Genomic DNA, 57,671 nt, shown 5'->3' with positions numbered 1-57,671 from the left:
GCCCATCACTTGGCACAACGTGTAAATGACCGTGAAATTAAGAATTATGCTCAATTGCACTTTTTCTTAAAAGACGGAGAGCTTTTGCAATCTGAACTTAATAATGACGGTGATAATTTTTATTACCGAATGTGGAATATGGCTGATGCCAATCATTTTTAATTTATATTAACTTGATAATTTGAGCATCATAGTTAAGTGTGATGCTCTTTTCTATTTTAAACTTATATGTGATTTCTACTTAAATTAGTTTCTTATTTTAGTTTGTATTTAATGTATTTTTCACCTACTATTAAAGTATAAATAATATACATGCTTTAATTTTATTAAATAAATATCCTCAAATTGTTATAACAAGAAGGTGTATTCTCATGTTAAAGAAAACATTCATTTCATCTTTTGTCGCATTGGCTGTAGGGTTAAGTAGCTATGCAGTTGCTTGTACACGTGCAGTTTATTTAGGCAATAATCAACATGTTATTACTGCCCGCTCGATGGACTGGAAAGTTGATACGGGTACGAATTTATGGATTTTGCCAAGTGGTGTTGCCCGCGATGGAAGTGCAGGATCTAAATCAATAAAATGGACTTCTAAGTATGGCAGCGTTATTGCAACCGGTTACGAAGTCTCTACGACTGATGGAATGAATGAGGCTGGTTTAGTTGCAAATGTCTTATGGCTAGTTGAATCTCAATATCCTGACGTAAAAAAATCAAATAAACCACTGTTAAGTATTGCCGCTTGGGCACAATATGTTCTTGATAATTTCGCAACCGTAGATGAGGCTGTGAAAGCGCTTGAGAAAGAACCTTATACAATTGTGACTGATAGTGTTCCAGGTGAAACGAGATTAACGACACTACATTTATCTATTTCAGATAAAACGGGTGATAGCGCAATTATTGAATACATTGGTGGCAAGCAAGTTATTCACCACAGCCGAAGTTATCAAATCATGACTAACTCACCTACTTTTGATAAACAATTGGCATTGGCAGAATATTGGAAACAAATTGGTGGTACCGTTATGCTTCCTGGTACAAACCGAGCTTCTGACCGTTTTGCTCGCGCTTCATTCTATATCAATGCAATTCCTAAAAATGATGATATGAAACAAGCACAGGCTTCTGTATTTAGCGTGATTCGTAATGCATCGGTTCCATACGGTTTAAACACACAAGAAGAGCCTAATATTTCATCGACTCGCTGGAGAACTGTTGCAGACCATAAACAGATGCTTTATTTTTTTGAGTCAGCCTTATCACCAAATGTATTTTGGGTTGACTTAAAGAAAATAAATTTTAAAGACGGTAAAACGCGAAGACTTGATCTTGGACCTGAGCAGAGCCATATCTATGCAGGTGACGCGACATCTGAATTTAAAGTTACGAAACCATTTGCTTTTTTAAGTCCAAAAACTCTTTAATGAGGGGTAAAATTTATCATCTTTAAGATAAATAATATTAAACGTGCTTTCTTGGAATTACATTATGAAAAAAGCCCTATTTTTATTAGGTACTTGTTTACTTACAGCAGCTTGTAGCACAACCTCGTATAAGTCTAATACCACGACAGCAACATCTGAGCTAAAAACAGCTGGTCAGCTTAATTGCTTACCCACAGAACTTTGTCCAAGCTTACTGGTTAAATGGAATGAAAAACAGAAAAATCAAGTTCGTGTAGACGTTCATTTAAGTAGTAGTTACAACTTCTATGATATTAATTCGTTAGTATTTGATATTGATGGAAAGCAGTTTAGTTATAAACCAGCTCAAGCTACTGAGAAAACGAATGTTAGTCGACTTGTTCCTAAGCACTCGACGACATACTTTATTATTCCAAGTCAATTCTTACAAGAATTTAAAAATGCTCAAAACATTAATGTTCTAGTTAAAACTGACAAAGGTATTATTGAACGCAATATGTATTCTCCGCAGAAACAATCTTCGGTCTATAAAAACTTCGTTGAGCTTTATCAGAGTTTAAAATAATCATCTGATTTAATTAACTGATGCACTCAATCTATTGACTAGATTGAGTGCATTACTTTTTTAATAATAAAAATGCTTTGGCTTTGCATGTAAAAAGGCTGGAATCAAACCTGTTAAAGCTGCACGTATATCTGCACGCTCATTAATTAATTGATGAGACCCCTCTTCAAGCATTAATAAGGTTTGAAGCCTAAACTTACGGCGAATAAACTCAATGTTATAACGCCAATCTACTGTTTGATCTAATGCACCTTGCGCTAACCAGACAGGAATACGACAAGCAGGTCGTTCTTCCATTTCCTGCATCCATTTCGACATTGCCAAAATCCAGTCCATCCCCATCATGCGTGGCTGCAATGGGTCTTTTAAACGAATAAAACGTAAAAATTCAGGATTATGATTATTACGTCTAAAGTGTCTTGGTACTTGGCGTTTAATGCGGCGAATAATGCCAAGTCCCACTGGATTATGCCACCATGCTGTTTTAGCTGGGCGAATTAAAGGTGAAAGTAATAAAACTCTATCAACAATTGGATCTTGGCGTTTTTCTGCATACTCAAGCAAATGATGCATCCAAATTGCACCACCCGTACTTTGACCTATCCCGACCCAAGGCTTAGGTAACTGATCTGCGTGTTTAACATATCGATAAACAGCCATCAGAACTTGTTGGTAATGATCAAAATTTTGAATACTTGCTGGTGAACCATTACTTAAACCATGACCAGGTAAGTCATAGGTAATTACACTAAAACCCTGTTCAAGTATTTCACGAATAATTGGCTGATATATTCCACTATGTTCAAGATAACCATGTAATAAACAGACAGTTCCTTGTACTTTGTCTAATTTAGGCTTAAAAACTTGAACATGTAGACGAAATAAAGGCATTTGGACATACCCTTGCCAGTGATCACAGTCGAGTAAATGTAAACCGTATAATTTGCGATATGCTAAAAGTTCACGAGAAGGTTCTTCTAATGTATTTAAATTAAGAGGGCTTAAAACTTGCGGAGTGAGATCACGGTTAGGTACCGGTAAATCTAATTGTTTTAATACGGCAGGATTGAGAAATGGGATCTCAGACATTAAGGCACCTCTCGACAATCACTTGAACCAAATAGCATGTCACGAATTGTCGCAAGTAATTCATAATTTGCACGACGACTATGATCGTAGTTTTGTACACTCGGTTGCCAACGTGTAAGTGCTGTTGGCATTGGGGCAATAACAGGAATTGTTTCAATACCATTCAAAGCAAATAAGCGACGTGTACGCGGCATATGATATTCATCTGTGACTAACATTACCGTAGGAGCACCACCTTTCTTTTGAAGCAGTAACGAACTAAAACGAGTATTTTCACAAGTATTCATACTTTTTTGTTCTAATAACTTTGCATCGACCCCACGCTTTTTTAGCCATGCCTGCATATAAGGTGCCTCAACACCACTCAACACAATCGGGAGGTCATTTTGTTGCTCAACTTCTAACGTTTTTTCCAGTCTTAAACGTGTATAACTATTAACTACAATGTCTTTGCCATTTTTATCTAAAGTTAAACCACCACCTAACACCACAATTGCATAAGGTTCTGACAGTTTTTTTGGTTGAGGTTGAAGTGGATTTTTACTGACATCTTCAACTTTCTGCTCAGGCTCGCTTACCGCTTTTTGATGCTCGGGTACTACAGGTTTTCTTGCCAAAAACTCTGTGTATTGTTCTGTAAGTGCTTTATTTTCTGAGCTGTTAATAAAAAGTGCTTCATCAATAGGACCACTTGTTTCATCAGCTGCATCTATTTCTGAGTTTTTAGCAACTAAAGGAACACTTACAGCTGAAGTTTCTTGCTCTTCTTCCATTTCTTGTTCTTTTTCTTCTAAAAGAATAATTTGCTGCAAAGCTTTATAGTTTTCTTGTATGTAGCCCAAATCTGCTGCTTTTTTCTCACGTAAAGCATCTTCAGTCAACTTTAAATAAGCTTGACGAGCAATCCATAAATTTGAACCTGGCTCTAAGTTATCATGTTCACTTAAGGCAGCTTTTCTCTGGCTTTCCGCAGCCACTTCATTCACATCCACAGGCACAAAATAGTTAAGCCCAGCTACAATAAGTTTTGAATAAAATGGTGAATATAAAAAAACTACGAAACAGCCTAATAGTACAAATAGCACAGTGACTACTTGTACAAAACGTACCATTAAATGTACTTTTGGCATAAAACTATTCCGTATGATTTTCAATTAAACCTAAACTGTTATAAAGCACAGGTTCTGGTTCTAACATAACATGGAAATGCTGATCAACATCATGCTGTACAGCCTGATAAGTTTTCTTCACATCAGCAAGAGATGCATTGGCATAATTCACCAAAACCAATGCTTGTTTGTGAAACATACCCACCACACCCAACTGCTTACCTTTCCAACCTGCTTGATCAATTAACCAACCAGCTGCAATTTTAACGTTACCATTAGCTTGAGGATAATGTGGAATTGTTGAAAATTGTGTGATTAAACGTTCAAACTCATGCGCATTTACTATTGGGTTTTTAAAGAAACTTCCTACATTTGGATATTCTTTAGGATCAGGAAGTTTACTTTGTCGAATGTTAATAACCTGATTTTGTAAATTTTCAGCAGTTAGATTGTCTCCAACTGCCTGCTTTAAATCACCATAATTTAACTTTAAATGAGGCTGCTTAGGTAATTTAAAGGTGACATGCGTAATGATGTAGCGTGTCGGATCATCTTTAAAAATGCTATGTCTATAAGAAAAATGACAGTCTGCTGCTAAAATTGATTTGATCTCTTTAAATTGCCGGTCATAGACTTGCACTGACTCAATGAACTCACCAACTTCAACGCCATAAGCACCAATGTTCTGTACTGGTGAAGCACCAACTAATCCAGGAATAAGTGCTAAATTTTGCAATCCATACCAGTTCTGCTTAGTACTATATAAAACAAAATCGTGCCAAACCTGCCCTGCACCTACTTTAACTTGAACAAAATCCTGATTTTCAGATAAAACTTCTATACCTTGAATATCAAGATGTATAACTAGCGCATTAATTTGCTGCGGCAACAACATATTACTACCGCCAGACAAAACAAGTACGTTTAACTCATGCTGTTTAGCAAAATCCAAAGCAGCTTTAATATCTTCGATAGAGGTGATTTTAGTGTAATGGGATGCTGTCACATCTAAACTTAAAGTGTTGAATGGCTTAAGCTGTACTTGATTTTGAATTTGCATTGTATTGAAAAACCTATTCCTAAACATTCAACTGTTTTTTTAAGATATTAACCCACGCTAAAGTACTTGATTCACATTGGTCAAGTACACGCTCAAAGCCTTCCTGCCCACCATAATAAGGATCAGGTAAAGCTTGTTTTAGATATTGCGGATCATGCTCACTCATTAATGCAATTTTTGCTCGAATTTGATGACTACCAAATTGAAATATAGCGTTTTGTAGCAAATCATGAATATCTTCAAAATTTTGATGATCCATTGCCAAAATCAAATCAAAATCTAAAAAATCTCGAGTTGAAAGTTGTCTAGCACGTAAAGACGACAAATCATAGCCTCTTTTTTTAGCATGCATTTGGCTACGCTGATCAGGTGCTTTATTGGGATGATAATTACTCGTTCCAGCCGAATCGACGATTACATTGAGTTGATGCTTATCACAATAATGTCTGAAAACCACTTCAGCGGTGGGTGAGCGGCAAATATTTCCTAAACAGACACATAAAACCTTATATTGTGTTTCCATTAGAAATTAGTTCCAAACATTTGAATTACATAAAAATAAACAGATTGCTTGCAAAGTTACTGCAAAATTCCCACAAGCTACAAATCTGGTCAAGTCTTTCTTGACCCTAATGGCCTGTTGCATTTTGTCAAAACTCAGTTGGGTTGAAAAGGAAAATAATGTTTATCAATAGATTAAAAGTTGATAAATCAGGCGATAAAGTCGCTAAACTTTTATTTTGAATTTAATTAGAGATAGCAATCATATTTTGAATAAAATCATGTTCAATTATAAAAGCCCTACTCATAGGGCTTTAGATAAATCATTTTGCTGAAGTCATTAACTCGATCATTTCCTTCGTTGGTCTTAAGCTACCTAATTGCCACTGCTCAGGTGGATATTCATCAATCCGAATCCAGACATGTTCCCGAAAAGCAGGATTACCTTTACCTTCTATTTCTACAAATAAGTCTGTTATGCGTTTAAAAAGTTCGGCCTTACTGTCTTTATCGAGTAAACCTTCTATAGTTTGTATATTTATAAATGGCATAATGCTACCTGAATTAACTCTAGGTCTAAATTAAAGACTCATCCTAATTGGAGCCTCCTCTAATGTCAAATCAATTTATTCCAGAACATAAATTTCCCGTAGACGTCTGTGGGATATTCAAAATTACAGAAATATTGAATGACAAATGGACGATCTTATTATTAAGAGAAGCTTTCTATGGGGTAACGAAATTTAATGATTTTTTAGAAAATACAGGTATATCAAAGCAAGTTTTAACCGATCGTCTCAAACATCTTGTCCAATTAGAAATATTCGAGCTATCAATTTATAAAGAAGTTGGCGTACGAGAGCGTAAAGAATATTTACTCACTAAAAAAGGCAAAAGCCTAAATATCGTTCTACTCGCGATGCTTGAGTCAGGTGGTAATTTTATTGAAGAAGGTAAAGATGTAGTCAAAGTTTTTGATAAAAGTACCGATGAAGAACTGAAATTAAAACTTGTAGATTCATCTAATCAAGTTATAGATTTGAAGAATTTGGAACTTAAACTCATCCATACTAAAAAATAAATTTCTACATCTTAAGTTCAGCGATGCAAGTTCGGAAAGCTGTCATATTAAAAATAAAAAAAGCCTACTCTTTCAAGTAGGCTTCCCCTTATGACTTTTGCGCTGATCATTAAGGTTTATTGTTGTTTAAAGCAACCCCATGATCTTACAGAAATACTTAAAAATAAAAAAGACCTTTCGGGTTTACTAAATCATGCCCTTGTAAGACTATTCAACCACCTATCAGAGCACTTATCTTTACGATTTTATTTATAAATTAAAACTAAAAGATAAGCTCTTCTGTAGTGTTTACCTTAGCAAAAGCATTCCTAAAAATTTGGTTGTGATGATCAATTATATATTGGGCACTTAAATGTATTGAATCAAATGTAGTGTGTGCATCGGAGGCTACCATTACTTTATATCCAGCCTCTGAGGCAGCTCTAATAGTCGTGTCTATACAATATTCAGTTTTCATTCCAGTTACTATAATTTGTTCAATATCTAGTCTCTCTAACAGTTCTTTTAAGTCCGTATTCTTAAAGCTACTAGCATAAGTTTTCTCAATAACAAAATCTTTATCTGAATTAAAAGATAAGTCTGCTATTAGTTGAGTATTCGGACTATCTGGATCTAAGGGTGTATTTTTGTCGCCCACATGACGGACAAAAATAATGGGTCTGTTATTCAATCGGTGATGTTCTATCAGCTTAAGAATATTTGAAAGTATGAGTTGATGGTTACAAGGTTTCGACTCTGCATTGAATAGGCCATTTTGCATATCAATAACAAGTAAAGCTGATTTTGAGTTATGACTTTTATCCATAATCTTTCTCTGTAAAAAACCAATAATGTGCAGAGAAAAATAAACCCAGCCATTATTGACTGGGTTTGGTTATCTTATTAAGTCGCTCTAATAAAAAATCACACGCAGCCTTTTCTGAAGGTCGTGGTGGTGGTATTGATTTTTTTTAGTAAACAGTTCATGAATTAAACTTGCTCATCATTAAAGTGCAAAATAAACATAGCATAGTTTTTTCTCAAAAAACAAAGCTTATTTACTTAATTAAATGTAAGTACTCATAGGCTCCTTTTTCATTACTCTCCAGCTTAATAACTGCATCCGTTTCGTCATTTAGTGTCAAATTAAATATTGTCCCATTCTCATAAGAAATTTGATGGCCCATTCGAAACTCAGAATCAAGTGATTCAAAAATAATAAATTTTCCCTCGCTATTTGAAGCGATATAGTAAGTATTGTTCCGATGAACATATCTAATTGTATACATCAACATGAAAATCCCATCTCAAATCAATTATGCTTTTTCTTAAAAATAAAAAGACCCATTTTCACTTTTCATTAAAAAGTCTTAATGGAAAAGACGCTTAAACCTCAAATAAGAAACAGTTACTTGATCATATTTCCTACTTAATAACGTCTATACAACCTCAACGCGAATTAAGATAAATAATTATTTAATTCAAACTATTAAAAAATGAACTCCTCCCTTTTACTTTCTAAAATCAATTATTTGGCTTTTCCCAACTTATACTATTAAATTGATATTACAGAAATACTTAACAATAAAAAACCCCACCATTAGTCGATAGTTAGCAGGGTACATGGTAAAAAATTTGCTTTTAGCAGGTTATTTCAATTCAGAATTTTATATAATTTTTTAAAAAATTTATTTATTTTTAAATAACTTATCAGTCGTATTTCTATCAATTTTACTACGATGTCCATTTTCAAAATATCGATCGACATGACATAGTTTTGTTTTGGTATCACAGAACACACCATTTGAGAGTGTAAATGCTGAAGTATCAAAATCGCCTTGGGAGAAAGCCTTATTCGCCTTATAAGGACCTAAGTATTTAGTTGTAAGTTTTTTTGAGATACCTTTTTTGTCTGCGCATATGTATTTGTCACAAATTACACCCTTTTGAGGTGAAAATACACCAGAGTTGTTTTTTGCCATCGCTACTGAGCTAAACATGAAGCAACTACATCCAATGATACTAAGTAAAGTTTTAGAAATTTTCATTTTTAGAACCGAATAAAATTATTAATTGTTAAGGCATTATATAAATTAGAAGCTTGCCAGAAAATCTCTACCAGCCTATAAATAACAAAAAGCCCACCATTCAATGTCTTTTTAAATAACTTATGCATCATCTGCACATCCTTCTCGATCCCAACAGATAACAATAGTGTTGATGTCATCTAACACCCAACATAATTGCCCTAGAACTACTTTATTTTAAGGTGTCCTGTGCTAAGTTATTTAAAGATTGAATCTTATAGAACCATTCGACAATAATTTTCAAAAATAAGGAAATAACGTATATGAGCCATTTTCAGTTTCAAACCGTTCCAAATATCATTTCTGGCTTAGGTTCTATACAAGAATTACAAAATGTTTTGTCTTCAAAAGCTTACCGTAAGTTATTGCTAGTCACTGATGCTGGCATGATCAAAAATCAATTACATCTACCCATTCTTCAAATTTTAAATACGCTCAACATTGAATATGACATTTATGCAGATGTTCAGGCTGACCCACCAGAACAAGTGGTCTTAGATGCAGCTAACTATGCAAAGCAGCAAAATGTAGATGCCATTATTGGCTTTGGTGGTGGTAGTTCTTTAGATGTTGCAAAAGTAATCGCTTTACTCGCCCACCCCGACCAGACTCAAAGTTTGCAAGACATGTATGGCGTAAACCAAGTCACCACAGCTCGCCTTCCACTTATTTTAATTCCAACCACAGCTGGTACAGGTTCAGAAGTAACACCTATTTCAATTGTGACTACTGGCGAGACAACAAAAATGGGGATTGTCTCTCCAGTACTGTACGCCGACACTGCGATTCTTGATGCTACTTTTACTCAAAACCTTCCAGCGCATATTACTGCTGCAACAGGTATTGATGCGATGGTACATGCCATTGAGGCATATACCTCTAAGCACAAGAAGAATATATACACCGATATTTTAGCTAAGAATGCTTTGAAGCTACTAAACCATAACTTACCGAAAGTTCTTAAAGATGGTAATGATTTAGAAGCACGTCAAAACATGCTTTTTGGTTCAATGCTCGCGGGGCAAGCATTTGCAAACTCGCCCGTTGCTGCGGTACATGCTTTAGCTTATCCACTGGGTGGACATTTTCATTTATCGCATGGACATACCAATGCCTTAGTGCTGGTTGAAGTATTAAAATTTAATGCGCCGAATGCAAAAAAATACTATGCGGAACTTATGCAATGGTTAGACCCATATAGCAATGGCAGCACTGATGGCTTGTGTGATCTGTTCATTGACCATATGCAGAACCACTTAGACCGTAGTGGCTTGACCTTAAAACTTAGAGATTTGGGTATTGATGAGTCGAGTTTACCTCGACTTGCTCAAGATGCCATGTTGCAAACTCGCTTACTACAAAATAACCCACGAGACATGACAGAAGCCGCTGCTTTGGCAATTTATCAGGCGATTCATTAATGACTAAACCAGTTTTAAAAAACCGAGATCAATTTAAGTTCTTTTTAGACATTCAAACGCGTTGGGCAGATAACGACATCTATGGTCATGTGAATAATGTGACTTACTATAGTTACTTTGATACAGCAGCCAATGCTTTACTCATTCAAAAAACAGGTTTTGATATTCATGAAGCAAAATCAATTGGGTTAGTGGTTGATTCAGCTTGTAGCTTTTTACAAGAGTTATCATTTCCAGAAATTATTCAAGTAGGTGTTGCGATTGGTAAAATTGGTACGACTTCTCTACGTTATGAATTAGCGATCTTTAAACAAGGCCAAGATCAAGCCTCAGCTCAAGGACATTTTGTGCATGTGTTTGTAGATCGTGAAACGCGTAAGACTGTACCAATTTCCGAGACAGTTCGTGAAGTTTTAGAGAAATTTTTATTATAAAAAAATGAGGCAAAAAGAAAATGATCTGTTCTTTTTGCCCATCTAAACTTACATCATTGCAGGATCACTAAAAGAGTCTTCACCCGTTTCAACTCGGCCAGCAAAACGTCGATAATAATATGGATCACTTTGGCTCGTGATTTCAAAATCATACCAATGTCCCACGTCAGCCAAAGCCCAATGTTGCTTAACAACCTGTCCCACTTTTACGGTAAGTTGTAACGGCGCATCTTGTCGATATGCACACGGTTTTACCGTCAATATCGCATCCTTAGTACCATCATTCATAAGTTCGACATAAACATCACCATTGGCAATGTCATAGCACACTCGAATTTCAGGTTTAACGCCACTATCAACAATACGTTGAGTATCCCCTTTGAAATGACGATGATAGCCATTTGGACCGAGTACCCATAAATCATAACGACCTAAATTATCTTTTAAAGCGTCCCATACATCATCTAGAGTCTTATTCGGCTCGACAATATAACGCTTTGGAATACGGTCTAAATTGAGCTTGTCATAAACATGAAAAACCGCTGCTTGCGTACCCGTATTAGAGAAAATCAATTGCACTTTGCCATCAGTATTACAGCGTGCGCTGGTGTGTAGCTCGTAAGGTAACGCACGTGAAAGACGTATACCACTTTGCTGAATCGGTAACTTCGTATCCGTGGGTACAGGCACAGCTGGTAAAGCTTCTTGATTTTCTCTTAACTCATCTGCTTGCACACGTGTTTGTTTACCATTCAGCTGCGGTAAAACATCTGCATTTGGTGTTTTAAAGTTAAATGCACTGGTCAAATCACCACACACTGCACGGCGGTACGCACTAATATTCGGCTCTTTTACACCGAAACGTTTTTCTAAAAACATGAGCACAGACGTATGGTCAAACACTTGCGAGTTTACCCAACCACCACGGCTCCACGGAGAAATCACATATAAAGGAACACGCGGGCCCGGACCATAAACACGACCATCAGGTGTAGGCTGAGAATGGCTTCCTTCAGGCGCAGCGTGGTCAAAATATTCATCCTGCATATCGGCACTACTTAATGTCGATTTGCCAGCATACTGACCATTTGCAAGTCGTGATGGCGCAGATGGTGACGGTACATGGTCAAAGTAGCCATCATTTTCATCGAAGTTAATAAGCAGTGCTGTTTTACTCCAGACTTCTGGCACAGCAGTTAATGCATCAATAATTTCTTGAATAAACCAAGCCCCTTGAACTGGGCTTGAAGGGTCTGGATGTTCACAGTAAATTGATGGCGCATTAATCCAAGACACTTGAGGTAATTTACCCTCACGAATGTCTCGTTTAAAAGCGTCAAGGTACTCTTCAGGTTTATTACCCGGTAGCGTATTTGCAATGCCCTTATAAAGTGGATTTTTGGCATTATCGGTCGCAGCATCATAGGCTTTATAGGGTAGCTTTTGACCTGTATCGGCGTAGGGTTTGTTTGGTTCACCACCACTTGCAACTGGGTAGCCAGAAGCAATGTTTGCCTTTCTAAAGGAACGAAATGCACCAAGCATATTATCGCCCCATTCATCCGGCATATTTTGATAACAAATCCAACTTACCCCTGCTTCTTCTAATCTTTCGGCATAGGTCTTCCATGTGTAACCACGATCTGCCGTAGCGGGGTTACCATCAATCCAATCCCATTCATTGTTTACAAATGAACGCTTGGTCGGTGTTGCTCCATTGGTACCGGTTAAATGAAAAGATCGGTTTGCGTCGGTTCCAGTATGCATGGAACAATGGTAGGCATCACAAATCGTAAAGGCATTGGCAAGCGCAAACTGATATGGAATTTCTTTTTCTTTAAAGTAGCCCATGGATATATCAGTCTTATGAGTTGGCCAGTTCGCCATACGGCCGTTGTCCCATGCCAACTGACTATCGTTCCATGTATGCGGTGTGCCATCTGCACGCTGTGCATTATTGGCTGTACCGTCTAAATGAAAAGGCGTTAGAACTTGCCCATTACGTCTAAGCTGTTCCCAAACCTTACGACCATTTGGCAAAGGAATTGTAAAGCGGTCAGCAAAACCTCGAACGCCTTTTAACGTACCAAAGTAATGATCAAAAGATCGATTTTCCTGCATTAAAATAATAACGTGCTCAATATCTTGAATGGTACCCGTTTTATTATTTGCAGGAATTGCTAAAGCCTTTTGAATACTAGATGGAAAAGCTGCGAATGCCGCTGCACCAAAACCCATATTTAAAGAGTAATTTAAAAATTTACGACGTGTAATCATGATCAGGTTCTTTTTATTATTTAAGTTTAAGGAGCACAGCGCATTACAGGCTTTTTACCTGTCTCTGGTGTATTTGAATTATCATTTGATGAGTCGTTACAACCACTCAGCAGAATGGCGCCGATTAATAAAAAATAAGAATATTTAAAGGAAGGTGTTCCTGTGCATTGCCTTTTCATGACGATATATAGTCCATTTAAAATCTAAAATGGCTAACATAGAAAAGTACAATGACAGTGGCGTGACCTGAATATTTCAATCCAGTGAAAAATATGAAAATTCTATTATTTCCACATTTCTCACAAGGTCAAAATTTATGTAAATTTAAGGCTTTAATTGAATATTTTGGAGTTCGCCATCAAAAGTTTCTATGAGGCTTTTAATGACAGGTTGTTGCTGTAATAGCTCTGTCGCTCTATGGAAAGCTTTTTCTTTACGAATGCTTTGCATGACATAAGGTGTAGATGTATTAACTGCACCATACTCAACCGTAAATTGTGTATTTGGCCATTGTTGTTTTAAAGCATCAATGAGGCCTTGTTGTAATTGGGTCAACATATTTTCATATTCTTGAGGAATATGGAAAATCGTATTGCCTCCAATTTCTCCAGTCATTACACCATGTTGAGCAAGTTCTTGAACGGCTGGAGAAAGCTGGCTGTTTCTAAACCAGTATTCCCATTTTTCAAGTGTCCACTCACCTTCTAAGACTTGAGCAGAAAGCTTCAAAATATCCTGAGGCATCAACTGCCCGTTATCAGTTGCGCTAGATTCTTCTACAGCTGTAGCAGTTTCAACAACCACTTCGGGTTGCACCAATGGTTGCTGCTCAATAATAGGTTCAGAAACCAAGTCATGAGTTAAAGGCGCATCCTGACCAAGAGAAAATTCAGCAGCGCTAGATTCTTCAAATAAACCTTGTGGCTCAGCCGTAAAAGTTGGCTCAGGTTCAATTTGTTTGGCCTGAGTTTCAGCCTGAACTTGTACTGCCTTTTGTTCTGGCACGGGAATGAAATCTTCTTCCAGAACACTAATTGTTTCTTGAACAACTGCTGACTCAAGCCCAATTAGCTCATGATGATTTGGATCAAATACCATTAAATCCTGATTAGGTTCAGGTTCAACCATAACGGGTTGATTAATAACTTCAACCGACTGAACAGTACTTATAGGAGCAATCTCTTGAGCTGTTTGCTGAGCTTGCGAATTTAAATCTACTTCTGCTTGTCTATTTTGTTGAACAGGCTCTGAAACTAAAATTTCATTAGGTGCTAAAGGACGGAAAGCCAATAAGCGTAAAATACACATTTCAAAACCTTGCTCTTGCGTCACGGCAAGTTGCAAGTCTGAACGACCTTTACATGCGATTTGGTAATAAAGCTGTAAATCTTGAGCAGAAATTAGCTTAGACAATTGCATGATTTTGCGATTAATTTCATCGCTATATTTCAAACTCAAATCAGGTAGATATTGCAAAATTGCCAATTCATGCAATGTTGAAATGAGCTGATCAAGCACCAGTGAAACATCTAGCGCTTGATGTCTAAATTGTAATAAAAGCTGACTCACTTTTTCACGTTGGTTTTGATGAACCGCTAAAATCAAATCATAAATGATCGTACGGTCAATCAAGCCAAGCATTTCTTTAACATCTTGGTGATGTACAGAACCTTGACCATAAGCAATCGCTTGGTCCGTTAAAGATAATGCATCTCGCAGTGAACCTTGAGCAGATTCAGCAATTTGCCAAATTGCATCTTGATCAGCAGTAATTTGCTCTTTTTCAAGAATAGCACCAAGGTGCTTGGTAATTTCATCTACAGCTAAAGGTCGTAGAGTAAATTGCAGACACCGTGAAATAACCGTAATCGGTAGCTTTTGTGGGTCAGTCGTAGCAAACAGAAACTTAACGTGTTCTGGTGGTTCTTCTAGTGTTTTTAATAACGCATTAAAAGAATGCGTCGATAACATATGTACTTCGTCAATCAGGTAAACTTTAAAACGACCTTGCGTTGGCGCATAAGGAACGTTGTCTAAAAGTTCACGCGTATCTTCTACTTTTGTTCTTGAAGCAGCATCGATTTCGATCAAATCAATGAAACGGCCTTCATTTACCGCTTTACACGTTGCACAGACTTCACACGGCGTTGAAGTCACACCTGTTTCGCAGTTCAAACACTTGGCTAAAATACGTGCAATTGTAGTTTTACCTACACCACGCGTTCCTGTAAATAAATAAGCATGGTGCAGACGACCGCGTTCCAATGCACTACTTAATGCACGAGAAACATGGTTTTGTCCCACTAACTCATTGAAGTTACGTGGACGGTATTTTCTAGCAAGTACTTGATACATGTATGCTCCTTTTTACAGGCATAAGCATACTTTGTTTTTAAAAGAGTGTGAACGCATAAAGCTCATATCCGTACAGATAAACTGCGAACCACACTCTTTTTCAAAGCCAGAAGCGTTTATTTGTCTAAGGATGATCATGATGTAGCTGTTGATCAGTTACACCTTCATCCATGGTTTGGACCAGCCCTACACCATCCTTAATTTCAGCCGAATAATTTCCTTTCTCGGTAAAAATCTGCATGATCGTATAGTGATCTTTTTGACTTTGAGTAATAGTAAAGAAATTCTGATTTGAATCGCCCTGATCAAATTTTCCAATCCACCGAACAATATCTTGGTCAACAGGTTCGATCTCTACAATTTTACCCGTGCGATTAATGCCATATTCCAACATTTGGAACTTAACAGTGTCGCCCACTTTTTTAAGTTCAATCACATTTGGATCATATTTAATGATCATACCTTTAGCATTTTTAAGTAGTGGAAAATTAACATTAGAAGGAAGCTGATCTTTTTCTATTTCATTAAAAACAATTTGTTGCCTAGACAACTTTTCCTTTTCTGATGAACTCAAATTCAGCATATTTTGACGAGAAAATTCACTCTGACTATCTGCCACTTTTGTCCCAGACTCTTGCTGACTTTCTAAAGACGACGTTAAAGCAGAAGAGCTTTGCTGTGAAAAAGCAAACCAGATTAAAACTGCTAACGCCACACAAGCGATAGCAGTTCCTATTAACAATTTATTTTTCTTCATTATTTACAGCTAAAATAGAGATTAGTTATATAGAGAAATTTTCTGTGCGTTCAGGTTAATGACACTGACAGCATCAATCTTCCCTTCTTCACCTAAACGTACACCATATTTAGGGTTATACAGATACGGGCTAGAGTAAAAATTAATATTATTACCGCCCATTGCTGTACTTCCTAAGGGATGAGCAAAACCTGAGCCAATATTGGTTGAACCATTATGGTACAAGCCAAGGTTGTGCCCGACTTCATGGCGCATGGCCGCGAAAGAACAACCTGCAATATCATTTGCACCAATCATGTTATATGCAGAAGCATTAATCCAAGCCCAACCACAACCACCATCGCCTGGTTCATTACCTTGATAATAGACACCGTCTGCCAATACACGTTTACGCTCATTTTGTACCGTCGTGTCATCTCGTCCAGTCGAGATCGCTTCTTTTAAAGTGGCTGCAGGGATTTTATAAGTTAAATAGCCCACATCTCTTAAGTAAAAACGCGCATTTGAATTTTCAGCGGTTAAGTTTGTTAGATTTACGCCTTCAATCATTCTAAGTTTTGCAGCGCTCTCTCCTAAAATTGCATTTACTTCTGGACTAGAAACTAACAACATATCAATTGTATAACTATCTACTGTCCAGCCTTGAGCAGTGTAAATAAAACGGCGATTTTCACCATTTTTAATTGCAGTAGACAAGCCATTAGCAGCATTAATATAGGTGTTTGCCGATGCATTCGACACAATAACCACCTTATCCCCGACTTGAGCTTGAGCTGGTAGCTGCAAGGTCGGTTGCCAATTTGATGTAGACAGTTTCACCTTTAAAGTGGGCTGAGTCATATTCGGTAAAGTTACAGGGATTGTTGCCGTTGAATCAATCACCTTTGTTGGTGAAGAGATCAGCTGCCAATAGCCTTTATCACTTACATACATAAACTCATATTGATCGCCTGTTTTAAGCGTTAAAGTCGCTTGGCTATTAACATTGTTATTATTAATCTTTGCTGACCAAGTCGCTGTAGACTTGATAATAACTCTATCTCGATCACTTGCAGTGGTAGGCAAAGTGAAATTCGAGACCCAATTCCCATCTCCAAATGAAACTTCCGTTAGCGGGCTACTTACCGCGGCTAAAGATGTTCCGATTTGCTGAACATTTAGCTTCTGAGGTTTTATATACTCTGGAACCCATTTTCCTAAAGCAGAATAATATTTAAACCAATATTCAGAGCCATTTTTTAATGTAAAACTGCTCGGGAATAGTAAATTTGTTTTATCAATCTCTGAGCTTGCACTTGCTGTAGAAACAACTTGTACGGTTGTTCCGTCACGTACATCACTCGGTAATGCAATGGTTTGTGCCCATTTGTCATTTTGAATGAGTACTTTTTGCATTGATGCGGTTGTTAAAGGTACGACCTCATAGTTAGTACCATTGGTAGGACTAACCGTCGCTAGCTGAGCAATCCATTTATTTTGACTGCTATTAAAGATGAGTTGATAAACATCTCCACTATTTATCTTCAACACTTCTAACGGAATATTCGTATTAGAAGTATCTAAATAACTACTATAGGCAGCACTAGAACGAATTGTAATTTTGTCCGAATTATTAGCACTTGCTGGTAAAGAGAGATTTTTGACCCAATTCCCATTAGCTAAAGAAAATTCTAAATCTGAATAACCAGATGGTATTGATCCACTATTATTATTCTGATTTGGTGAAAGTACAGTTGCGGCATACACAAGTGAAGACGCAACAATTGCTCCAATAATAAGTGATGTTTTTAATTTAAAATTCACAGCGGCCTCTTTTATTTGTTTTTAGATTTTCGAATAGCAGGTTAACAAACCATTTTTTTACAGTCAATTTTCGATCAATCAATTTTTCATTAAATTTCAATTACATGAATATTGAATCATTTTGAAATAAAAACATGAAATTTATTAAAGAATGGGTTGTTTATGAGAGTTAAATAACTAAATTTATTATAAAGAAAATATTAAAAAAGACATTTGAGGGTAAAAAGAAAGATAAATCTCTCTTTTTACCCTTTATTTTAGTTTACTTTTTTAGGAAAGCTAAACCAGACAAATACAGTTAAAAGGAAGAAACAAATAGCTGAAATAGTGAGTACCCAACTATGCGCATAGCTAAAAGCTTGCTGAGCAACTGCAATTAATTGCCCTCCCAAAGGGCTTTCAAGGTTAGAAGCTAATTGCATGGTTTCACCAATCGAGATACTCGCTTTTTCAATTAAGTTCGATGGAAGCTCTGCTGGTAAAATAATTGAGCGGCTATAAAACCAAGACAACATTAACCCAAAAATAGCCACGCCTAAACCAGCTCCAAGTTCATAGGCCATACCTTCAATCGCACCTGCTGCACTTGCTTTTTGTGGTGGAACAGATGACATAATCGCAGCAGTTGAAGCCAGTAAGGCAATCTCAATACTAAAGCCTAAAAAGACCATACACGTCCACGCTAAAAAGTGACCGGTCGAAAAGTTAAGCTGGGCAAGCCCCCATAGACTAAATCCACTTATTAAAATACCAACAGTAGAAACAAGTCTAAGTCCCCATTTATTTAAACAGATTCCGGCTAATGGACCACCTAAACTAATCGCGATCATGAATGGAATAATAAACATGGCTGCCTGTAATGGAGAAAACCCATGCACAAACTGCAACTCTTGAGACAAGAGTAATTCAAAGCCAACCAAAGCAATCATGGAAACCACCGCCATCACAATGCTGGTAGAAATCACTGGATGTTTAAATAACTCCAGATCAATCATTGGCGTGGTCGTTCTTTTTTGGCTTCGAATGAAGTGAATTAAAGTACTAATACCCACCACAAACATCACAACCGTAAGCATCGAGAAGTTATACATCGCCGATTTGATTGAATAGATCAGGCTTAAAATTGCCACGACTAAAATTAAAGCTTGCCCTAAGTTAATTGGCTGATCAGTTTTCTCTTGTTGTTTTGGAATGATCATCGTGATCATGACTAGAACGACTAAAATAATCGGAATGTTAATGAGGAATACAGCTCCCCAATGGAAGTGTTCTAGTACAAAACCACCAACCAATGGACCAAAAGCTGCTCCGCCACCACCTACTGTAGACCAAAGACCGAGTGCAAAATTTCTCTGCTTTTCTTCGGTAAAAGCATTACGTATACCTGATAAAGTGGCAGGAATAAGCATCGCTGCTCCTAGACCTAAAACAGCACGGGAAGCAATTAAGGCGTAAGCTGTTGGAGAAAAAGCCGCAGCCAAGGAACCGACTCCAAAAATTGCAGTTCCAATAAATAATAATTTTTTAAAGCCAATACGATCACCAAGTGCACCCATCGGCAAAATCAAACCCGCCATAATCAGTGAATAAATATCAATGACCCATAAAAGCTGATTGGCAGTTAAATTCAATGCTGCACTTAAAGATGGTGTTGCAACATGCATCACCGTTGCATCAATCGTAACTGGTAAATATATAAGGACGATAATTGTCAGGATTAACCATTTTTTTTGCATAACGCTCTTCAATATCCAAAACTTGGACATGTGTTCAAATTATGATTATTATATACACAATTGGACACTTGTCCAACTTTTAGTTTTAATGTAATTTGTGCCGAATTCAGTCAGGTGAAAGAAACATGGCCTATCTTAATCGCGATCAACGCAGAGAAATGATTCTGCAAGCTGCCATGCAAGTTGCTTTGGCTGAAGGTTTTACAGCCATGACGGTACGCCGAATCGCAACAGAAGCACAAACATCAACTGGACAAGTTCACCACCACTTTTCGTCGGCATCTCATTTAAAAGCTGAAGCTTTTTTAAAGCTCATGGAACAACTTGATGAAATTGAGCAAACCTTAAAAACCACTAGCCAATTTCAAAGACTCTTCATTTTATTAGGTGCAGAAAATATCGACAGACTTCAGCCCTACTTACGATTATGGAATGAAGCAGAACTCTTAATTGAACAAGATGCAGAAATAAGAAAGGCGTATAACCTTGCCATGCAAAGTTGGCATGAATCTATTGTGGAAGCGATTGAATGTGGCAAGAAAGAAGGTGAATTTAAAAATACATCTAATTCAACAGACATAGCTTGGCGGCTCATTGCCTTTGTATGTGGATTAGAAGGTATTTATCAACTTGGTTTACAAGGTTTAGCTGAAGAAGACTTTAAGCGCCATACCGAAGCAATTATTCATCTAGAATTACTATAAATATAGAAGCTGGCATTAATTAGAATACCAGCTTTAAAACACTAAAATTAGAACCAACCTTTACGACCTTTTAAAATTTGGTCAGTGCAACGTAAGGCTTCTTGAGTCAGCCCCCACAAACGGTAATCACCCGTGATTGAACCAATTTGAAAGTTATGGGTATAAGCAAAGCTAAGATCACGCTCAGGGTCACACCATGCGCCTGAACCATTGTAACCAATATGTCCAAATCCATTTTTAGCGCGTTTACCCATCGTAATAATGCGGTGATATCCTAAGCGCCAATTCATCGGAATTGGCATGACACGATCACGTGCATAACTTTGAATGGTACTGAGTTCTTTAAATACTTCTGGGCGAATGAGTTGTTGTCCATTCCATTCGCCTTGATTTGCTAGCATCGCATAAATTTTAGCAAGACTATTTGCAGTAAATGTACCATTTGCTGCCGGAATAACTGCTTGTAATCCCTCATCACTAAAGAAACTAAAATTCTTCATTCCTTTTGGAATCATGGCATCTTGAAAGTCTTGTGGGTCCTGCCCAGTCCACGTAATCATTTTTTCAGAAAGAGAACTTTTGCGCGGCTGAGGTTTGTTAGTTTTTTCAGTTTGAGTAGGTGCTGGTTTTTCTGATTTTGGTTGAATAATTAACCGTGCTACTCGATCCAGTTCGCTTGCAGGTGTACCAAAATAAGCACCGTCTAACTGCAACGGTTCAACAAGATATTTTTGCATGAGCTGATCTAAAGATTGACCAGTTGCTTTTTCAAGCACGCCACCGACAAGCCAACCAAATGTTAAGGCTTGATATGCATTGCCCTGTCCTGCAAGGAATCTTGGCTTGGTGGCTGCCATCACATCTAACATATGTGACCAGTCCAGCATTTCCCTCGCACTTTCGATGATATTTCGAATATCAAACATACCACTTTGATGGCTCAGCACATGGCGTAAAGTCATTTGCTCTTTACCATTTTGAGCAAACTCAGGCCAATAAGTCGCAATCGGTTTATCATATTCTAAAAAACCTTCACTGACTAAAATATGCGCCAAGGTTGCAAGTACACCCTTACCTGTAGAGTAGCAAACTGCTAAAGTGTCAGGTTGCCAAGCTTCATTTTGTGATTTTAGACCGGTGTAGATATCTACAACTTTCTGGTCTCTAAAATAAACCGCTAATGCAGCACCACCTTGTCCTGTTCTAGCATCTTGAAGACGGCTAAATTGGTGGGCTAAATCAATAAAACGTTCATCTAAAATACCGTGATAGTTATGGGTATCGGCCAGTAAAATTTCTTTAATCACATGAAGTTCCTTGCATTTTTTGTTATTTTGCTCAAAAGCAACCCAAACCTCTGTTCAGGCTGCTGATATTTTTATAATGCTTTTACTGTTCCTGCAACATGCGGTTTTTTCGATTTTGCATTACGAATCAAAAAGTCAGTCTTTTTGTCTGTATTAGCAGTTAAAAACTCAACTTTTGATGGTAAGAACATTGGTAGCTTAAACCAGACATCTGCTTCATAAGCATTAGGTAACTCAAGATTCGCTAATGCTTTAGCCTTGCTCCACATACCATGCGCAATGGCCTGTTTAAAGCCAAATGCTTTTGCTGTAATGGCATGAATATGAATTAAGTTAAAATCACCAGACACTTTCGCATAACGGCGGCCTGTGTTTTCTAAAATATCCCACTCTGCCTTTGGAACATAAGCTGGCGCTTGTTCTTCTTTAGCTTTCTCACCTACTCTTTTCTCGACTTTTTGGCGAGATAAATAAGTCGTTAAACCTTCCATCACTACTTCATTGCCAACTTTTGCCGTAGTAATAAAGTCAAACTGAACACCTTTATCATGTGGTTTTAGTTCCCCAAATTTACATGACAGAGTGAGTTTTTCAGTTACACCAATTGGTCTGGTTTGTTTAATCTGGTTACGGATATGCACTAAACCTAAAATTGGAAATGGAAAGGCTTCTGCTGTCATCATGTGCATTTGCAAACTTTGAGAAAGCACAGCCAGATAAATTGCCGGTACAAAACCATTATTTTGGAAGCCACATACTTCGTTATAAGCTTTGAGATGGCTCTGATCAATTTCAAGACGGTCTACCACATATTCAACCTGTGGCAAGATTTTTGGCCCCTGAGGCTTTTTAAAAATTAAGCCTTGTACTACTTTTGGATAAGCCAATGCCGCTTTTGGTAGTTGGCTAAAATGACGAGTATTCATACCTAACCTTTTATAATTTATAGATTCTTGAATAAAAAAGGGATGCACAAGCACCCCTATTTTGCTAAAAGTGCTTAAGCGCCTAACAAGCTTTGACCACACACACGTACAATGTTACCGTTTACACCAGTAGACGCAGTTGATGCAAACCATGCAATTGTTTCTGCTACATCAACAGGTAAACCACCTTGTTGCATTGAATTCATACGGCGACCAGCTTCACGAATTGCAAATGGAATTGCCGCAGTCATTTGAGTCTCGATAAAGCCAGGTGCTACTGCGTTAATGGTAATACCATTTTTTAAGATAGGCGCAGTAAATTTCACTAGACCAATCACACCAGCTTTAGATGCAGCATAGTTGGTTTGACCAAGGTTACCAGCAATACCACTAATTGATGATACACAAACAATGCGGCCATTTGCATTTAGACCATCGTTTTCTAACAAGTAGTCATTTACACGTTCAGCAGCAGACAAGTTAATGTTAATGACCAAGTCCCAAAGCTCTGGCTTCATGTTTGCCAAAGTTTTGTCACGAGTAATACCTGCATTATGAACGATAATATCTAAACCGCCTTGTTTTGCCGCAGCAGTTTTAATTTTTTCGCCTGCATCGGCAGCAGTAATGTCAATTGCCAATGTAGAACCACCAATGTCAGCAGCTACACGGTCAAGGTCAGCTTGTTGTTGTGGTACATCTAAACAAATAACATGAGCGCCATCACGCGCCAACACATGTGCAATTGCTTCACCAATACCACGGCTTGCACCAGTTACCAATGCAGTTTTACCAGCAAGTGGTTTTGCCCAATCAACATCAACTACATCTGCTTTAGATACACGAATTACTTGACCAGACACATAAGCTGAACGTGGAGAAAGCAAGAAACGTAAAGTTGATTCAAGGTTTGCAGCAGCACCTTCGTCTACATAAACAACTTGTGCAGTAATACCCTTTTTAAACTCTTTACCTACAGATTTGATAAAACCTTCAAGTGCACGCTGAGCAATCGCCTGTTTTACAGTTTTTGCAGTTTCAGGCGTTGTACCAATCACAATTACACGACCAGAAGTTGCAACTTGACGTGCAATCGGATTAAAGAATTTATAAAGTTCGTTTAACTGTTCTGAGTTTTGAATACCAGACGCATCGAATACAACTGCTTTGAATTTTGATTCTTTGTCGCCTGCATTGAATGGGCGTAAATTTAAACCAACTTTTGCAGCTTCTTGCTGTAATGCAACATTATTGCCTACATAGCTGTCAGCATGAATATTGCTAAGTACTTGTGCAATCTCACCAGACAATACACTTGACGGCGCTGCGCCAACCAATACTGCACCATTCACTACTGGCTGAGCACTTTCAAAACGCTCTAATGCAACTGGCGATGGTAAACCCAAATTTTTAACAACGAATTTACCAATAGGAGATTGCGTAAATGCTTGGTATTGATCAGTCATGATTATTATCTCTCAAAGAAATGAATTTTCTACGACAGGCTTCATTATGTTATGAGATGGACAGAAACAATATGAAATCAGTCGTTCATTAGAGTTACTCCAAATCATACTTGAGTTCATCTCTGGATGTCTTGACCTGAATGCTATCTACAATGTCATTCTAGTCAATACAGGTCTATTTGAATTGTGTTAAGGTAGCTTACAAGAATATCGTTATTATGCTTGGAAAAGCCTTATGAGCAAAACAACTCAAGAAAATCCAGCAGTCGAGAATTCTGCTCAGGAAAAAGTGTCAAATACATCAAAGTCGGCTTCTAACACGGCTAAGCGTAACAGCACTACTCCTAAAGCAGCAACTAATACACAAAAAACGACACGTACTCGTTCAACGACTGCACCTGCACGTAGCCCTCGTAGTAAGAGCGCTGCTTCAGCAACCCCGTCTACATCTTCAAATGTAGCTGCAGCACCAAAAGCAACAAAAACCAAACCTTCTGTTCAACAGGATAAAACCATGAGTCAAAACACTGTTCGCCGCGTTGCAATTATTGGTGGCAACCGTATTCCATTTGCACGTTCAAATACTGCTTATTTCAAAGCGTCTAATTCTGACATGCTGACAGCAGCATTGAATGGTTTGGTTGAACGCTTTAATTTACAAGGTAAGCGTATTGGTGAAGTTGTTGCGGGCGCTGTTTTGAAACACAGCCGTGATTTCAACATGACTCGTGAAGTTGTACTGAGCACAGATCTTGCTCCTGAAACTCCTGCCTACGACATCCAAATTGCATGTGGTACAGGTTTACAAGCAGCTTTTGTAGTTGCCAACAAAATTGCACTTGGTCAAATCGACGTAGGTATTGCAGGTGGTGTAGATACAACTTCTGACGCGCCGATTGCTGTAGGTGATGGTTTACGTAAAGTTTTACTTGAGCTCAATGTTGCTAAGACTGGTAAAGACCGCCTTAAAGCTTTAACAAAAATTGATTTTAAAAAGCTTCTTGATGCACCAAGCAATGGCGAACCACGTACTGGCCTTTCAATGGGTGAGCACCAAGCAATTACTGCTTTAGAATGGGGTATCACTCGTGAAGCACAAGACGAGTTAGCTGCAAGCAGCCATCAAAAACTTGCTGCTGCTTATGAGCGTGGTTTCTTTGATGACTTAATGACTCCTTTCTTAGGTCTTAACCGTGACAACAACTTACGTGCAGACAGTACAGTTGAAAAACTTGCTAAGTTAAAACCAGTTTTCGGTAAAGGCGAAACTGCAACAATGACTGCAGGTAACTCAACTCCGTTAACTGACGGTGCTTCTGTTGTATTGCTTGCATCTGAAGAATGGGCAAAAGAAAACGGTCATGAAGTTTTAGCTTACCTTTCTTTCTCTGAAACAGCAGCTGTTGACTTCATTGGTAAGAACGGCCCTAAAGAAGGCTTATTGATGGCTCCTGCTTATGCAGTACCTCGTATGCTTAAGCGCGCTAACCTTAAACTTCAAGATTTCGATTTCTACGAAATCCATGAAGCATTTGCATCTCAAGTATTGTCGACATTAAAAGCTTGGGAAGATGAAAAATTCTGTAAAGAACGTCTTGGTTTAGATGCACCTTTAGGTTCAATTGACCGCTCTAAACTTAACGTAAATGGTTCATCTTTAGGTGCAGGTCACCCATTTGCTGCAACTGGTGGTCGTATCTTGGCTACTGCTGCGAAATTGATTAATCAAAAAGGTTCAGGTCGTGCATTAATCTCGATCTGTACAGCAGGTGGTGAAGGCGTTGTAGCAATCGTAGAGAAATAATTTTACGACTCACCTAAAAAAGCACCCTGATGGGTGCTTTTTTACTTTAACTAGTTAATTTTAATGAAGTGATGCAGCTTTAGCATTTGGGAAAAACTTATCTTCAATATGGTCATAGCACCACTGGAAAATAAATGTATAAACCAAAATACATAAGGTTAAGCCAATATCTAAAATAAATGCATCAATCACTGTCATCTGCATCATATATGCAATCATTGGAACAGTCGCAATCAGCAAACCACCCTCAAAACCAATTGCATGTAAAATCCGCACAGGGATCGTTCTTTCCCAATTATATTTATGCTCTACTTTTTCGAAATAGTGGTTAAAAATCATATTCCAGAAAACTGAAACCACTGCCATAAACACACCAAGTGTTCCGGTCACTTCCATCGGCATGTTAAAAATAAAACTTAATGCAATCGCAATGATGACCAATAAAATTCCTTCATAACTGATTGCATGAATGAGTCTTCTCTTGGAAATCAACATTTTTAAATACTCAATAATTACTTGGATAATGTGCATTTTATTTTTATAATTTTGATTAATCCAATCAGGTTCTTTCAGTTTTTTTGACAGATGAATATTAATCAAGAACAATTGCTCATGTTCCAAGCCGTTATGGAAACAGGTTCATTTTCAGCAGCAGCACGCAAACTTGGAAAAGTTCCTTCTGCTGTAAGCATGTCTATTGCTAATTTAGAAATCGATTTGAACCTGACATTATTTGAACGTAAAGGCCGTGAACCTACCCCAACAGCTGAAGCACGAGTGCTATATGAAAAAACGGCGCAACTATTAATTGAAATGAATCAATGGAAACAACACGCCCATGCATTAAGTACTGGTCTAGAACCAAACCTCACTATTGTTGTGGTATCTGAGCTGTTACATACCAATTGGACCGACTATGTTTGCCTATTAGAAAGCCGCTTCCCTGACCTACAAATTAATATTGTGTCTGCCCCTCAAGAGGATGCACTTCACATGTTACTAGATGGCTCTGCCCAACTGGCCCTTATGTTTGAACGTGAACATTTAGACAATAGAGAGCAGTTTGTAGAACTCAAACGTGAAGCTTTAATTCCTGTTATTTCAAAAACCCATCCGCTCGCAAGCCAAGAGCATGTTTCTTATGAGCAGATTTTGGGTACGAGACAAATTGTGGTGGCAAGTCGAGATGAGACGTTAAAACCCGAATTATTATTTTCAAAACACTACTGGCGTACAGACAACCACCACTCCGCATGCCTAATGATTTTACGTAATTTGGGTTGGGGGGTACTGCCACAAGAAATGTTTAAAGAAAACCCTGAGTTAAACAACAAGCTAAAAGCATTAGATGTATTTGATTTTACACCGCGTTTTGAATATTACGTCGACTTAGTTTGGAGCCGTGAAAATGAACTTGGTGCTGCTGCCAGGTTTTTGATTGACTATATTCGCGATAAGCGAATGCAGCAGATCCCTTAAAATAATTTCAATTTAGATGCACAACATAAACTTTTTTCTTTGAAACATAACAATTGATATATCGACAGTATGGATAGAGTTTGTGCTATAAAGAAAACATAAGATTTATTACTGAAGATGTTGAATATCAATGACTCATACAGCACTTGACCAATTAAAAACATTAACGACCGTTGTTGCCGATAGTAGTGACCTTGATGCAATTCGTAAATTTCGTCCCTTAGATGCTACAACGAATCCTTCATTAATTACGGCAGCGGCGGAACAACCAGAAAGTAAAGAGCTGATTGAAGATGCTTATTATCAAGCCAAAGAAGAAGGCTATAGCAACGATGAGTTAATCGAAAGAACGATTGATATTTTGACTGTAAAATTTGGCGTAGAAATTTTAAAACTCATTGAAGGCCGTGTTTCTACAGAAGTTGATGCTGCTCTTTCATACAACACTGAAGCCACCATTCAAAAAGCACATGAATTATGTGAACTTTACAAAGGTTATGGTATTGATCAGTCACGTATTCTGATTAAAATCGCATCGACTTGGGAAGGTATTCAAGCTGCTAAAGTACTTGAAGCTGAAGGGATTGCTTGTAACCTCACTCTCCTTTTCGGTTTACACCAAGCGCAAGCATGTGCAGATGCAAAAGTGACTTTAATCTCACCATTTGTCGGCCGTATCTTAGACTGGTACAAAAAGGCTGAAGGTGTAGACGCTTACCCAATCGAAAAAGACCCAGGCGTAGTTTCAGTTAAGAAAATCTACACTTACTACAAGCAGCAAAATATTCCAACTCAAGTGATGGGTGCGAGCTTCCGTAGTATTGATCAAGTGCTTGGACTTGCAGGATGTGACTTGCTAACGATCTCTCCTGGTCTACTTACCCAGCTTGAGCAAGATACACGTACAGTTGATGCAGCTCTTGATGCGACTAAATCAAAACAAGCAGAGGCTATTGTTAGACCTGCTCAAGATGAACAAAGCTTTAAAGACGAACTTAATCATGACTTAATGGCTTTCCAACTTTTACAAGGTGGTGTTGATGGTTTTATTAAAGCTCGTGACCAATTAAGTTTTTTATTACGTCAATCTTTTGGAATTGATGCGGAAATTAAACCTTAAAAAACTGCACTTTTCATACAAAATCACCGATTTTTGTTATCATGGCAAAAATCGGTTTTTTATTGGGTTTCTTGTGTTCGGCATAACAGATATAACAACATATATTATTGGTACATTCCTAATTGTGTTATTGCCAGGACCCAACTCTCTATATGTGATGTCAATTGCTTCACGTTACGGCATTAAAACAGGATATATGGGTGCACTTGGTATTTTTACTGGTGATCTTATTTTAATGCTCTGTACCGTACTGGGTGCTGCATCTTTATTAAAAGCATTTCCTTGGGTTTTTATTATTCTTAAGCTCGTCGGTGCACTTTATCTGTCCTATTTAGGGTTTAAGCTTTTACAAGGCAGTATTCAACGCTGGAAACTGCGTAATCAACCACAACCAGAAATGGCTGATTTACCTACTTTAGATAAAATTCACCCTTATAAAACCGCCTTAAGTATTAGTTTACTTAACCCGAAAGCGATTTTATTTTTCTTATCTTTCTTTGTTCAGTTTATTAATCCAGATTACGCTTATCCAGCTTTAAGTTTTTTAATTTTAGCGGTTATTTTACAAATTATTAGCTTTAGCTATTTAACAGCGCTTATTTTCTCTGGAATTAAGCTCTCGGCATTTTTTAAACAAAACCATAAAATTGCAGCAAGTAGTATTTTCTTGGTTGGAATTTTATTTTTTGGATTTGGTTTAAAGTTGGCAACTTCAACGATGTAATCTGCCTAGCCTATAAAGATGAACATACTGAACTTTTAAAATGCCAGCATGCCATCTGTTTTGACTTCATTGAGTACAAAGAATGTTCTAACCTGCCTTACTCCTGGTAAGGCAATAATTTTCTCACTATGAAATCGGTTAAAAGCAGCCAAATCTTTAACACGAATTTTTAGAAAATAATCGACTTCTCCAGCAACTAGATAACATTCTAAAACATTCTCCAAACCACCCGATGCCTGTTCAAACGCTTGAAAGCTATCGGGTGTTGAACGGTCTAGTACCACACCCACTAATACAATTGTTTCACGCTGTACTGTAGCTGGATTAATTCGCGCACGAACATCCAAGATTGCCCCTATTTTAAAAAGACGCTGGGTATGATTCCAACAAGATGAGGTGCTTATACCTACAAGTTTTGCCAGTTCGGCGTTACTTAAGCGTCCATTTTCTTGTAAACAACGCATAATTTTCAGATCAAGCGGTGTTAAATTTTCAGCTTGTTCATCCATAAGAATAATATCCAGTATTCATTAATTTTTATGAAATGAATAATAGCATTTATAGCTATTTAAAAAATATTATTTCATTTTTAAGATAAAAATAGAAAGCACCTTCTTAAAAAAAATTGTTAGATTTACCTAGCTGAAAATGTAGGCAGAAACATATTAATTTTTCAGGGATTTAGAACATTTAGCCATGCAAAAGATTCTTCAAGATTTTTCTATTCCAGCTGTATTCGCGGGTTTCATTACCTTTCTTATTGGTATTAGTGTTTCGGCTATTTTAGTGATTCAGGCCGCCCAAGCTTTAGGTGCTTCACCTGAACAAATTACCTCATGGTTTTGGGCTTTAGGTTTGGGTCTTGGTTTATCAGGACTTATTCTTTCTTGGAAATTCAAATACCCTGTAGCAACAGCTTGGTCTACTGCTGGTCTCGCCTTAATTATTGCAACTGGCGGTGGATATAGCATAAATGAAGCAATTGGTGCTTTTTTAGTTGTTGGTGTACTGACTGCAATTTTAGGTTTTTCAGGAATTTTTCAAAAAGCACTTTCATATATTCCTCAAAGCTTGACCAGTGCCATGCTTGCAGGGGTTTTACTCAAATTTGGTATTTCACTTTTCGCAAGTTTACAAAATGATTGGGCATTCGTTTTATCTTTGCTCGTCATTTATATCATTACAAAAAGATTATGGCCGCGTTATAGCATCGTGTTCACAGCACTTGCTGGTGTTGTGCTCTGTCCTGTGTTTTTAGACTTTCATATGCCTACACTTCACTGGTCTTTGGCTAGACCTGTTTGGATTAGTCCTGTCTTTAGCTGGTCGGCTCTTTTGGGCTTAGCGTTACCTCTTTTTGTGATTAGTATGGCTTCGCAGTATTTACCCGGTATTGCCATGATTAAGAGTTATGGCTATAAACCACATGTTAACCAACTCATTGGCTGGACCGGTTTAACCCAAGTTTTGCTTGCACCTTTTGGTTGTTATAGCGTCAATATTGCCGCGATTAGTGCGGCTGTATGCCTTGACGATCAGGTTCATCTTGACCCAAGCAAACGCTATATTGCTGGCATAAGCTCTGGTTTTTTCTATGCATTGATGGGACTATTTGCAGCAACACTGACAAGCTTGCTCATGTCTTTTCCTCATATTTTTATTGTAGCTTTAGCAGGTATTGCATTACTTGGTACCATTAGCCATAACATTGCACTTGCATTTGGCCCTGTTGAAGACCGTGAGGCCGCATTATTTACCTTTTTATGTAGTGCTTCGGGTATCCAATTTTTCGGTATAGGTTCGGCATTTTGGGGACTAATTGTCGGTATTATTGTATTTGTAGTTCTTAAGTTTAAGGCTAGAAAATAAGGTCTAAAATAAAAACTTTGCGCTTAACCATTTAGAGCATTTCATAAACAGTTAAGTGCAAAGTCTTATTAAATTAATTAATTGCGTTTTTATCCCAAAAAGCTTGCCGTATTTGTGGCATTGCATTTAAGTGGTTAATAATATGCTGTGCTTCTTCTGTCTCAATTGAAGTCGCAATAAGCGTCACCTCTATCTCAACTTCTTTCTCTCCAAAAGGTGTCACATCAATGTCTTTAGCAGGATAATTGTGATGCTTTAACGTTAGGTTTAACTCATCCATAACCACTTTACTCTGACTGCGGTCACATATGATGTAAATGACATGCAAGACTTCTGTGTCATCGTCTAATGGACGGCGGTCAATGATATGAACAATCGGTCTCAATAGCGTATTGGCAGATAAAATAAAAGCTGTTGCCAGTATAGCTTCAATAATTAAATCGGAACCTGCCGCCGCTCCAACCGCAGCAGAACACCACAAAGTCGCTGCGGTATTTAAGCCATGGATATTACCTTCTTGACGCATAATCACACCTGCGCCCAAGAAACCAATCCCTGAAACCACATAAGCAATGACCCGAACAGCGCCATCTGCTCCAGTAAGATTTGTTGCAACATCCACAAAAATTGCAGCGCCTACAGCGACGAGTACATTGGTTCGAAGACCAGCAGTCCGTTGCCTATATTGACGTTCAAATCCAATTAATGCTCCTAAAACAAAAGCAACTGAGAGACTAATTAAAGTATCAACAATATTGGATAAATCTGCATGTTGTAGAAATTGCAACTTCATCTTGCACCTATAGTTTTATTGCCAACCGTAACGGCGGATGTAGATTTTTTTTACCCATTGAGTAATACACATATAAGCAATCAAAATGAATGGCAAATATAAGAAATAACTTAATGGTAGAGCTTGTAGTTTTAAATAACTTGCTAAAGGCCCCATTGGTAAGAAAATACCAATACACATAATCACCACTGTCATGACTAACAATGGGGTTGCAGCACGACTCTGAATAAATGGAATCTTAGCCGTACGGATCATATGAACAATCAATGTTTGGGTGAGTAAACCTACAACGAACCAACCAGACTGGAATAAAGTCTGATGTTCGGGCGTATTTGCGGAAAACACAAACCACATCAAACAAAAAGTGATAATGTCAAAGATTGAGCTAATTGGTCCAAATACCACCATAAAACGACCAACTTCTTCAGGCTGCCAACGCTGTGGTTTTGCTATTAATTCTTCATCAACATTATCAAAAGGAATCACGATTTGTGATACATCATAAAGTAAGTTTTGAATGAGTAAATGAATAGGCAGCATTGGTAAAAATGGAATAAAAGCACTCGCAATTAATACCGAAAAAACGTTACCGAAATTTGAACTCGCCGTCATTTTGATGTATTTCAACATATTGGCAAAAGTTCGACGACCCTCAATTACACCCTTTTCAAGTACCATTAAGCTTTTTTCGAGCAAAATTAAATCTGCTGATTCTTTAGCAATGTCTACAGCAGTATCTACAGAAATACCAATATCGGCAGCACGTATTGCAGCAGCATCATTAATACCGTCTCCCAAGAAGCCAACCACATGACCATTTGCTTTTAACTGATCAACAATACGCTCTTTATGTACTGGACTAAGCTTCGCAAAAATATGGTATTGCTCCACTGCTCTTTTGAGCTGCTCATCAGTTAAGGTTTCAACTACACCACCTAACAGAACCTGATCATAGTTCAGACCAATTTCACGACATACTTTTTGAGTGACAAACTCATTATCACCAGTAAGTACTTTTACAGTTACACCATGAGCATGCAAACTTTGTACTGCTTCTCGAGCAGACTCTTTAGGTGGATCAAGGAATGCGACATAACCAATTAAAATGAGATCACTTTCATCAACAACTGAATAATTTTCCTGATTGTTATCAAACTCACGGTACGCTACAGCAACAACACGTAATCCATCACGGTTATAACGTTGAGTTAATGCTTCAATTGCCACTTCACGTTGTTTTGTTAAAGGTTCTACTTTGCCATTTACTTCAACATAACGGCAAACTTTTAACATTTCCTCAACCGCGCCTTTAGTAATCATACGCACTTTTTCTTGAGGCGTTTGTACCACGACTGACATACGGCGGCGATCAAAATCAAAAGGAACTTCATCTAACTTCTTATAACGTAACTTTTGCGTTTTGATCTGATCATCAACAGCTTCTAACACAGCCACATCAAGCAAATTTTTCAAACCAGTTTGATAGTAACTGTTTAAAAATGCCTGCATGAGTACGAAATCTGACTTTTCACCATTAACATCAATATGTTGAGATAAAAAGATTTTGTCTTGAGTGAGCGTTCCAGTTTTATCGGTACATAAAACATCCATCGCACCAAAGTTTTGGATTGCATCTAGACGTTTAACAATTACTTTCTTTTTAGATAAGAAAACTGCGCCCTTTGCTAAAGTTGAAGTGACAATCATCGGTAGCATTTCTGGAGTAAGACCAACAGCAACTGATAGTGCGAATAAAAATGCCTCAGTCCAATCACCTTTGGTAAAGCCATTAATGAACAGTACAACAGGTGCCATCACCAACATAAAGCGAATGAGTAACCAACTGACTTTGTTGACACCCATTTGAAATGCTGTGTTGCTTCGATCAGTAGCCGTAACTCGGTGAGCGAGTGCACCAAAATATGTTTGAATACCGGTACTTAAAACAACTGCTTGAGCCGAACCAGAAACAATATTGGTTCCCATAAATACAATATTATCTAGTTCTAAAGCACTCGTTTCTTCGGGATTTTTCTGTAAAGGAAATTTCTCGACAGGCATCGATTCACCAGTCATTGCAGCTTGAGAAACAAACAAATCTTTAGCATTTAAAATTCTGCAATCAGCAGGAATCATATCTCCCGCCGATAGTAAAATCACATCACCTGGCACCAAATATTGAATTGGCATTTCAAATTGATGGTTGGTTTGATTCTTAACATCAATACCATAGCGCTCATGCATAAGCGCTAAATCTTCTGCACTGACTTGATGACGAAGTACCGTAGCAGTATTGCTCACCATTGCCTTTAAAGCATCCGCAGCTTGATTTGATTTTGCTTCTTGCCAATAACGAAGTAACGTCGAGAGAATAACCATCACACTAATGATGGTTGAGCCAGTTAAATCATCGGTAAAAAAAGCAATTAGTGCCAAAAGGCTAAGCAAAATATTGAACGGATTGCGGTAGCAATACCAAAGATGTTGCCACCAAGTTAATGGTTTCTCATGAGTAATCTCATTAAGCCCCACTGCCATTTGCTGGGTATGTGCTTGCTCTTCTGTAAGCCCTGTGAAGTGAGTATCGAATTGTTTTAATAAGTCACCTGTTTGGGCTCTTGATGCATCGAGCAGACGCATAGATAAGTTTTTGCTAATTTCTTGAGCATAGCTCGATTGATGTAGCTCTTTAAAAGATCGATTACGACCAAAAAAACGCATCAAATGAAATCTTTGTAAAAATGCTGTGAAGAGTCGTTGCCAGAATTTCATCACGAAATCCTCCATTTTTTAGGCGTACAAAGCTCTCGACCTTATTGAGAAATAAAGTCTATAAAAATTTAAAATTTAGAAAGGAATAGGAGATCGTAGACTTACGATGAAGAAGAGAAAATTAGCCCAAAGCCAAACCAACGCTGACGAAAAGTCACAGGTTTGAACATAGCTCGGATACTTTGAATCGTATGAGACGAATTATTTACCAACATTGAAGTTTGGTAGGCATAGCTGTGTGTGGAAGCATATAAAAACATTGGCTTCTCCCCATTTCTAGCGAGAAACTAAACAGATAAGCGCTTGAAGTACTTGATTACAAATAAAGTAATTTGTATAGGTTTAATCTAATTTTTTACAAAGCTATCTCATTGCAAGATAGCCCTTCCTAAAGGTGATCTTGCTCAGTATTGGCTTTGGTTTAATTGATAATTAAACTCGAACCTCGAACAACTACCCATTTAGGATCTCCATTAAATAAACTCGCGGCAAGTATATGTTTTAGTCTCTAGCACACAAGTTTATTTTTGTAATTTTTTATTAACAAAATTTTTAATCAAACTCTATAGCTCTCTTACAACTACTGTTTTCGCCATCTTGTCATGCCATCCTTGTTTTTTCGGATCAAACGCCACCCAAAAAAGACCGATACAAAACACTAAAATGGATGGAATATATCCAATATAACGAATGATAGATTGCATCAAAGTTAACTTATTGCCTGTTTTTTCATCGAGAACCTTTAAACGCATTAAACGCTTTCCTGGGGTACCCGCAAGATAGATCCAACATAAAACGGTGTATAAAAACGGAAAAGCATAATTCACGATCAAATCAAAACCATAATTTTGAGGTTTACTGCTCAAACCAGTAGAAAATATCAAATCATAATCGCCATGATAAAAAATCCATGCTGCAGGTATAATTGCTAAAAACATGATAAGGCTATCTATAATCATTGCCCCAAATCTTAGCCAGAACCCTGCATATTCGTATTTATAACTCATGCATACACCTCACTTTTCTTATGTTTTTACTTTACACCAAACACATAACTTCATTTTAGTTTCATCGTAAAGGAAACGTTTTTATTTTTAAATACTTGAAGTAATTTTTTAAGTTTATTAAGAATTGTCCTAAATTTTTTCGAGACCCTACACTCATCACATTAAAATAAAATAGATCATTTTTAAGTATTTTATAAATACAAAACTCTAAATAAAGTAGCTTAATTATTTTCATTCGATTAGGCATATATAACAGCTAACTATTTCCAATAGAAAAACATCGATTTTACGTTCTTTTTTAAATAATAAAGCAGTACAAAAAAGCCCTAAACTAATCATAATTTAAAGAGGCTTAAAGTTAATATGCTATTAAATTTTTCAGAATGTTAAATACCACCAAAAAACATGATAAAGATCATATTTCTTATTTAACTTCAAAATAATGCTTTTCAGTAACGAGTTTTATTTTTAGATTTTTATATAATCGATCTTTGGCATTCTCGAGCGAAGGGACTACTTTTTCTGCAAATTTATCATCAGCCATAAGCCTTGCATAAGTTTTGTAGCCGATTACTAATTTTTCTGGCTCTTTACCTGTTTGTTTAAATTCTTCAATAAGCTTACTTACTTTCTTTGCTGTTAAATCTGCCATATGATCACTCCCCCTCAATATACTATTTGGTTATACGAGTTCAGTGTGACAAAAATATGAAAAAGTAAATTATTGTAAAGTTCATCTAAAAAATAAGTTTTCAGTTTAATTTTTACTATCTTAATAGTTATGTTTAAAAACCTTATAAAACAATGAAATAATTAAACTTAATTTAATTTGATTGCGACTTAATTGAATTGATTTGTACCTTTAAACAAATGTGTTACTCTTAAAGTAAGAAAAGCTTCATACATATAACAACTTGTAAATAAGAGGAATAACATTATGAATTATCAACATATTATTGTACCTGTAGATGGTTCAGAGATTTCTTTGGCAGCAGCACGTCAAGCTGCCCATATTGCTAAGGCTTTTGGTAGTAAACTTACAGCAATTAGTCTTGTTGCAGTAGACCCATTTAGCGGTGTCGATTTTTATTACATCTCCCCTGTTGTAAAAGATTACTTTGTTGAAGCTCGTGCAAATGCTGAAAAAACACTGGCTAAAGTAAAAGCTTTATGTGCTGAAGAAGGTGTTGATATTGATACAGAAATTATTCAGGGTGAAATTTCATCTGACGGTATTTTAAAAGCTGTAGAAGACTTAAAATCAGACTTAATTGTTATTGGTTCACATGGCCGTAAAGGTTTCCAAAAACTTATTTTAGGTAGTTTTGCGCAAGATGTTCTTAACAGCACCAAAATTCAAGTTTTGGTCGTAAAAGAATAATTTCTTGATGTGAAGGGAAAGCCTAATCTATATCTATGGATTGGGCTTTTCCTTTTTAAACTGCATAAATTTTACACAGACTAAAAATCATTATAGAATACCAACCTCGTTTCCTATTCTTTGTGAGTCACGCCAATGAAGTAAGTCCTTTTTCTCATCAATTTTCCTTTTTTTGATGTGCAAAATAGACTATTTCTTAGTGGCTTAACGTCTTTATTTAAAGTTTAACTTTCCTATTTTGTACATCCTGTATTTATGAGGTTTTAATGACTCAGCAGGCATGTGTAATATCACAACTCACTCTAGAATTTCCTTCGAAAGTGATGTTTAAACAATTGAATTTCTCACTAGAGTATCGCCAAGTATCCGCTTTAATTGGTCGTAATGGTCAAGGTAAATCCTTACTTATGCAATTGTTGCAAGAAATTTGTCCAACTGAGGAAATGCACATCAGTGGTCAAATTACTTGGCAAACGAAGCATGCATATTTATCTCAATTAATTCGTCTTTCTTCATCCACCATTGCAGAAGCTTTAGAGATCGATCATCTCTATAAAGCTTTGCAAAGAGTAGAACAAGGCGAAGCTGAATATGATGATTATGATTTATTAGAGGGCAAATGGGATCTTCCTTCAGTTTGGGAGACATTATTGCGATCGGCACAACTCCCAACCGATTTAAAGTTTCCAGTTCATCAATTAAGTGAAGGACAAAAAACCAAGTTAGCGTTAGCAGCATTATTTTTAAAAACCGACCACTATCTATTGCTTGATGAACCAAGTAACCATCTCGATCAAGATGCTAGACAATGGTTGATTGCTCACCTAAAAAATCATCCGGCAGGTGCTCTTATTATTAGCCACGATCTGACTTTACTCAATGAAGTAGACCATATTTACTATTTAAATGAACATGGTTTACATCACACTACTGGAAACTATGATTATTTTTATGAGCAATATCAAGATCAAATTGAGTCTTTAGAGCAATCGGTGCATCAACATCAACGTGAAGTTAAACACATGAAGCAGAAGCAACATGATGTCTTAATGAAAGCACAAAAACGTGAACGTGCTGGTAATAAACTTCGTGATTCAAATTCACAAGCCAAAATTTTACTCGACTTTAAAAAAGAACAGGCTGGGCAAAGCTTAGGAGCAATACATTCTCAACATCAGCGTCAAATTGATCAAAGCCAGCAAGACTTAAAGAATAAGAAAGTACTTCTGGAAACCGTTAAGCCTCAGCAGTTTGTCTTCCCTTCTTTGCAAAAAAGGTCAGGAGAAATTCTCAGGGTTCATAATCTAAAACTCAACTATGGCACACAACAGCCAATTAATTTTGCACTCAAAGCTTCTCAAAAACTTCACTTAGTTGGTCGCAATGGTATTGGTAAATCAACTTTGTTGAAACAGATTGTTCAAAGTAGTTTATTGCCTACCGACGAAATTAGCCTATTTGTAAATTGTTTTTATCTTGATCAGAACTTTAGCTTTTTGTTAGATCATCTATCAGCAGTTGAAAACCTAAGGAATATTAATTCGAATATTTCCGAATTGGAGTGGAGAAATTTACTAGGTCAACTCAGGCTCCGTGGTGATAAAGGTACCCATCCTTTAACTCAACTGAGCGGCGGCGAAAAACTAAAAGTAGCTTTATTAGGTTTGAGTCATGCAGAGACTATGCCTGAACTTTTATTGCTCGATGAACCAGAAAATCATTTAGACATCGAATCAAGAGAACTTTTCGCAAAAGCAATTTCAAGCTATGAAGGTGCTGTATTACTTGTTTCTCATGATTCAAATTTTGTTGATAAATGCGGAATTGTAGAAAAACTTTATTTAAGCTGATTCTATTTTTAATCTATACATAGGCTCGATAGTTTAGAGCTTATGTATAGATTATCTCTGTCATTTTATATTTTTATTATCTAATATTTGCAAATCTAAATTAAAGGACACTGTTCTATTTTTACGTGCACTATTTCGCATTTGATAAACTTGGATAATATAATCACCATCGACGGGCAATACTATTTCTCCGGAAGAACCTAATGTCGAACCCACTAACAAAGCTTGATCTTTGCCTGGTTTTTTACCTGGAGCAAAAATATTAACATAAGCTAAATTACTATAACTATTAATATTGAATTTTAAAACTTGCCCACTTTTTGCAAATACTCTATATCTAACATCATCATAACCTTGAAACTTTCCAGTTAATGTCGTTTGATGTGAACCTTTTAAAAAACTTACTTTTGTTTCAACATTCTTAGCAAGAACTGATAATGGTATAGATAAAATTAAACCAGATAATAATATAGTTTTAATGATTTTATTCATTTTTAATCCTCAACATTATTTTGAATAATTATATGAAATATACTTTTTATTAAGTTTTAATTTATGTATAAATTTGATGTGTACCGTTTGAGTTTGTAAATCATTTTCTTATAGCCTTAAAAAATAGATGTCACTAAACTTTAACTTGCCAGCCCAATAAAACCAATTTAGAATCCGCCCAACGAATTTCTAGGGGCTTCACTGTGAGTACTTGCTCGATTGATAGAATTAAATCATCGACTCATATCTAAGTATCCACTACAGCCCTCTGGCTCTCTTGTGGATCTAAGAGAGTCCCCATCTTATTTTATTCTTATTCATCAGTTTTGTTTACAAACTAGCAAATACTTACATGTGCTCTTTGTTGTATTGGAGTCATCAATGCTATTTCTGAACTTAAAAAAATCTATTGTCTTTGTAAGTACTTGCTTAGCCTTTATTTCAACTTATGCTGGTCGACCAATGGTTGTCGATGATGCTTCTTTAGTTCCTGCCCACACCTGTCAGCTTGACTCATGGATGCAGAATAATCCTAACGATAAGGAATATTGGGTCATCCCTTCTTGTAATATTGGTGGTAATTTTGAATTTGGTATAGGCATGGGCCGTCATTTTTCTGACGACACAGGTAATGCGACTTATACAACTGTACAAGGGAAAACACTCTTAAAACCACTTGAGACGAATAACTGGGGAATTGGTTTTTCATTTTCGACTCAAATGAGTAACAACCATACTTCTGAAAAAGATTGGACTGTGAATGTTCCCTTAAGTATTTCTATGTTAGATGACCATTTCTTGGTACATACAAATGTGGGTTGGCTTAAAGAACATACCACTCACCGCGAACAAACTACTTGGGGTGTAGGTACAGAAACATTCATTACGAAACCATTAACATTTACTGCCGAAGTTTATGGAAATGATCGAGACGATTCATTTTATCAAACCGGCATTAAATATATGTTGTACAAAGATAATGTCCAGTTCAATGCAAGTTATGGTAACCGTTTAAATAAAACCAAAGATGACTCATTTTTCTCTGTCGGCCTAATCTTTGTGACTAATCCACTTTTTTCTAAATGAAATGATCACTAAAAAAGCCCATCTCAGGATGGGCTTTTGTTTTTATGAATCTTTATCTAGCGAATGTGGCGTTGTAGTTTTATCTTGCTGCTTCGTATCATTCTCGCCTTGGCAACCTATAACAGAGATTGATACGATTGCTACTAAGCTTAGAGTAGCTATTATTTTAGTCATATTTTACCTCATACAATTTCCATTGATTAGCTAATAAATACTGGCTATCAATATTACGATCAGCATAGGTTTATAGACTTTTTTGTTTTATCTACATAGAAATGTAAACTGAAACAATGCACTGTAGCCAAAGTAAGACACTATTTTAGAAATTGTATAAAGCCACTAATTATAACTTTTCACTAATCCGAGTAATGCAATTCGTTCTGTTCTAATCGTAAGAAACACAAAAATCTAGCTTATCGTGAGGTTGTTTAAAGCATGTCCATGCATCTTTTTCAGGTTTATCAACAATTTTTTTTGTCTTTAAATTACGATAATAAATGTGTGCATCTTTTAAATTAGATAAGTTACTTCCGACAGAAACACATGGATCCTCGTTTGAACAAATATTTGATTCTTTAATAAATACTTTAGTGTTAGGAAAAATTAATCTTTCAAAGTTAGATGTTGAGTTATTTGTAGAAGAGAGTAAGCAAGTCTCTGTAGTATTTTTACCATTTACGACAAAACAACTTTTACTGACCTCGAAGGGCTCTTGAGCGAATGTCCCCGTTGCATAAGGCAATAGAAATAAAGTAATAAGGCGCTTCATGTTCTTTCTCTCTGTATATTCGATATTTAGCCTAAAACTGCCTATTAATATTTAGACTATATTTAACTGAGTTGCCTATAATACCTCTATTAAGTTTAGTTAAATATTTACTATTTGATAAATTTTACAAAATATTGAAAAAACAGCTAAACAACTGATATATCAAATCAAAAAATTATTGATCTAAAATTTCCCAATCAGTTCCAATTTGTGCCAAAGCAGGTAGTTCATCACTATTAAAAACATTATTTTTACTATCAATAGCGAATCGATAGAGTGGAACTGAATCTGCCTCCGTTTTTTTAAAAAAACTAAAATCTTCGTTGATATGGATTAAGTCCTCTGAGCTATTATCTACTGCTATTTTACTTTTACCCACACCTAAAGGTATATGTATATAACTTTCACAAGTAACATGAACTCTATTGCCATCCAAATCTTGATATGAACATTTCATATTTAAGCCTTTCAATAATTTTTATAGATGTGTAGGAAAACTTAACATGCTATGAACATAAGTTATGGATTTTTTTATGATGTAATTGTTTAAGTATGTATATCATGTTGAAAAGTGAACTGTTTTCTCTAATTAGGATTGATAGAAATTTTCAAAAAAGCACCGTTATCGGTGCTTTTTGTTATTTACACTTTCCATGAGGACTGTTTATTTCTTCTTTTAAAGAATCAATATCCATTTTAATTAATTCTTTATCATTTGCTAGTTCTCGACCAGATTTCTTCATGAAGGTTTTATACTCCTTAAATCTAGCAATAAGAAATTCATTATATTGTAGTTCAGATTGCATATAAGTACATTCTATTGAATCTAGCTTTTTTCTTTGTGCACTAGTTAAATTTTTGTTCGCATTCTTTTTTATAAAAGTATCTCTTTGTGCTTGAGCTGTATAGAATTTTTCTAAATGACTATGATATTCCTCTTCAAAACTTGTGTGTGAAGCAGCCATACTATTAGTACAAATAAGTAAGCCCAAGATAAAAACTCTTGATTTCATAATATATAATATTCACTTATCATAATTAAAAAGTGCATATTATAAGACAATCATGATCAAATAAAGTAAATAAGTTATATAAAGAAAACCGCCCCAGAAGGCGGTTGCTGAAATTTTCCAGCGATTATAAAAGTGCGGTGGATACACACTTTTATAGGACTTTAGACTAGATTTATTTTTTTATTATTTTTCTTATACTCTTCAGAATTAAAATAATTTTCGATCATTCTGACGTTTTCTTCGGATACTGCTTTTTTATTTTCCAGTACCCTCTGGGCTTCTTTTTTTACATCAAAGTCTGCGGCCATAATACTTGAAAGTGGTGGAAGTTTTGGCTGCCCACCTATCGTAATTTTTTCAATAAAGCTTGCTAACCACATAATATATTCACCCTTATTTTTATATTTAGGCATTAAGCTCATGTCGATTTTAATGCTGCATTCATTTAAAGGTTTACTTAAGCACTCTTCAAAATCTATAAAATTATATTTCAGTTTACAGGGAGTGCCCTTTATCTCTTTTCGAATAATGCTGACTAAATTATTCAGTTGTTCAATCAGGTTGTCAGAAAATAATTTATCTTCTTCAAATCTTTTATAGATCTTTTCGGCAATTGTTATAAATTTTGGCATGGTTCCTTCCCTCTTATTCTAACTTTTTTGTTAGACCGATTTTTAAGGAAGTATGATGGATATATCATTTCAGTATGTAAGTGTTGAAATGGCAAGTGTAATCAATAAGAGTGTTATGAAACCTGTTCCCATAACTCACCACAGCAAATAATTAAAATGCAAAATTCATCACAATTTATATGCGGAAAAATTTTATATTTGGTAATAATTTTCTAAAAAAATTAAGCTCATCAATAATATTATTTGACCTAAGTTTTTTCTGATATGTTAGCTAAAAATAGAATATAGGAATATTTGAATTATTTTCATTTACTGCCTTGCTGAATAACGAGGTGATTTAGTCGAAGAATAAAAGTTAACCCTATATTCAGCAAGGTCTTCTATGGTTTATATTTTAGATTGATGCAGCTTATGCACTACTTAGCGCTGCTTCAAACATTTCAATAATTGCTTTGGCTCCTTCAGCCTTTTGCCTTGCGTCTTGATCATCGAAGATAACCGTTTCATCATTGAGTTCACTCACATATCGCCGGGCTTCGTCTAGAGCTCTCCTTAATTTTTGTACTTTGTGTTTGTTTACGTCTTTGGCAATGGTTGGCGCATATCCTCCACGTTTTGCGTTTTTAAGTTGTCTAGCTCTGTTCTCTATTGCTGTAGCCATTCAAACACTCCAACTCACCTAACAAATTTTAGTAAAGCAACTTTATTGTTTGTTATTCTTAAACATTTAGTATTTTCTTTGTTTAAAGTGTCAAATTCGTTACTTAAGCCTCACTCCTGAAAAATTTTTGATCGAGTTTGCTTAAAAATCAGTCTTTTCTAAGTTATGAAACGCGCATAACTCATATAGTCAATTTATACCGCTATTTAATAATAATTTTCCAAAAATATTTATAAATTAATGTATAAAAATATTAAAAAAATGCTATCTACTTGAAAATTCAAAGAAGATAGCATTCTTATACCACTTACTCTACTGTAAGTTTTTGAAAATCATGGCCTGATGGTGCCTGATACACTCTTAAACCAAACTCAGGCAAAATCGCGATGAGATGGTCAAAAATGTCGGACTGAATTGCTTCATAAGAAACCCATGCAGTGGTATTAGTAAAGGCATAAATCTCTAGTGGTAGACCTTCACTCGTCGGTTGTAATTGACGAACAATTAAAGTTTGATTTTGTGCGATTCCTTTGTGCTGACGCAAATAGAATTCAACATACGCTCTAAATGTTCCGATATTGGTTAAACGTCTTTTGTTATAACGAGACTGACTACCTAAATGCTTATTGAACTCATCAATCTCAGATTGTTTAGCATTGAGGTATTGATCTAACAATAGAAAATCTTTTAGCTTTTGCTGCTCTTCTTCAGTCATGAAGTGCACACTACTCTGGTCAATGAAAAGCGAACGCTTCATACGACGGCATCCAGCGTTACTCATACCGCGCCAGTTTTTAAAAGTGTCTGTAACAAGTTTATTGGTTGGAATAGTGGTATAGGTTTTATCAAAGTTTTGTACGGTTACAGTATGTAGTGAAATATCAATCACATCACCATCGGCATTTAACGACGGCATTTCAATCCAGTCCCCTATACGTACCATGTCATAAGAAGCAATTTGTACACTCGCGACCAATGACAAAATCGTATTTTGGAAAACCAACATTAATACGGCTGCCATCGCACCAAAACCAGCAAGCAAGGTAAATACATCCTTTTTAAGGAATGTACCTAAAATCATTAAACCACAGACTACAAACAAGATGAGTTTAACGAGTTGCAAATAGCCCTTAATCGGCTTGTTTCTAGATTTTGGATTACGTTGATAGATTAAATTAAATATATTTAATAATTCACTGATCGTGAGCGCAATAGTCAGGAAAATAAATGCTTGCGCACCCATCTGTACCAAAGCAATTGCTTTTTCAGATAAGTGTGGAACGGTGGTAATACCATTCATAATCACAATAGCAGGAACAATATTGGCAAACCGCTTTATGACACTATGTTGAGCAAAGACAGATTGATTAAGTGACTTGATTTTAGTCACTAAATGACGAATACCCCGAACAATAATTCGCTTAGCAATGAAGTTTGCCAATGCAGCAAATAGAATTAAAATTGTGAGTGAAACTATCATTTCTAGCCAAGGATAATTGCTTAACTCAGCCTGAAGATCTCGATAATAATTAAAAAAATTCAAACCTCTACACCTTAAAACTTTATTTTCAATAATTTTAAAGTGTTCGTGTGCTATAGATTAAGACTTGTTTACATATGTCGTCATAAATACAACACGTCTATAATACTTAATCGCTAAATTAGATTAATTTATGGAAATATGATTCATACAGGCAATAAGCTTAAATTTTTAGAAAGTTCTTAAATAATTTTTAACTCAAAGCCGCTTTTATCTTTGTAGACCATCTAAATCAGATTTTTGTCCTTTAAGCACATGGTGAATAAATTTACCTAATGCTAAAAATTAGCCATTCGCATTAAATCAAAAATTATGAATGGAGTGACATCTATGCTCACAGGGAATCATCAACTTAAAGCAAGAAAAGTATATTTCGACTTTTCAGAGTCATCTGTATGTTGGATGCCAAATGACCCTCTGTGTTCACATGTTGCTAATGGCATAAATATGCTTTTGCCTGCGGGTGAGTTTTGGTTCTGCCGAGTGTTCAATAAAACTCTACCCTACATTAACGACGAAAAATTAAAACAAGAGGTCGTTGGTTTTGTACGTCAAGAAGCAGCTCATGCTCGTGCCCATGAAAAAGCGCAAGACTTTTTAAGGGAGCATGGCTACGACATTCAAGATTCTCTCAATCGTGCTCATCTGGTTTTTAATATTTTATTAGGTGACAAACCTCTTGGTATTCCTTTTTTAAAAGGTGAGAAAGTTGAGGAGTATTGGTTACTATTCCGAGTCGGTGTAATTGCTGCAATTGAGCACTTTACCGGAACAATTGGTCAATGGACTCTCGATAGTAAGTCGTGGGATAAGGCAGATCCTGCGATGGCAGATTTATTCCGTTGGCATCTTGCAGAAGAAGTCGAGCATCGCTGTGTTGCCTATGACTTATTTGAGCATTTATTAACAAATAAATTTGGTTTTTATATTTCTAGGCAAGCCATCATGATGGCAGTTTTCCCATTATTTATTTATTTTCTTGCCGATTTCGCCCGTAGTCTTGGACGACAAGATTTGGAACACCAAGATATTCAAAAATTGATGCGTCGAGGTTACATTAATATTATTCGTGAGTTTGAAAAAACTGCTACTCAATCAGATAACCTACCAACAATCAAATATTTATGGAAAGCGACATTAAGATGGGTGTCTCCAAAATTTAATCCGATCCATGAAGGTGACACCGAACAAGCTTTAGCGTATATGGCTCGCTCACCTGCCGTTCAATACTTTGAACAAATGACACAACATTCTGCTACGGCTTCAACACTAAGCTAAATGCTGACCTATTTTTTGTTTTAATCAGCGCCCCTTTATAGGGGCTTTTTTTATGTAAAAAGCATTATTCACAAAATATATCCGTCATTTTTTCCAAAAGGTTACTTTTTGTTAGTGTGATCAATTTTTATAAAATAGTAAGTTCCTGCCTATCTGCTTATATTTAAAAACTTAATTTATTTAGCCTTTTACAAAATATAGATTTTATTATTCAAAGAATTAGATCAAAAAAATTAGTGAAAATTCCTATAACTCATCCTACTTTTTCTTTACAAACCGCAACAATCTTGGAATAAATCGTAATAATAATTTAATTAATAATAATTATCATTTACAACACATAAAAACCTGAGAAGATCTGCCATGATCCATGAAAATATTCTCGAATGCATAGGTAAAACGCCACTATTACAACTATCAAGGCTATTCACGCATCAATCAGTCTCAGTGATTGCGAAAATGGAATTGTTAAACCCAGGAGGAAGTATTAAAGACCGTCCAGCATTATTCATGCTAAAGGAAGGCTTAAAATCTGGAGTAATTCATAAAGATAGTCACATTGTTGAAAGTTCGTCAGGGAACTTAGCGATTGCCCTTGCAATGGCTTGCAAAATATATGGATTAAAATTTACTGCCGTTATTGACCCGAAAATTGCCTCAGCAAACCTACAAATGCTGAAGCTTTACAAAGCCAATATCGAAATGGTCTCTGAAAAAGACCAAAACGGCGGTTATTTAAAAACCCGAATTGACACCGTAAAACGGCTCTGCCAGCAACTACCAAATGCGGTTTGGATTAATCAATACGCCAATCCAAACAACTGGAAAAGCCACTATTTTGGTGAAGCAGAAGAAATCTTAAATCAAATTGATCGCAAGATTGATTACCTCGTGATCGGGGCAAGTACCTCCGGCACGATTATGGGCGTGTCTCGTCGCCTTAAAGAAAGATTTCCAGAATTAAAAGTCATCGCTGTCGATATTGTTGGCTCTGTGCTGTTCGGTGGTACATCTGGTCCACGCGAAATTCCTGGTATTGGAGCAAGTACTGTCCCAGCTCTCCTCTCCCCCGATGAAATTGATGATGTCATTTATGTAGATGACTACGAGTCGGCACTTGGTTGTAGAGAACTTCTTGAACACGAAGGAATCTTTGCAGGAGGTTCGAGCGGCTCATCAATTTCAGCCATAAAAAAATTGATTCCAACCATCCCTGAAGGTTCATGCGTCTTAACGCTTTTACCCGATCGAGGTGATCGTTATCTCGATCTGGTTTATGAAGATGAATGGTTCGAAATGATTAAAAAGCGTCACTTCAATCGAAACGTACGACGCCAAGAAAACCTTACTTTACAAAATGTTGTTTAACTTTCTCCTTAGGACATATTCATGAGCAATTTGGCTACCCTTCGCTATTTAAGTCAATCGGATTTATTAAATCTTGGCGCAAATCATAGTAATTCATTTATTGAAGCGATTACTGAAGGTTTAACCCTGCATGCAAATAAACAATTTGTACAACCCTTAAAACCGTACCTTCGCTGGCAAGGTGCAGACCATATTGCTGACCGTATTATCGCTATGCCGTGTTATTTAGGTGGTAATGACCCAATTGCCGGAATTAAGTGGATTGGTTCAAGACAACATAACCCTAAAAAATTCAATATTCCGCGTGCGAGCGCATTAATTGTTTTAAATGACTCAGAAACAAATTATCCAGTTGCAGTAATGGAAGGCAGCCTCATCAGTGCTATGCGAACTGCTGCAATTACGGGTGTTTCGATTAAGTATCTAGCAAAAAAAGACTTTTCTGACATTACCGTAATTGGCTGCGGCCCAATTGCCCAAATGCAGATTAAGACGGTGCTTGAACAATATGCTCAAGTGAAAAAAATCCATTTGTTTGATGTGAACCCTGAAGCGGCTGAAAAACTCAAAGCTTTGTTCTTATCGGAATATCCACATCTAGAAATTGAAATTCATGGCAGTGCCAAGTCTGCAATTCAGCAAGCTGATGTCCTCATTACCTGCACAGTCTCAGATAAACCTTACATTCCGTTTGAGTGGCTTAAAAAAGGCTGCTTTGTTTCAAACATTTCAATTATGGATATTGAGCCTGAAGTCTTCTTAAAAGTGGACAAAGTGATTGTAGATGACTGGGACCAATCAAACCGAGAAAAGAAAGTCATCAACGTGTTGGTTGAAGATGGCTTATTCAGCCGTGAAAAACTGCATGCCGAACTGGGCGACATCATTATTGGTCATAAAAACGGCCGCGAACACGAAGATGAAATCATTTTACTCAACCCAATGGGCATGGCGATTGATGACATTGTCTGCGCTAAGTGGTTCTTCAATGCTGCGCAAGAACAGAACGTTGGCACGGTTCTACCGCTTTTATAAGAATAGGAATAACTAAAATGTTAGATCGGATTTACACAGCACAACTACAAAAAACGATAGATGCACTCTACATGGAGAATTACGGAGATTTTAAAGATCATATTTCCTATAAAAAGCCTTATCTGGCAATTACTCTCAATGATGAGTTGGCACTCTATTTCAACTGTTTAAAAGTAGATGGTGTAAATCCTTTCTATGTTACCCAACCTGAAGTTTTGCTTCATAACCTGTTGAGTAATACAACTTCTAAAATTTCGATTTCTGAAGTTTTTAACTATTTAACCAAAGCATCTTGGTGGCCGTCACCACACCATCAAAAAGCGATTGATTACTGGCTAGATAACTTAGTAACAGCTGAAAAAATTCCTCAAATTTTACAGTCAGCCCTTTCATTTTCTTCACCTTTAATCAAAAGCGAGTTGCTATCACTAGTAGCTGACCGTCCATTTCATCCATTCGCGCACTCAAAAGGTGAACTTGCACCACTCACAACTCAAAAAGAAATTGAGGTGTACTGGTGGGCATTTAAGAAAGATGACGTGATCAATAATATGGAGTCGATTCTTCATAAAGAGCTTCTGTTAGCAGAAGCTGAGGAAAGTCTGATTGCTGACAAAATGGCTCAGCTTTCAGATGACTACTTAGCCCTACCTTTGCTAGAGACTCAACATCGCTATTTAAAGTTTGATGAAAATAAGTACGGTGGTATTGACCTAAATCATGTCACCACAATTGGTTTACCGACATCTTCTTTAAGAACGCTTATTCACAATGCAAACCCTACTCTGCATTTAAAACTCTCGACCAATGCCAAAACATTAGGTGCGATCCGCTCTATGCCGGGCCGTTATTTAATGAATGGGCATACGGCGTATGATTTTTTAAATGAAGTCATTAATGAAACTGCTTTAATAAAAAATCGTCTCATTTTGAGTAATGAAACGCACTGGTGGGTGCTGGGTAAACAAGAGCCGATTGTAAAAAATTTAGGTGTAATCGGCTGCCAAGTCCGACATTTACCGAATATTTGCCAAGACAAAAACGTCACCCCAATCACTATGTCAGCTTTAAGCTGTACCTATGTTGACCCTTGGGAAACGTTAGGCGTTGAAGGTGACAAATGGACATTACTAAAAGACTTAAGCGTTCATTTTATTCAAACATTTTTAACGCTTTGGGCAAAAGGCATCATGCCTGAATGCCACGGGCAAAACACCATGGTGTGTTATGAAAATAATAAGTTGAAATGCTTTATTTTGCGTGACCACGATACCTTAAGAATATGTACCACAGCCATTGAAGAAAGTGGTTTTACACCTCCGATCTATACCATTGATACCAGTACACCGAATAATCTTATATTTACTAAAAATGAGGACTTATTTAATTATTTCATTACATTAGGGATTCAAATTAACCTCTACCCGATTGCTCTAGCTACCTTGAAATATACGGATCGTACAGAAAGCGATTTTTGGGAGATGGTTCAAGACATTATTCAAGATTTTGTAGAAACCCAACCCATTTCAGAGCGAACAAAATCACAAATTCAAACTTATTTTTTTGACAATAAGACTTGGTCATTCAAACAGTTACTTACGCCTTTACTTGCGCAAGAAAGCGACTCAACAGGCATGCCAAGTAAAATCGGAACTACGCCAAACCCTTATCACAGCTTATCTGTTTCTAGCTATGAGACCATGGATATCTAAATCATGCGCTCATCTCGCCTAGATCATTTCATTATTTTGCTCTGTCAGTTTTTTTCCACTTTTGGGCTTATGGTGCTGATTCCAATCATGCCGCTCTATATGGAAAAACTGACGGCGCATATGAGTACTCCAACTATCTGGGCAGGTTTAGCACTCGCGGCTCCGGCTATTGGCAGTTTATTTACAGCACCAATTGTGGGACACCTATCCGACACATTCGGCCATAAAAAAGCCTTGTTACTTTCACTGGCTGGTTTCTGTATTTCAATACTGCTCATGGCGAGCGCCCAGCATTTATACCTATTTATTTTTGCGCGAATTTTACTCGGGTTTTGCGGTCTGTCCGTGATTTTAAATGCTTACGTTTCATATCTCTCGAATGAGCAACAACGAGGCGCCGCTTTTGGACAACTACAAAGTAGTGTTGCACTCGCTTGCCTATGTGGTCCCGTACTCGGCGGGATATTTATGGATCAATGGCGAGTTGAAATATTACTCAACGCGACAGCATTTGTTGTGATGACACTCATTGTGATCGCGTCATTTGTACTAACCACTCCTGTTAAAACTGAGGCGCCAAAAACCAAAGAGAAATCCAAACTTCCAGATTTCTTTGATAGAACGATTTTTTCATGGTTAAGCGCTGGCATTTTAGTTCAAGCGGGCGGCTTTGGTTTGGTTTCTTGCTTCGTTTTGTACATTAGTGAAATAAGCCAAAGCACTCACTCTTCGTTATCTGCAGCAAGCTTAACAGGAACTATTCATGCGCTTTCATGGGGAGCAGCCTTTATTGCTGCGACCTATTGGGGAAAACGAAATGATGATAAAGGAGACTCTTTTAATAACTTCATTTACGCGTCTTTAATTTGCGGCATCACGATTTTCGCATTGATCTGGGTTTCGAATATTTGGCTAGTTCTTATATTACGACTCATACAAGGCTTTTGCTTTGCAGCCCTTATTCCTTCGATCTTACACACCATTTCTTTAAAAGCTGGCGCTCAAAGCCAAGGAAAAGTGATTGGTATTTCTAACAGTGCCTTTGTCTTAGGACAGCTTATTGGCCCAATCACCATCACGCTCACCTACTCATTTTTCAATATTACCGCGGCATTAATCTGCACCTCACTATTTTTTATCGGTGCGGGATTAGTGGTGATTTTGAATAGATTTTTAATGGATACAATTTTAAAAGAGGCACAAGAATGAACTCAATTATTACAACAGATGCATGGTCTTATAAACTTTTCGAACAGTACCTGAATACTTTCTTTCGTGAACTCAAAGTGAATCTTGAAGAATGCATTATTCCAGCTCAAGACTCTCCTTTATTCACCCTATATGCAGAGCAACCAGACACCCTATGTTTTGCTTATACATTTCATGCATCTAACACGGTTGTTTATGGCGCAGTTCAGCACTTATCAACTACGGGTTATCACAGATATCAACGTGGTTTTGTTCTGCAAAATTTAAACGACAATACGTTTGACTCGCTCACCGACCCTAAACAGTTAGTGAAGCTGATTACAGATGAACTGAATAGCTTATTTAAAGATAAAAACCAAAATAAGAATCTGTATTCAGATATTGCCAATAGTATAGAGAACACAAAATTCTTTTTAGAAAATAAGCCATCTCAAACAGTAACTAAAGCGTTAAGTGGTTTTCAGGCAACCGAACAAGGGATGTTATATGGGCATCCTTTTCATGTGACCTCTAAGGCCAATCTAGGTTTTTCTAAAGAGGACATGAAAAAGTATAGCCCTGAGCTAGGCGCAAGTTTTCAACTCCATTACTTTGCAGTTCATTCGTCTTTAATCCAAAAACTAGTCAGCGAAACCGAACGTTCTCACCATATTGAAGATGAAGTTTTAGAAGCAGCAAAAGATCGTTTGCAAGAGAAATTCACTAATTATGAACTCATGCCAACGCATCCGTGGCAAGCTAATTTCTTACTTCAACATCCATCTTTAAAGAAACATTTAGACAGCCAAGACGTGATCTATCTGGGAGCTTTGGGTCAAACCGTATGGCCAACCTCATCTGTTCGCACAGTGTGGTTACCTCAATCGAACCTATTCTTAAAGCTATCAATTGATGTACGAATTACCAGTTTCATTCGTAATAACCCAATGGATGAAATGGAACGTGCCATTGATGCGAGCAAAATTATTATTAATCACAAGATTAACGAGCAATATCCCGACCTTGTGATTCTGCCGGAACTAGAGGCGAAAACAGTCAAAATTCCTGAGCTTGAAAGTTCATTTGGCATTATTTATAGAGCGGGACTTCCACCAGAGGTATTAGAAAATACCCGAATGCTCGGCGGCTTGGTTGAAGAAAACGAAAACCATGAAATCCCACTTTTAAGCTTTATTCAGCAAGCTGCACCGAATCAAAACTTACAATCGAACGATGCCAAAGACTTCATTACTTTCTGGTGGAAACAGTACGTTAAAGTTTCGCTCATTCCATTAATTGAGTTGTTTGCAAATAAAGGCATTAGCGTAGAAGCGCACATGCAAAACAGCTTAATGGAATTTAAAAATGGCTATCCACATCGTCTTATTCTTCGAGATATGGAAGGCATTAGCATTGTTCCAGAAATGATAGAAGACGACTCATCTATTTCTGAAGATAGTACCGTTTGGTTCTCTCAAAAAGATGCATGGACCTTTTTAAAATATTACCTCGTAATCAATCACATTGCCCATCTCATCAGTGCAATTGCACGCGTTACGGCCATTGAAGAATCTGAACTTTGGCAAGCCACACGCCTTACGCTCACACAAGAAAACTTTACTGCCAAAGGCCAACAGTATCGCGATTTATTAATTCATTCACTCACATTACCAATCAAGGCAAATATGTTAAATACGCTCTACCACAGTGGTGGCAATCCAATCTGGATTGAAGTTGAAAACCCTATTTATAAATATCGCGGCGCAGAAGCACTTTGCCCTCTTCAACCAACACAACAAACCAATTATAAAACCCTTGCGGAAAATCGCGTGATGGGTCAATTACTAGAAGCACTCATTTTTGAAAATACTTTTAAATACGATTTTTCTAAAGGTCAGATCAAGTTCTATATTTCCGATACCGTCTTTTATACCTGTGCGGCTAAACGACACTTTAGTTTTAAACGAATTAAGTTAGATCCTTCAAGCTTAATCCGTTCTGATATTACGTTAGATGCTGAAACTCACCCTAACTTAAAAACACTACTTGCTGACCTAAAAAATATTATTGAAGCAGACCCTGTTAAATGGCAAAACTTTAATGATGAACTCAATTTAACTTACGTTAAGCATGCGCAAACTTTGAGCCAAGCCCCTACTCAACCTTTAAGAACCTTGCCTTACCTAGAACAAGAAGCCCGAATTACCAATGCACATTTATATCACCCGAGCTTTAAGTCTCGTATCGGCTTCGATTTAAAAGAAAATCAAAAATATGCACCCGAGCTTTCTGAAGGTTTTACGGTTCAATGGGCTGCGACTCATAACAGTTTATGCAAACTGGTTTTAAGTGAAACCATTAACTTAGAGCAGCTTTATCAACAGCATTTTTCAGAGAAAGATCTACAAACTATTAATGATCAATTGAAAGAGCAAAATGTAGATTTTAAAGATTATATCCTCACCCCAATTCATCCGTGGCAGTGGAATAAAATTATTGAATTATATTATCAAGATGCAATCAGCAACCAACTGATCATTCCGTTAGATATTGAAGGTCCGACTTATTTACCACAGCAATCGATTCGAACCTTATCGAATATTAGTGATATCTCGGCGCTTTCTCTCAAGTTGGCAATGAACTTAGTCAATACTTCTACCTCTCGTGTATTGGCACCGCATACCGTTCAAAATGCTGCGAAAATGAGTGACTGGCTTTATAACATTGTTGAGCAAGATCATATTTTAGAAAAACAGCGCAAGCCTGTTATTTTAAGAGAGATTGGCGGTCTTTCAGTTAACCAGCCGATTGCTTTACCTGTTCAATACGGCGCACTAGCCTGCATTTGGCGCGAAAGTATTTACAGCTACTTAAAAGAAGGTGAATCGGCCACGCCTGTAACAGGGTTGATGCAAGTTGATACAGACCAAAAACCTCTCATTGATGAGTGGATTCAAGAGTACGGTATCGAGTTCTGGTTAGAAAAATTACTCACCAATGCTTATTTACCAATCATGCATACTTTATGGTGCCACGGCCTCGCTTTAGAGTCACATGCACAAAACATGGTACTGATTCATAAAAATGGCTTACCAGTTAAAGCGGCTTTGAAAGATTTCCACGATGGAATTCGTTTCAGCCGCCATCTTTTACGTGAGCCAGAGCTTTTACCTAACTTGCAAGATGCACCTAAAGAACATGCCAAAATTAACCCGAACTCATTCTTAGAAACCCACTCTCCAAATGAGTTAAGAGACTTTACTCAAGATGCGCTTTGGTTTGTAAATCTGGCTGAGTTAGCGATTTTCTTAAATGAACATTATGACTTCGATGAAATCAAATTCTGGACCATGTTAAGAACCATCATCAATCAGCATAAAGAAGCTCATCCAGAGTTTAGCGAACGATATGAATTGTTTAACTTTACAGATGACACCATTGATATTGAACAGCTCGCAAGCCGCCGTTTCCTTCCGGAAATTCGCTTAAGAGTACAAACCACACCAAACCCGCTCAGTCTTATTAAGGAAATTGAATATGAATAAGCATTCGATTTCTTTTAAGAAACGAATAGCAAATGGTGAGACGCTCTACGGAATATTTTGTTCCGTAGCTTCTCCGATTAATGTTGAACAACTGGCACTTGCGGGCTATGACTTTATTATTATCGACTTGGAACATACTTTATTTAGTACGTCTCAAGTCGAGACCATGATTTTAGCCGCTAGAGCTATGAGCCTTGATGTGTTTGTAAGAGTACCTTTAAACGCTAACCACCTCGTACTACCTCTGCTCGATGCAGGGGTAACGGGCATTGTGTTTCCACGTATTGAAAATGCTCAGCAGGCTCAACAGGCGGTGAACTATTGCCACTATATGCCGCTTGGGCAAAGAGGACTCAACTCGACAAGGTTAAATCGATACGGCATGGACGATTTAGCGAGTTTTGTTCAACAGGCTGCAAACGAGACTGTTGTCATTGCTATGATTGAAAGCTTAGAAGGACTAGAACAACTTGATGAAATATTAAAAGTCGAAGGCATTGATATTATTCTTGAAGGGGCTGCGGACCTTTCTCAATCGATGGGAATACCATGGCAAACCAGCCATCCAAAGGTGAAAGAAAAAGTTCAAGAGATGTATACAAAGACTAAAAATAGTCAAAAGCATTTCTGTGCTATTCCTCGACAACCTGAAGATATTGCAGCTTGGAAACAACAATCCGTTCAGCTTTTTGTACTCGGCGATGACCGAAGCATTATTCGCCGTGCCCATCAAAATCATCTAAATTCCTTTAAGAGCATTTCATGACTGTTCACATCTTTTTAGGGGAATAAAAGCCTATTCCCCTAATTCATTGAATAAATTTCAAATATATTATTTTAAAGCAATTAATAATATTGTTAATTACAATGATTCTCATTTATAATTCGGTCAATTTAAAATCACTCTCAGGGCGAGACAATGGGAAATAAGAAAAGTAATAAGCTTTTAACGAGGAAATCTGAAGTTAAAAATATCATTCCACTTCTTTCACTTGGTGGAGCCATTATTCTTTCAAACTCAGCATTTGCAGCTTCAACTTCTGACACCGCAGAAACAGAAAAAAAGCCTGAAGCCCTACCTACCATTACCATTACCGCTTCACGTGCAGATGAACTTTCTACTTCGGCCAAGCAAGTCACCAAGCTTGATGAAAAACAAATTGAACTTTTAAAAAATGGTTCGTCTGGAAACATTGCGACTGTTTTAGCCAAAGCCGTACCGGGCCTATCGGACTCAAGCCGAACCATTACCGATTATGGTCAAACTTTACGTGGCCGTAATGCGCTTATTTTGGTGGATGGCGTTCCTATGAACCTTACACGTGATACAGCGAGAGGACTTTCAGCCATTGACCCTGAAAGTATTGCCAACATTGAAGTAATTCGTGGTAGTAACGCAATTTATGGTGGCGGCGCAGCGGGCGGTATTATTTCAATTACTACAAAAGCTGCGGGCGGTGAACCTACGGCTAAAACCGTCGTTGGACTTCAAACACCACTTACAAATCTGCGTTCTAATGCTTTAAGTGGCGATATTCACCAGTATTTTACGGGCAGTTTTAACGCTTTTGACTATGCGCTCGACTTTGGTTATCAACGTATTGGTAGCCCATACGATGCAAGTGGTGACCGTGTTGCACCAGAACCAAGTCAGGGCGACCTTTACGATTCAAATGGTTATAGCATCGGTGGTAAGCTGGGTTACCACATTGATGACAACCAATATCTACAGTTTGCTGCAAACTACTATAATGCCGAGCAAGACTCAGATTATGCATCTGACCCAAGTGTAAAAAAAGCTCCAGCAGGAACTGTGCCAGCCAAAGCGATTAAAGGCTTAAAGCTCAAAGACCAAAATAAAAACGAAAACCAAATCTACAATTTGACCTATAACCATAAAGACTTTTTTGGTAATAAGGTTGATGCTCAAATTTATTACCGCGACTTCTTTACCCGTTTTTCACCGTTTGATGCCCGTGCAAATGCCAACCGTGGTAAACAAGTCGACCAGATTTATCAAGAAAATAACGTACTCGGTAGCCGCTTAACCGTGACCACTCCCCTTGAGTTTTTAGGTGATACCTCATTGGTTTGGGGTGGTGACTTTAGCCGCGAAAAAAGCGAAATGCCTTTAGATATTTTCGACCCTAATATTTATGACCAATCTGGCGGTTTAGAGTTTGTAAAAATCGGAAAACTGATTTATTTACCTGAACTGACCACGCAAAGTGTCGGTGGTTTTGTGCAGTTAAAACACCGCTTTAATGACCAATGGTCAGCAGAAGCTGGTACACGCTATGAAGATAGCTATGCCCAAATTGATAGCTTTGTTCCATTATCACAATTAGGCAAAACCAACCCTTACACGGTTCCGGGTGGAAAAGTAAAAGCTGATGCATGGTTGTACAATGCTAATGTGACTTTCTCACCAAACGACCAGCACTCGATTTATGCATCGTTTAACCAAGG

53 protein-coding genes (2 of these 53 cut by a window edge) are annotated in these 57,671 nt (G+C 37.0%); 23 read left to right on the top strand and 30 right to left on the bottom strand.

Translation table 11 applies throughout. The annotated features are described in order from the left end of the window. The 3 genes from ABFY81_RS17875 to ABFY81_RS17865 all read left to right on the top strand — a co-directional run. Positions 1-162 carry the end of an FMN-binding glutamate synthase family protein gene (locus ABFY81_RS17875; RefSeq protein WP_019458696.1) on the top strand. 1,512 nt of this gene lie to the left of the window's left edge, so 162 of the gene's 1,674 nt are visible here — the last part of the coding sequence; the start codon falls outside the window, past its left edge; its stop codon occupies positions 160-162. A 209-nt stretch (positions 163-371) separates the two neighbouring features. Next, the gene (locus ABFY81_RS17870; protein WP_004701100.1) at positions 372-1,427 is read left to right on the top strand and encodes a linear amide C-N hydrolase; all 1,056 of its coding nucleotides are present in this window, start codon (positions 372-374) and stop codon (positions 1,425-1,427) included. Positions 1,428-1,488: 61 nt separating this feature from the next. After that, complete coding sequence (locus tag ABFY81_RS17865; RefSeq protein ID WP_077163460.1) at positions 1,489-1,992, top strand: hypothetical protein; 504 nt, start codon at positions 1,489-1,491, stop codon at positions 1,990-1,992. Positions 1,993-2,052: 60 nt separating this feature from the next. Here ABFY81_RS17865 and ABFY81_RS17860 read toward each other — a convergent pair whose 3' ends face one another. From ABFY81_RS17860 to ABFY81_RS17840, 5 genes are all read right to left on the bottom strand, one after another. Further along, positions 2,053-3,081, bottom strand: coding sequence for an alpha/beta hydrolase (locus ABFY81_RS17860; RefSeq protein ID WP_004701095.1), 1,029 nt, complete (start codon positions 3,079-3,081; stop codon positions 2,053-2,055). Next, positions 3,081-4,211, bottom strand: a complete 1,131-nt coding sequence (locus tag ABFY81_RS17855) for a YdcF family protein (RefSeq protein ID WP_077166163.1) — start codon at positions 4,209-4,211, stop codon at positions 3,081-3,083. Before ABFY81_RS17855 ends, ABFY81_RS17860 begins: the two co-directional genes overlap by 1 nt. A 4-nt stretch (positions 4,212-4,215) precedes the next feature. Then, a complete protein-coding gene (murB, locus tag ABFY81_RS17850) occupies positions 4,216-5,250 on the bottom strand; it encodes a UDP-N-acetylmuramate dehydrogenase (protein ID WP_077169254.1) in 1,035 nt (344 codons plus the stop codon). A gap of 19 nt (positions 5,251-5,269) precedes the next feature. Beyond that, complete coding sequence (locus ABFY81_RS17845) at positions 5,270-5,773, bottom strand: low molecular weight protein-tyrosine-phosphatase (protein WP_347914312.1); 504 nt, start codon at positions 5,771-5,773, stop codon at positions 5,270-5,272. 301 nt (positions 5,774-6,074) lie between these two features. Continuing rightward, on the bottom strand, positions 6,075-6,302 hold the full coding sequence (locus ABFY81_RS17840; RefSeq protein ID WP_004701091.1) for a tautomerase family protein: 228 nt from the start codon (positions 6,300-6,302) through the stop codon (positions 6,075-6,077). Between the two features lie 62 nt (positions 6,303-6,364). On the opposite strand from ABFY81_RS17840, the gene ABFY81_RS17835 reads away from it, so the two are divergent. Beyond that, the gene (locus ABFY81_RS17835) at positions 6,365-6,832 is read left to right on the top strand and encodes a helix-turn-helix domain-containing protein (RefSeq protein WP_347914311.1); all 468 of its coding nucleotides are present in this window, start codon (positions 6,365-6,367) and stop codon (positions 6,830-6,832) included. 262 nt (positions 6,833-7,094) lie between these two features. On the opposite strand, the gene ABFY81_RS17830 is transcribed toward ABFY81_RS17835, so the two are convergent. The 3 genes from ABFY81_RS17830 to ABFY81_RS17820 form a co-directional block, all read right to left on the bottom strand. After that, a complete protein-coding gene (locus ABFY81_RS17830) occupies positions 7,095-7,637 on the bottom strand; it encodes a cysteine hydrolase family protein (protein WP_347914310.1) in 543 nt (180 codons plus the stop codon). A 232-nt stretch (positions 7,638-7,869) separates the two neighbouring features. Then, the gene (locus ABFY81_RS17825) at positions 7,870-8,100 is read right to left on the bottom strand and encodes a hypothetical protein (RefSeq protein WP_031944457.1); all 231 of its coding nucleotides are present in this window, start codon (positions 8,098-8,100) and stop codon (positions 7,870-7,872) included. A 399-nt stretch (positions 8,101-8,499) separates the two neighbouring features. Further along, positions 8,500-8,859, bottom strand: coding sequence for a YcgJ family protein (locus ABFY81_RS17820; protein WP_025465238.1), 360 nt, complete (start codon positions 8,857-8,859; stop codon positions 8,500-8,502). Positions 8,860-9,161: 302 nt separating this feature from the next. Here ABFY81_RS17820 and ABFY81_RS17815 point away from each other — a divergent pair, with 302 nt between their 5' ends. Both ABFY81_RS17815 and ABFY81_RS17810 read left to right on the top strand, forming a co-directional pair. After that, entirely contained in the window at positions 9,162-10,319 is a 1,158-nt protein-coding gene (locus ABFY81_RS17815; protein ID WP_019458686.1) for an iron-containing alcohol dehydrogenase, read from the top strand. After that, a complete protein-coding gene (locus ABFY81_RS17810; RefSeq protein ID WP_347914309.1) occupies positions 10,319-10,753 on the top strand; it encodes a thioesterase family protein in 435 nt (144 codons plus the stop codon). Before ABFY81_RS17815 ends, ABFY81_RS17810 begins: the two co-directional genes overlap by 1 nt. Before the next feature lie 48 nt (positions 10,754-10,801). Here ABFY81_RS17810 and ABFY81_RS17805 read toward each other — a convergent pair whose 3' ends face one another. From ABFY81_RS17805 to amvA, 5 genes are all read right to left on the bottom strand, one after another. After that, positions 10,802-13,030 (bottom strand): phospholipase C, phosphocholine-specific, encoded by a 2,229-nt coding sequence (locus ABFY81_RS17805; RefSeq protein WP_347914308.1) that lies wholly within the window; start codon positions 13,028-13,030, stop codon positions 10,802-10,804. Between the two features lie 324 nt (positions 13,031-13,354). Continuing rightward, the gene (gene dnaX / locus ABFY81_RS17800; RefSeq protein ID WP_347914307.1) at positions 13,355-15,385 is read right to left on the bottom strand and encodes a DNA polymerase III subunit gamma/tau; all 2,031 of its coding nucleotides are present in this window, start codon (positions 15,383-15,385) and stop codon (positions 13,355-13,357) included. A gap of 124 nt (positions 15,386-15,509) precedes the next feature. Next, positions 15,510-16,142, bottom strand: coding sequence for a metalloprotease secretion chaperone CpaB (cpaB, locus tag ABFY81_RS17795; protein WP_347914306.1), 633 nt, complete (start codon positions 16,140-16,142; stop codon positions 15,510-15,512). Positions 16,143-16,163: 21 nt separating this feature from the next. Continuing rightward, positions 16,164-17,945: a metalloendopeptidase CpaA gene (gene cpaA / locus ABFY81_RS17790; protein ID WP_347914305.1), complete on the bottom strand. Its 1,782-nt coding sequence runs from the start codon at positions 17,943-17,945 to the stop codon at positions 16,164-16,166. 257 nt (positions 17,946-18,202) lie between these two features. After that, positions 18,203-19,681, bottom strand: coding sequence for a multidrug efflux MFS transporter AmvA (gene amvA / locus ABFY81_RS17785; RefSeq protein WP_347914304.1), 1,479 nt, complete (start codon positions 19,679-19,681; stop codon positions 18,203-18,205). Between the two features lie 125 nt (positions 19,682-19,806). On the opposite strand from amvA, the gene ABFY81_RS17780 reads away from it, so the two are divergent. Next, the gene (locus ABFY81_RS17780) at positions 19,807-20,385 is read left to right on the top strand and encodes a TetR family transcriptional regulator (RefSeq protein WP_347914303.1); all 579 of its coding nucleotides are present in this window, start codon (positions 19,807-19,809) and stop codon (positions 20,383-20,385) included. Positions 20,386-20,432: 47 nt separating this feature from the next. On the opposite strand, the gene ABFY81_RS17775 is transcribed toward ABFY81_RS17780, so the two are convergent. The 3 genes from ABFY81_RS17775 to ABFY81_RS17765 all read right to left on the bottom strand — a co-directional run bounded on the left by ABFY81_RS17775 (position 20,433) and on the right by ABFY81_RS17765 (position 24,084). Beyond that, entirely contained in the window at positions 20,433-21,692 is a 1,260-nt protein-coding gene (locus ABFY81_RS17775; RefSeq protein ID WP_347914302.1) for a serine hydrolase domain-containing protein, read from the bottom strand. Between the two features lie 71 nt (positions 21,693-21,763). Beyond that, positions 21,764-22,618, bottom strand: a complete 855-nt coding sequence (locus ABFY81_RS17770) for a MaoC/PaaZ C-terminal domain-containing protein (RefSeq protein WP_019458677.1) — start codon at positions 22,616-22,618, stop codon at positions 21,764-21,766. 74 nt (positions 22,619-22,692) lie between these two features. After that, positions 22,693-24,084 (bottom strand): 3-oxoacyl-ACP reductase, encoded by a 1,392-nt coding sequence (locus ABFY81_RS17765; protein WP_347914301.1) that lies wholly within the window; start codon positions 24,082-24,084, stop codon positions 22,693-22,695. A gap of 235 nt (positions 24,085-24,319) precedes the next feature. On the opposite strand from ABFY81_RS17765, the gene ABFY81_RS17760 reads away from it, so the two are divergent. After that, positions 24,320-25,888: an acetyl-CoA C-acetyltransferase gene (locus ABFY81_RS17760; protein WP_004701062.1), complete on the top strand. Its 1,569-nt coding sequence runs from the start codon at positions 24,320-24,322 to the stop codon at positions 25,886-25,888. A gap of 60 nt (positions 25,889-25,948) precedes the next feature. Here the strand turns inward: ABFY81_RS17760 and aceI are convergent, their stop codons facing one another. Next, on the bottom strand, positions 25,949-26,383 hold the full coding sequence (gene aceI, locus ABFY81_RS17755; protein ID WP_005135057.1) for a chlorhexidine efflux PACE transporter AceI: 435 nt from the start codon (positions 26,381-26,383) through the stop codon (positions 25,949-25,951). Between the two features lie 90 nt (positions 26,384-26,473). Between aceI and ABFY81_RS17750 the strand changes: the two genes are divergently transcribed. The 3 genes from ABFY81_RS17750 (at position 26,474) to leuE (ending at position 29,211) form a co-directional block, all read left to right on the top strand. Beyond that, a complete protein-coding gene (locus tag ABFY81_RS17750; RefSeq protein WP_347914300.1) occupies positions 26,474-27,367 on the top strand; it encodes a LysR family transcriptional regulator in 894 nt (297 codons plus the stop codon). A gap of 130 nt (positions 27,368-27,497) precedes the next feature. Continuing rightward, entirely contained in the window at positions 27,498-28,487 is a 990-nt protein-coding gene (gene tal / locus ABFY81_RS17745; protein ID WP_013197424.1) for a transaldolase, read from the top strand. A gap of 73 nt (positions 28,488-28,560) precedes the next feature. Then, positions 28,561-29,211 carry a leucine efflux protein LeuE gene (gene leuE, locus ABFY81_RS17740; protein ID WP_004701054.1) on the top strand — a complete coding sequence of 217 codons (651 nt, stop codon included), beginning with the start codon at positions 28,561-28,563 and terminating at the stop codon, positions 29,209-29,211. A 35-nt stretch (positions 29,212-29,246) separates the two neighbouring features. On the opposite strand, the gene ABFY81_RS17735 is transcribed toward leuE, so the two are convergent. Beyond that, on the bottom strand, positions 29,247-29,720 hold the full coding sequence (locus ABFY81_RS17735) for an Lrp/AsnC family transcriptional regulator (protein ID WP_004701051.1): 474 nt from the start codon (positions 29,718-29,720) through the stop codon (positions 29,247-29,249). A gap of 187 nt (positions 29,721-29,907) precedes the next feature. Between ABFY81_RS17735 and ABFY81_RS17730 the strand changes: the two genes are divergently transcribed. Beyond that, complete coding sequence (locus ABFY81_RS17730) at positions 29,908-31,080, top strand: benzoate/H(+) symporter BenE family transporter (RefSeq protein ID WP_347914299.1); 1,173 nt, start codon at positions 29,908-29,910, stop codon at positions 31,078-31,080. A 73-nt stretch (positions 31,081-31,153) separates the two neighbouring features. On the opposite strand, the gene ABFY81_RS17725 is transcribed toward ABFY81_RS17730, so the two are convergent. From ABFY81_RS17725 to ABFY81_RS17710, 4 genes are all read right to left on the bottom strand, one after another. Then, complete coding sequence (locus ABFY81_RS17725; protein WP_004701047.1) at positions 31,154-31,873, bottom strand: MgtC/SapB family protein; 720 nt, start codon at positions 31,871-31,873, stop codon at positions 31,154-31,156. A 15-nt stretch (positions 31,874-31,888) separates the two neighbouring features. Next, complete coding sequence (gene mgtA / locus ABFY81_RS17720) at positions 31,889-34,645, bottom strand: magnesium-translocating P-type ATPase (RefSeq protein WP_039255279.1); 2,757 nt, start codon at positions 34,643-34,645, stop codon at positions 31,889-31,891. 563 nt (positions 34,646-35,208) lie between these two features. Beyond that, positions 35,209-35,652 (bottom strand): RDD family protein, encoded by a 444-nt coding sequence (locus ABFY81_RS17715; RefSeq protein ID WP_004701040.1) that lies wholly within the window; start codon positions 35,650-35,652, stop codon positions 35,209-35,211. A gap of 424 nt (positions 35,653-36,076) precedes the next feature. Next, positions 36,077-36,304 (bottom strand): hypothetical protein, encoded by a 228-nt coding sequence (locus tag ABFY81_RS17710; RefSeq protein ID WP_004701036.1) that lies wholly within the window; start codon positions 36,302-36,304, stop codon positions 36,077-36,079. A gap of 285 nt (positions 36,305-36,589) precedes the next feature. Here ABFY81_RS17710 and ABFY81_RS17705 point away from each other — a divergent pair, with 285 nt between their 5' ends. Beyond that, positions 36,590-37,033, top strand: coding sequence for a universal stress protein (locus ABFY81_RS17705; protein ID WP_004701033.1), 444 nt, complete (start codon positions 36,590-36,592; stop codon positions 37,031-37,033). A 266-nt stretch (positions 37,034-37,299) separates the two neighbouring features. Next, the gene (locus ABFY81_RS17700) at positions 37,300-38,883 is read left to right on the top strand and encodes an ATP-binding cassette domain-containing protein (RefSeq protein ID WP_347914298.1); all 1,584 of its coding nucleotides are present in this window, start codon (positions 37,300-37,302) and stop codon (positions 38,881-38,883) included. A gap of 60 nt (positions 38,884-38,943) precedes the next feature. Here the strand turns inward: ABFY81_RS17700 and ABFY81_RS17695 are convergent, their stop codons facing one another. Next, positions 38,944-39,375, bottom strand: a complete 432-nt coding sequence (locus ABFY81_RS17695) for a DNA breaking-rejoining protein (protein ID WP_068935447.1) — start codon at positions 39,373-39,375, stop codon at positions 38,944-38,946. Positions 39,376-39,756: 381 nt separating this feature from the next. Between ABFY81_RS17695 and ABFY81_RS17690 the strand changes: the two genes are divergently transcribed. Next, positions 39,757-40,461: a hypothetical protein gene (locus ABFY81_RS17690; protein ID WP_134262968.1), complete on the top strand. Its 705-nt coding sequence runs from the start codon at positions 39,757-39,759 to the stop codon at positions 40,459-40,461. A 42-nt stretch (positions 40,462-40,503) separates the two neighbouring features. Here ABFY81_RS17690 and ABFY81_RS17685 read toward each other — a convergent pair whose 3' ends face one another. From ABFY81_RS17685 to ABFY81_RS17655, 7 genes are all read right to left on the bottom strand, one after another. Beyond that, positions 40,504-40,635 (bottom strand): hypothetical protein, encoded by a 132-nt coding sequence (locus ABFY81_RS17685; protein WP_019458666.1) that lies wholly within the window; start codon positions 40,633-40,635, stop codon positions 40,504-40,506. Between the two features lie 211 nt (positions 40,636-40,846). Next, on the bottom strand, positions 40,847-41,230 hold the full coding sequence (locus tag ABFY81_RS17680; RefSeq protein WP_068935445.1) for a hypothetical protein: 384 nt from the start codon (positions 41,228-41,230) through the stop codon (positions 40,847-40,849). Between the two features lie 175 nt (positions 41,231-41,405). Further along, positions 41,406-41,687 carry a hypothetical protein gene (locus ABFY81_RS17675; protein ID WP_019458664.1) on the bottom strand — a complete coding sequence of 94 codons (282 nt, stop codon included), beginning with the start codon at positions 41,685-41,687 and terminating at the stop codon, positions 41,406-41,408. A gap of 181 nt (positions 41,688-41,868) precedes the next feature. Beyond that, positions 41,869-42,243 (bottom strand): hypothetical protein, encoded by a 375-nt coding sequence (locus ABFY81_RS17670; protein WP_077163398.1) that lies wholly within the window; start codon positions 42,241-42,243, stop codon positions 41,869-41,871. Between the two features lie 161 nt (positions 42,244-42,404). After that, positions 42,405-42,875 (bottom strand): hypothetical protein, encoded by a 471-nt coding sequence (locus tag ABFY81_RS17665; RefSeq protein WP_019458662.1) that lies wholly within the window; start codon positions 42,873-42,875, stop codon positions 42,405-42,407. A gap of 409 nt (positions 42,876-43,284) precedes the next feature. Beyond that, positions 43,285-43,536, bottom strand: coding sequence for a hypothetical protein (locus tag ABFY81_RS17660; protein ID WP_016804989.1), 252 nt, complete (start codon positions 43,534-43,536; stop codon positions 43,285-43,287). A 307-nt stretch (positions 43,537-43,843) separates the two neighbouring features. Then, positions 43,844-45,079 (bottom strand): mechanosensitive ion channel domain-containing protein, encoded by a 1,236-nt coding sequence (locus ABFY81_RS17655; protein ID WP_004701012.1) that lies wholly within the window; start codon positions 45,077-45,079, stop codon positions 43,844-43,846. 327 nt (positions 45,080-45,406) lie between these two features. On the opposite strand from ABFY81_RS17655, the gene ABFY81_RS17650 reads away from it, so the two are divergent. From ABFY81_RS17650 to ABFY81_RS17615, 8 genes are all read left to right on the top strand, one after another. Continuing rightward, complete coding sequence (locus ABFY81_RS17650; protein WP_347914297.1) at positions 45,407-46,354, top strand: metal-dependent hydrolase; 948 nt, start codon at positions 45,407-45,409, stop codon at positions 46,352-46,354. A gap of 363 nt (positions 46,355-46,717) precedes the next feature. Further along, on the top strand, positions 46,718-47,722 hold the full coding sequence (sbnA, locus tag ABFY81_RS17645) for a 2,3-diaminopropionate biosynthesis protein SbnA (protein WP_068935434.1): 1,005 nt from the start codon (positions 46,718-46,720) through the stop codon (positions 47,720-47,722). A gap of 21 nt (positions 47,723-47,743) precedes the next feature. Further along, positions 47,744-48,757 carry a 2,3-diaminopropionate biosynthesis protein SbnB gene (sbnB, locus tag ABFY81_RS17640; protein ID WP_309453984.1) on the top strand — a complete coding sequence of 338 codons (1,014 nt, stop codon included), beginning with the start codon at positions 47,744-47,746 and terminating at the stop codon, positions 48,755-48,757. Between the two features lie 71 nt (positions 48,758-48,828). Continuing rightward, complete coding sequence (locus tag ABFY81_RS17635) at positions 48,829-50,469, top strand: IucA/IucC family protein (protein WP_347914316.1); 1,641 nt, start codon at positions 48,829-48,831, stop codon at positions 50,467-50,469. 3 nt (positions 50,470-50,472) lie between these two features. Continuing rightward, positions 50,473-51,678: an MFS transporter gene (locus ABFY81_RS17630; protein ID WP_347914296.1), complete on the top strand. Its 1,206-nt coding sequence runs from the start codon at positions 50,473-50,475 to the stop codon at positions 51,676-51,678. After that, positions 51,675-55,202 (top strand): IucA/IucC family protein, encoded by a 3,528-nt coding sequence (locus tag ABFY81_RS17625; RefSeq protein ID WP_347914295.1) that lies wholly within the window; start codon positions 51,675-51,677, stop codon positions 55,200-55,202. The genes ABFY81_RS17630 and ABFY81_RS17625 overlap by 4 nt, the downstream gene beginning before the upstream one ends. Next, positions 55,195-55,968 carry an aldolase/citrate lyase family protein gene (locus ABFY81_RS17620; RefSeq protein ID WP_347914294.1) on the top strand — a complete coding sequence of 258 codons (774 nt, stop codon included), beginning with the start codon at positions 55,195-55,197 and terminating at the stop codon, positions 55,966-55,968. The genes ABFY81_RS17625 and ABFY81_RS17620 overlap by 8 nt, the downstream gene beginning before the upstream one ends. Positions 55,969-56,121: 153 nt before the next feature. Then, on the top strand, positions 56,122-57,671 hold the 5' portion of the coding sequence (locus ABFY81_RS17615; protein WP_347914293.1) for a TonB-dependent receptor. 685 nt of this gene lie beyond the right edge of the window; the window shows 1,550 of its 2,235 coding nt (coding positions 1-1,550); it begins with the start codon at positions 56,122-56,124; the stop codon falls past the right edge of the window.

The sequence above is a fragment of the Acinetobacter sp. WA-87 genome (assembly GCF_039938935.1).
Taxonomy (GTDB): domain Bacteria; phylum Pseudomonadota; class Gammaproteobacteria; order Pseudomonadales; family Moraxellaceae; genus Acinetobacter; species Acinetobacter seifertii.
The sequence above is the reverse complement of the archived record's forward strand: the minus strand, read 5'-3'. Positions and strand labels throughout refer to the sequence as shown.

Excerpts from the sequence above, each read along its gene's own strand:
- ABFY81_RS17870 (WP_004701100.1), top strand. The coding sequence starts at position 372 with ATGTTAAAGAAAACATTCATTTCATCTTTTGTCGCATTGGCTGTAGGG.
- ABFY81_RS17860 (WP_004701095.1), bottom strand. The coding sequence starts at position 3,081 with ATGTCTGAGATCCCATTTCTCAATCCTGCCGTATTAAAACAATTAGAT.
- ABFY81_RS17855 (WP_077166163.1), bottom strand. The coding sequence starts at position 4,211 with ATGCCAAAAGTACATTTAATGGTACGTTTTGTACAAGTAGTCACTGTG.
- murB (WP_077169254.1), bottom strand. The coding sequence starts at position 5,250 with ATGCAAATTCAAAATCAAGTACAGCTTAAGCCATTCAACACTTTAAGT.
- ABFY81_RS17845 (WP_347914312.1), bottom strand. The coding sequence starts at position 5,773 with ATGGAAACACAATATAAGGTTTTATGTGTCTGTTTAGGAAATATTTGC.
- ABFY81_RS17840 (WP_004701091.1), bottom strand. The coding sequence starts at position 6,302 with ATGCCATTTATAAATATACAAACTATAGAAGGTTTACTCGATAAAGAC.
- ABFY81_RS17835 (WP_347914311.1), top strand. The coding sequence starts at position 6,365 with ATGTCAAATCAATTTATTCCAGAACATAAATTTCCCGTAGACGTCTGT.
- ABFY81_RS17830 (WP_347914310.1), bottom strand. The coding sequence starts at position 7,637 with ATGGATAAAAGTCATAACTCAAAATCAGCTTTACTTGTTATTGATATG.
- ABFY81_RS17825 (WP_031944457.1), bottom strand. The coding sequence starts at position 8,100 with ATGTATACAATTAGATATGTTCATCGGAACAATACTTACTATATCGCT.
- ABFY81_RS17820 (WP_025465238.1), bottom strand. The coding sequence starts at position 8,859 with ATGAAAATTTCTAAAACTTTACTTAGTATCATTGGATGTAGTTGCTTC.
- ABFY81_RS17815 (WP_019458686.1), top strand. The coding sequence starts at position 9,162 with ATGAGCCATTTTCAGTTTCAAACCGTTCCAAATATCATTTCTGGCTTA.
- ABFY81_RS17810 (WP_347914309.1), top strand. The coding sequence starts at position 10,319 with ATGACTAAACCAGTTTTAAAAAACCGAGATCAATTTAAGTTCTTTTTA.
- ABFY81_RS17805 (WP_347914308.1), bottom strand. The coding sequence starts at position 13,030 with ATGATTACACGTCGTAAATTTTTAAATTACTCTTTAAATATGGGTTTT.
- dnaX (WP_347914307.1), bottom strand. The coding sequence starts at position 15,385 with ATGTATCAAGTACTTGCTAGAAAATACCGTCCACGTAACTTCAATGAG.
- cpaB (WP_347914306.1), bottom strand. The coding sequence starts at position 16,142 with ATGAAGAAAAATAAATTGTTAATAGGAACTGCTATCGCTTGTGTGGCG.
- amvA (WP_347914304.1), bottom strand. The coding sequence starts at position 19,681 with ATGCAAAAAAAATGGTTAATCCTGACAATTATCGTCCTTATATATTTA.
- ABFY81_RS17780 (WP_347914303.1), top strand. The coding sequence starts at position 19,807 with ATGGCCTATCTTAATCGCGATCAACGCAGAGAAATGATTCTGCAAGCT.
- ABFY81_RS17770 (WP_019458677.1), bottom strand. The coding sequence starts at position 22,618 with ATGAATACTCGTCATTTTAGCCAACTACCAAAAGCGGCATTGGCTTAT.
- ABFY81_RS17765 (WP_347914301.1), bottom strand. The coding sequence starts at position 24,084 with ATGACTGATCAATACCAAGCATTTACGCAATCTCCTATTGGTAAATTC.
- ABFY81_RS17760 (WP_004701062.1), top strand. The coding sequence starts at position 24,320 with ATGAGCAAAACAACTCAAGAAAATCCAGCAGTCGAGAATTCTGCTCAG.
- aceI (WP_005135057.1), bottom strand. The coding sequence starts at position 26,383 with ATGTTGATTTCCAAGAGAAGACTCATTCATGCAATCAGTTATGAAGGA.
- ABFY81_RS17750 (WP_347914300.1), top strand. The coding sequence starts at position 26,474 with ATGAATATTAATCAAGAACAATTGCTCATGTTCCAAGCCGTTATGGAA.
- tal (WP_013197424.1), top strand. The coding sequence starts at position 27,498 with ATGACTCATACAGCACTTGACCAATTAAAAACATTAACGACCGTTGTT.
- ABFY81_RS17735 (WP_004701051.1), bottom strand. The coding sequence starts at position 29,720 with ATGGATGAACAAGCTGAAAATTTAACACCGCTTGATCTGAAAATTATG.
- ABFY81_RS17730 (WP_347914299.1), top strand. The coding sequence starts at position 29,908 with ATGCAAAAGATTCTTCAAGATTTTTCTATTCCAGCTGTATTCGCGGGT.
- ABFY81_RS17725 (WP_004701047.1), bottom strand. The coding sequence starts at position 31,873 with ATGAAGTTGCAATTTCTACAACATGCAGATTTATCCAATATTGTTGAT.
- mgtA (WP_039255279.1), bottom strand. The coding sequence starts at position 34,645 with ATGAAATTCTGGCAACGACTCTTCACAGCATTTTTACAAAGATTTCAT.
- ABFY81_RS17715 (WP_004701040.1), bottom strand. The coding sequence starts at position 35,652 with ATGAGTTATAAATACGAATATGCAGGGTTCTGGCTAAGATTTGGGGCA.
- ABFY81_RS17710 (WP_004701036.1), bottom strand. The coding sequence starts at position 36,304 with ATGGCAGATTTAACAGCAAAGAAAGTAAGTAAGCTTATTGAAGAATTT.
- ABFY81_RS17705 (WP_004701033.1), top strand. The coding sequence starts at position 36,590 with ATGAATTATCAACATATTATTGTACCTGTAGATGGTTCAGAGATTTCT.
- ABFY81_RS17700 (WP_347914298.1), top strand. The coding sequence starts at position 37,300 with ATGACTCAGCAGGCATGTGTAATATCACAACTCACTCTAGAATTTCCT.
- ABFY81_RS17695 (WP_068935447.1), bottom strand. The coding sequence starts at position 39,375 with ATGAATAAAATCATTAAAACTATATTATTATCTGGTTTAATTTTATCT.
- ABFY81_RS17690 (WP_134262968.1), top strand. The coding sequence starts at position 39,757 with ATGCTATTTCTGAACTTAAAAAAATCTATTGTCTTTGTAAGTACTTGC.
- ABFY81_RS17685 (WP_019458666.1), bottom strand. The coding sequence starts at position 40,635 with ATGACTAAAATAATAGCTACTCTAAGCTTAGTAGCAATCGTATCAATC.
- ABFY81_RS17680 (WP_068935445.1), bottom strand. The coding sequence starts at position 41,230 with ATGAAGCGCCTTATTACTTTATTTCTATTGCCTTATGCAACGGGGACA.
- ABFY81_RS17675 (WP_019458664.1), bottom strand. The coding sequence starts at position 41,687 with ATGAAATGTTCATATCAAGATTTGGATGGCAATAGAGTTCATGTTACT.
- ABFY81_RS17670 (WP_077163398.1), bottom strand. The coding sequence starts at position 42,243 with ATGAAATCAAGAGTTTTTATCTTGGGCTTACTTATTTGTACTAATAGT.
- ABFY81_RS17665 (WP_019458662.1), bottom strand. The coding sequence starts at position 42,875 with ATGCCAAAATTTATAACAATTGCCGAAAAGATCTATAAAAGATTTGAA.
- ABFY81_RS17660 (WP_016804989.1), bottom strand. The coding sequence starts at position 43,536 with ATGGCTACAGCAATAGAGAACAGAGCTAGACAACTTAAAAACGCAAAA.
- ABFY81_RS17650 (WP_347914297.1), top strand. The coding sequence starts at position 45,407 with ATGCTCACAGGGAATCATCAACTTAAAGCAAGAAAAGTATATTTCGAC.
- sbnA (WP_068935434.1), top strand. The coding sequence starts at position 46,718 with ATGATCCATGAAAATATTCTCGAATGCATAGGTAAAACGCCACTATTA.
- sbnB (WP_309453984.1), top strand. The coding sequence starts at position 47,744 with ATGAGCAATTTGGCTACCCTTCGCTATTTAAGTCAATCGGATTTATTA.
- ABFY81_RS17635 (WP_347914316.1), top strand. The coding sequence starts at position 48,829 with ATGGAGAATTACGGAGATTTTAAAGATCATATTTCCTATAAAAAGCCT.
- ABFY81_RS17630 (WP_347914296.1), top strand. The coding sequence starts at position 50,473 with ATGCGCTCATCTCGCCTAGATCATTTCATTATTTTGCTCTGTCAGTTT.
- ABFY81_RS17625 (WP_347914295.1), top strand. The coding sequence starts at position 51,675 with ATGAACTCAATTATTACAACAGATGCATGGTCTTATAAACTTTTCGAA.
- ABFY81_RS17620 (WP_347914294.1), top strand. The coding sequence starts at position 55,195 with ATGAATAAGCATTCGATTTCTTTTAAGAAACGAATAGCAAATGGTGAG.